We start from the raw sequence: 57,671 nt of genomic DNA on the forward strand, positions 1-57,671 counted from the left end.
CGCCCATCAGCAGTACACAGGTATTTTCCAGAAAGATAGGCACAGCAAGGGGGGTGATTTCACGCCAGAACAGAACCCGATAACTTTTACGTTTGGTATACCAGGGCGTACGCATGACGCGCTGGCGTAAAGCGGAAGTGACGTTCAAAATGGACCTTAGCGAGAAAGTTGAAACTCCATTTCAAATGATGAGGGAGAATAGACGATCCTGCAAAGTATTTTGCAGAAAAAAGTGTGGGTTAATGCGTCAATCTGCTGAATGAATCGTCAGTTAAACAAAATGCGTTAAGATCAGGTTTGACAAAACTTTTTTCGCCGCTAAGATAACGCTCCACAACGATTCCTCTGTAGTTCAGTCGGTAGAACGGCGGACTGTTAATCCGTATGTCACTGGTTCGAGTCCAGTCAGAGGAGCCACATTTAAGAAGCCTGCTTTCGAGCAGGCTTTTTGCTTTTCTGTGACCAGACGGCCTTATGTGAGGCGCAAAAAAAAGCCCCCCGAACAAATCGGAGGGCCTGGATAGCTGGCGGAGGTTACTCGCTTTTGGCTTCCACGTGCTTCATTTCGCCCATCACTTTCAGCTTTTTCGAGATCTCACGGCGCTCTTTGGAGATCTCAGCGTTTTTGATGATGTAATCATCTACGCGGTCCTCGTAGTCGCTCTTCATGCTGGCGATGATGCCCTGGATAGCTTCAACGCTCATACCCGGTTTGATGTAATCGCTCAGGTTGTCCAGCAGCAGTACGCGCTTCTGGTTGTCACGGATCTTTTTCTCAACGTCCTGAATTTCACGCTGCAGTTTGTTCTTGCGGCGGAACAGGCGGACGAATTCCAGAACATCCTGGAACGAAGGCTTGGTAGTTTCCATTTTTACACCCCTGATAATGTGAGATTCGGATTCGTTTAAACAACCGCTATGGCAGTAACCTTACTGACAGCGATTGCGGATGACAATAATTTTTGCTTTGGTCTTATCATAACCGTAAATGGTGCTGAATCGAAGCAGCAGACATCACTCAACGTGATGGCTGCGCTTTATTTGCGCAGCGCCCGGCAGATTAAGTGTGAAAGCAGTTCCAGTTGACGCGCCAGCTCCATACTCAACCATACATAGCCATGAATAGGCGTTTCCGCCACGTTTTGGCTCTGATGCTCATTAATCAACTGACGCAGTTCGGCAACGATCTCATTCAGCTTTTCAGTGTTGGCCAGAATCGGCTGCGGATTGCCTTCATACAGGGCGTGGGCAATGGTGAGCAGCGTTTGCTGGGTCATCTGCTGCGTCTCTTTTAGGGTACGGGCGTTTAGCATCACAAAGTGGCTCTCTCGCGATGCCCAGTGCGCATTGATTTGAAGCTCCAGCATACAGACCAGATTGCGACTGACGGTCTGGATCCCCTCAAAAATAGACTTCTGGATGTGCGTCTCTTTACTGGCGGGGGTAATAAGACCTCGCATTTTCACTACGTCATTCAGGATGGTTTGCAGGCGCTTTTCCAGGCGCGGGCGCTCAACAAGATTAGGGGAAAAGCCGGCCTGATAAACGCGGTTAAAGGCCGTCACATAGTTAGCCATCTGAATGCGCCAGTGCAAAAATGCCCGCTGCGGCCAGATACCCGTGAAGAGCATTGCCAGCAGTGAACCCAGTATCACATCGCCGCTTCGCCACAATGCCGTATTCATATCCCCCGTTGGCGCACCGACAACCACCGCCAGGGTGATGCCAATCAGCAGTGCCTGGTAAGGTTTTTTACCCAGCGCCAGCCAGCCGCAAAGGAACATCGCCGCCGCACACCAGAGCAACATCAAGGGCAGTGAATAGAGCTCCAGCTTCAGGGCAATCAGGCCCAGCGCCGAGCCTAAGATAGTGCCGCCGATACGTTCAAACGCCCTGGGTACCACATTACCCCAGAAAGAGATTGGCCCCATAATTACCACCAGGGTAATGAGCGGCCACGTCCCTTCCGGCACATGCAGTAGGCGCACAAGCAGGAAAGTGAGGATAAACGCCAGCGCGATGCGGCATCCATGCACCACGCGGTAATGACGATAGAGACGAATTTCAGACGAGGTTAATGGTTTATCGGGGCGCACACCCGCTCTCCAGCCATTGAATAAAGTCTGATTGTAACTGGTTTTCTGCCGTAGAGGGGTCTGCGGCAGAAAAACCCTTTAGATTCTATGCCTAAAGGTTACTAACCCGCTTTGTGCTGTACCGGAATATACATTTCGATATCCCAGTAGCCGTCGGCATTACCGTCGTTCAGGTAGCGCTCGAAGCAGGGTTTTGGCGCGATCTGGTAGCGATTGTCCTCCAGCAAGCTGGCGAACAGATGATTCCAGGGCGTCGCGAAATCGTGATTTTCGACACGGGCAGTGGCAGAGGCGTATTCGCCTTCGGCGACCTCGGTCAGGATCACCCCTTCGCTATTGGCAGGCAGCGTAAAATCGTCGGCGACGCGGACGACGGTGTCGCAGCGCAGTTTTTCCGCAGGCACTTCATCAGGGTTATCGTAATAGACCGCCAGCCATTCCTGTAAGGGAATGTCATGACCGTCGACCCACATAACAAGCTGTTCGAACCCCTGTTTTACCGTCTGCTCCCACGGTCCGACCAGGTGAAAACCCGCGATTTTACGTTTAGGTTGATGCGAAATGTTATAGTCCATGCTGCCTCCTTTATCACTGTATATTCATACACTATAAAGCAGTGTAAAGCGGTGTGACAAACGTGAAGTGTTTATTATGCGAGCAGACTCGCAGAGTCGCCAGTCTGCTCGCGGGCAGGTTATATTTTGTGGTGAATATAGTCGCTCAGTCGCGAGAACATCCCCCCCTTCCCGACAGGCTCAAGGGTGACCAGCGGCCAGTGCGCCACCACTTTGTCGCGATCGTATAAAGCGATTTCGCCAACGTGCTGATGCGCAGCAATCGGCGCTTCAAGCTCTTTTTTATCCAGGACATAGCGCGCTTTAATATTGGCCACTTCCGCCTTCGGCAGCGCCAGCCAGAAGTCCTGATCGGTACCCAGCGCAATCTTCTCTTTATCGCCGTACCAGATGCGCTCGGTTCCTACTTGCTTGCCGCTGCGCAGGATCTGCACAGTATCAAAGTTCTGCTGGCCCCAGTGCAGCAGCTTGCGCGCCTGATCTTCACGCGCTTTCGGGCTTTCGGCACCCATCACAACGGCAATAAGACGTCGCTGCCCATCCACCGCAGAGGCGATCAGGTTAAAGCCGGCACCGGAGGTGTGCCCGGTTTTAAGACCATCAACATCAAGGTTTTTATCCCATAACAGACCGTTACGGTTTTGCTGGGTAATGCCGTTCCAGGTGAGGCTCTTCTCGCTGTACATGTGATAAAACGCCGGCTCACCATGAATAATCGCGCGGGAGAGTACTGCCAGGTCGTAAGCCGAGCTGTGCTGCCCTGGCGCATCCAGGCCATGCACGGTTTCGAAATGGGTGTCGCGCAGATTCAGTTTCTGCACATAGTCGTTCATCATGTTCACAAACTGCGGCTGTCCGCCTGCCACATGATCGGCCAGCGCCACGCAGGCGTCGTTTCCGGAATCGACAATCAAACCGCGGCTTAAATCCCGTACGGTAATGCGATCGCCGGGTTTGATAAACATCAGTGAGGAACCGTCGAAAACGGGATTCCCTTTGGCCCAGGCATCGCGCCCCACGGTGACCACATCGTCGGCAGAGATACGGTGACTATCAATCGCGCGATCGACAACATAGCCGGTCATCAGCTTAGTGAGGCTGGCCGGGTTACGTTGCTGATGTTCGTTGCCCGCCGTTAAAACTTGCCCGGTCGTATAATCCATCAACACCCATGATCCTGCCTGTATAGCAGGCGGTCGCGGCGCATAATCAATCGGGTCGGCAGCCAGCGCGGATGAAATACTTACAGCGAGCAAAGAAACTGCAATAAACAGACGGCGTTTCAACGGTATATCCTCAGGTCATTTAAAATCGTTGACCTTTTTACGGAAGTTCTGATGTCGATACCTGGATAAATTGCAATGAAATGTGACAGAGCGCAGATTTTTTTTGCGTGGCAGGTCCGCAATTTTCATCTTTTCGACCGCTTTTTCTTCGGCATGCCTGAACGGATGATTTCCTATAGAGGGTGACTTACAAACAGGATGGTATTACTGGTGTCTGACTCTGCCGCGCTGATGACGATCTATTTTTAAGCGCTTAACTGCTTATAGTCGCTACCAATATGAGATTTAACGTTTGAGTGTTTTATTAGATATATGATAAGGCACGCCGACTGGTTTTTACATTACTGATAATTATTATTCTACAGCGCTCGGTTGATAAAGCAGTCATCCGAACAATTGCTTCTGCCGCTACCATAGCCTCCTCTCCTGTTGACTCACATCGCTTGTTATGAACGCCTTATGTTAATACTGGTTTGGTGTTAGCGTGACCGTCGGCAATCTCTATGACTCCACTCGCAACGCTCAGGCAGCAACTGGCTAGCGACTGTCGCTGCTCAATATCAGGCTACTACCAGTGACTGAAAGCTAACGTAAAACTCCCTGTTTGGGTTATGGAACATGATCTAGCAGTTCTCGCCTCCATTTCGGGAGTTATAATTAAGGGTCTTTAGCTAATGCTTGATCCCCTGATTGGTTTCATACAAAGGCCTATTCCAATTGACTATAAAATCGTTGCTTAAAAAGTGCAGCTTTGAAACAGTTTAGTCCCCGTTAGGTTCGCCTTTGATTACAATGTCAATGGCGCTTGGTATAGCGTAGATGTTGCCCATGTAATGCCCTACACAAATTCTCAAAATATATTCAATATCAACTGTTATAGCTGTCGATTAAGTCCAGAATGTTTGCTAAAATCTCCATTTCTCAGAATTCACTAATATCTTTGATCTTGATTATTTCAGATATTAGATGTGCGAGAAGCTCGGTAGTATGCGAATTTTCAATTTGTTGACTCACATACTGACTCAGGCTGAACTTTTTCTGCCAAAATGCTCTGAACACTCTTTGGCCACTGCGCCCGAACACCATCATTAACTAACCGGATGGAACGTTATTAGTGAGTTTTATGATGAATCACTCTTTATATTTTTTGCTTATCTTTGTTGCTTCTATTTTGTCGGTATCGATATTATTCCGTGCACATTTTTTCAGTTTTCTTGACGAAGAATCCAGCGCACCTAGCAGGGTTGTTGGTCTTGATGGCTTAAGATTTTATCTGGCTGCATTTGTTGTCTTGCATCACATTGATTGTTTTCATAGTTTCATAGATACAGGAAAGTGGGCACCATCACAATACTACCTGTGGGCACTTGGTAAGTATGGTGTAGCTTTATTTTTCATGATCACAGCATTTCTTTTTTGGGGCAAGATACGCAATAAACAAAGCATCGACTGGGCGTCACTCTACAGAGGAAGGGCACTCCGAATAGTGCCAATGGCTATATTTTCATCATTCCTTGCCGTAATAATGGTAACAATATACTCATACCAAACAGATGGATTTTTTTTCAACGTTAAAAATGTTATTCCCTGGTTTGATGCTTCTATATTTAACCTTAGACCTGATTTCACAAACTTCAAAACCCCTAAAGTTGCTATGGCTGGGGTAACATGGACTTTGAAATGGGAGTGGTTATTTTATTTCTTACTGCCTCTACTGTTCATTTTCAGAAATAAGGGCCTAGAATTCGCAATTGCCGGCTGCGCATTATGCTTTTATCTACTTCCACAGATAGATGCACAAAACGCATATATTTGGTCTTACTTCGCATTTGGAATTTTATGTAAGGAATTGTCCCTAATTGTTAAGATAAACAACAAAGTTGCCAGCTCATTAGCATTACTATCATTGCTAGTTCTTTTTGTATCTGAACCTGGTTTTTTTTCCGTCACAGGGACTCCTCTCCTCGCCTTAATTTTCCTATGCGTAACCTGCGGTTCTGATATTTTTGGCTCTTTATCTATGAAGTCAGCCAAGAGGCTTGGAACGATTAGCTATAGCATATATATAATGCAGGGACCGATATTATTCCCTTTTTTCATAATGCTTAAACAATACCAACTCCAAATGTATACACTAACGTCTGCAGCTGTAGTGGTGCTGTTATTCATTTTACTATGCGTCATATGCTGCGCTACATATGTTTGGATTGAGAAAAGATTCATGAATGGCTTTTCTAAAAACATCACAGCCGAGGCTCGATATTAAAAGCGCTACTCTATGACGCGTTGTTTCCACTCACGCAAATGGAGCAAAAAATATTCGCAGGCTGCTTAAAATGGACCTATCCGCATAAGAGCCTGCGCTATCACTTAATCTTAGAAGTTACTTATGGCGCTTGCATCGGCCATATCAGCAGAGACATTTCATATCGACCCGATAATTTCCTGGAATATAAATCATGGCACTACAATCATTTACGTTAAAAGAAAAATGATGGATGATATTAACTCCTGCATTCAATAAGCGCTAATACCTAGAGGGTATGTCATAAGTGTTCTCAACAACCGTCATCTCTTCTTCAACAATTTTCATAGCCCTTATAACAAAAAGTTAACACGCCATTTTCTATATAATCAGAGGTAGAGAAATCCTGAAATTTTCAATCAAAGTCAACCCACCTCATTTTATGAATATAATATATCTACATGCCATCTGAAAGACCGAATCAAAGGTCGGTTAACATCTAATTAGCTGAATATATTTTCAGTTTCACTCACCTTATTCATAAGCATTTTAAACACTAGCCCTTTATAATAAAGCATTAAATGGAGTGGTTTATATATCTTATTGCTTAATTAACCAGCCTCCCCTCAAGAGACAAAAGCAACAGAAAGCAAGGATACAATGAACATATGCAAGTGATGATTATTAATATTGAGAAACCTTTAAATCCAGTAATAAATTTCAAATATAGATTAAAGCACGGTCATTACTTTTTTTACACCAATCTTGTAAGGGTTATTTTTTGAGGATTAGCGATATCTTAAATGTAAAAAACGCTCATCACACGAATACAACCAGTTGAACACTGTGTAAACTTATTCGGAGCAATCCCTCCTGACAGCAGGCATGAACTATCTCAGCAGTATTCGTCGCTATTAGCATTAGCTTTTGTTATCTAATAAAACAGCTGGCAATATGCCTTTATAACAAGTTCCGGCTGGATTCCCCATACTATAGAATACTTTGTTGGGCAAGCTAATCAAGCCTTTTATATATAAAAAATACATTTTCATACCATCCTCATAAGTATTTATCAGCGAGGTAACATTAATAGTAAACTGGTAAATAATCATAGCCCTTGTATGAGAAGAATTTTGACATAATTCCGAATCAGAAATCGAGGCGTTATGTATGCGGTTCTGCGCCAATGAGATAACGGTCTCGCATTTAAGTAGTAATCTGCAGAGCCTCTTGAGTTCAAAAGATTGGTATATATTAATAACACCCCACCGAGATTTCCCTTTCCATTAATGCCAATATCGAAATCGGGTCATTCACTATAAATGTGGCCTCAAGCCCAATCAGCATCGGCACTTCTTGTGGACCCGATTATGGTTTACCATTACTGGGATGCTGAATAAGTTGCGATGCCTATAGATAATATTTGGTACGCTCGAACGAGTGGTTTGGTTTGGTACGTTTCCTGTACGCTCAATCACATGGACATCGAGGCATTTTAAACGTTCGTGGACAAACTCAGGTGTAGAAAGGGTTGTTTTTCGAGTGGTAACAGGCAGTTAATAAACGAATTTGGATAATGTGAAACAATGGCAGATACCGATAAACAACCTACCTTCCTTTTCCACGATTACGAAACCTTTGGTACCAGCCCGTCGCTGGACCGCCCTGCCCAGTTTGCAGCTATCCGAACCGATGCCGACTTCAACATTATCGGCGAGCCGGAAGTGTTCTGGTGCAAACCAGCAGACGACTATCTGCCTCAACCCGGCGCAGTGATGGTGACAGGCATTACGCCGCAGGAAGCTCGCGCTAAAGGGGTTACCGAAGCGGAGTTTGCCCGCCGTATTCACGATCTGTTTACCGTACCCAATACCTGCGTGGTGGGTTATAACAACGTGCGCTTCGATGATGAAGTGACGCGCAATATCTTCTACCGCAACTTCTACGATCCCTACGCCTGGAGCTGGCAAAACGGCAACTCTCGCTGGGACCTGCTGGATGTGATGCGCGCATGCTATGCCCTGCGTCCGCAGGGAATAAACTGGCCTGAAAACGATGAAGGGCTGCCCAGTTTTCGACTTGAGCATCTGACCCGTGCTAACGGTATCGAACACAGTAATGCCCACGATGCGATGGCGGATGTTTACGCCACCATTGCCATGGCAAAGCTGGTGAAAGCTCACCAGCCGAAGCTGTTCGATTATCTGCTGAGCCACCGCAGTAAGCAGAAACTGACTACCCTCATCGACGTCCCGCAAATGAAACCCCTGGTCCATGTCTCAGGGATGTTTGGCGCCTGGCGGGGTAACACCAGCTGGGTAGCCCCTCTGGCCTGGCACCCGGAAAACCGTAACGCGGTGATTATGGTAGACCTGGCGGGGGACATCTCTCCCCTTCTGGAGCTAGATAGCGATACCCTGCGCGAGCGGCTTTATACGCCTAAAGATGAACTGGGCGACGAGTCTGCCGTGCCGGTGAAGCTGCTGCATATCAATAAATGCCCGGTACTGGCGCAAGCGAATACCCTGCGTCCGGAAGATGCTGACCGGCTGGGTATCGACCGTCAGCGCTGTCTGGATAATCTGAAGGTGCTTCGCGAGAATCCCCAGGTGCGGGAGAAAGTGGTGGCAATTTTCGCCGAAGCCGAACCTTTTACGCCATCAGATAACGTGGATGCCCAGCTTTATAACGGCTTCTTCAGCGATGCGGACCGTGCGGCAATGAACATCGTTTTGCAAACCGAACCACGTAATCTGCCCGCGCTGGATTTGACCTTTGCCGATGCGCGTATAGAGAAGCTTATCTTTAATTACCGTGCCCGTAACTTTCCCGGCACGCTGGATGAAGACGAGCAGGCGCGCTGGCTGCAGCATCGTCGCAACGTCTTTACGCCTGAGTTCTTGCAGGCTTACGCCCAGGAGCTGGAGATGCTCTACGGTCAGTATGAAGGTAATAACGAGAAGCTTGGGCTACTGAAGGCGCTTTATCAATACGCCCAGGAGATCGTCTGATTACGCCCTCCCGCGGCCGGGAGGGTGTTTGGCTCAGGCCTTCTGAACGGTGATGCTCCACGCGGCATCACCCACCTGCTGATAATCTGTGATCGCGTGCCCCTCTTCTGCCGCCCACTGTGGGATGGCTTCTGTCGCCTGCGTGCAGTCGAATTCGATAATCAATTCATCACCGCTGGCCATCTCAGCCAGCGCGGCTTTTGCTTCAATCAGTGGAAACGGGCAAACCTGCGTCACCACATCCAGTTTTTTAATCGCCATAACAGCTCCTGTTATTCATCAGGCCGTCGCAGCCGCAAGTTTCGCTTTGCGTTGCGGACGGACATATAAAAACCATGACGCAGTCCATACGCCAAGGATCATAAAGGCCAGACCAATCCAGCCCTGCCAGGTCATCATTGCCGTCATGACCAGGCCATTGCCGATAGAGCAACCACCGGCCATACTGGCGCCAACTCCCATCAGCATGCCACCCAGGCCGCTGCGTAGCGTGGTTTGCGCATCTGCGGCGCGTACACGAAACTCGCGGCTGGCTTTCGCGGCAATAAAGGAACCCAGGAAAATCCCCAGCACCAGGAAGACGCCCCAGTTCAGGAACTTGCTCTGTCCGGCTACCAGGAACTGCAGAATATTGGCCGTCGGGGAAGTCACCCCTAAACCGAACATACGCCCTGTCGCCTCGCTCAGTGGCCATGCCAGCAGCGCGATCAAACCAATGAGAACGGCGGTGACAAAGGGATGCCAGCGCTTTTCAAACAGCAAGTGAGCAAGACCGGTACGGCGCGGCGGCAATGACGCGACCTTAAGCTTAGGTTTACGCAGCTCTTTGCTTACAGCCCAGAGCGTGACCACCAGTAACAGCGCAATCAACGGCCAGACAGAGAAACCAAAGGTCTCGGCAATAGAGTTGTGCCCGGTACTGTAAGTTTTTAGCACCTGATTAAGGCCATCCGCATGGGGTGAACGCATTACCGCGCTCAGCAGCATATAGGTGAAGAGCGCAATCCAGCTGCCGATCAACCCTTCGCCAGCGCGATACCAGGTTCCGGTGGCACAGCCGCCTGCATAGACGATACCCAGGCCAAAGATATAGCCCCCCACTACGGTACCAAGCCATGGAAAGGTGCCGGCATCATACTGCACCAGTCCCATCTGAATGAGCGCAAATACGCCCAGACTCTGGATGGAGATAGCAATTAAGAGGGCATAAAACATGCGGTTGTTTTTCGCAATGTACATGTCGCGAAAACCGCCGGTGAGACAGAACCGCCCACGCTGCATAACAAAACCCAGCAGCGCGCCGCAGAAGAGTCCGCTAAAGATCATAGAAAGCATAATTATTAATAAGCCAGCAAAACATCAGGAGGCAAATTATTAATGACTCGCCGGGCAGGGACAAATAACCAAATGTTCCTGGTTAGAACCTTTAGTTATTTCAGATATAAAAAAACCGGAGGCGATGTCTCCGGTTTTATTATTCAACGCTATCGATTATGCAACGTCTTCGTACTGCGGTACCGGGTTACGGAAGCTTTTGGTCACGCAAGCCAGATAAACCAGACCGATACCACCCCAGATCAGACCCAGAACCATGGAGCTCTCTTCCAGGTTAACCCACAGTGCACCCACAGTCAGGGCACCACAAACTGGCAGAATCAGGTAGTTAAAGTGGTCTTTCAACGTCTTGTTACGCTTCTCACGGATCCAGAACTGCGAGATAACCGAGAGGTTAACGAAGGTAAAGGCCACCAGCGCACCGAAGTTGATCAGCGCGGTTGCGGTTACCAGGTCAAAGTTGATGGCCAGCAGTGCGATCGCACCGACCAGCAGCACGTTCCATGCCGGGGTACGCCATTTCGGATGAACATAACCGAAGAAGCGCGTCGGGAACACGCCATCGCGGCCCATCACGTACATCAGACGAGAAACCCCTGCGTGTGCAGCCATACCGGATGCCAGAACGGTCACGCTGGAGAAGATCAGCACGCCCCACTGGAAGGTTTTACCCGCAACGTACAACATGATTTCTGGCTGTGACGCGTCCGGATCTTTAAAGCGAGAGATGTCCGGGAAGTACAGCTGCAGGAAGTAGGAAGCACCGATAAAGATCAGGCCGCCAATCAACGCCGTCAGGAAGATGGCACGCGGAATCACGCGCTCTGCGTCTTTGGTCTCTTCAGACAACGAGGAGATACCATCGAAGCCGAGGAACGAGAAGCAGAGAATGGTCGCGCCGGTAATCATCGGCACAACGTGCGCCCCTTCAGACCAGAACGGACGGGTGCTGGTGAGCGTACCTGCCCCTTCACCGTGGGAAACGCCATAAATGATCAGACCCACGATAACCGCCACAATACCCATCTGCAGAATAACGATCAGGGTATTGAAGTTAGCCACGGTTTTGATGCTGCGCAGGTTAGAGATGGTCATAAAGGCCACCAGCGCCACAACGAAAATCCACGACGGTATAGAAGGTACCAGCGCTTCGAAGTAAATTTTAGCCAGCAGAATGTTGATCATCGGCATGAACAGGTAGTCCAGCAGAGATGACCAGCCCACCATAAAGCCAACAGCCGGGCTAATGGATTTCTGAGCATAGGTGTATGCAGAGCCTGCAGACGGGAAACGGCGAACCAGTTTACCGTAGCTCAGCGCTGTAAAGAGAATCGCGACCAGCGCAAAGGCGTACGCCGTTGCAACGTGACCGTCAGTAAGGCCTGATACGATACCGAATGTATCGAACAGCGTCATTGGCTGCATGTAGGCAAGGCCCATCATAACAACCGGAATCAACGTAAGGGTTTTACGTAATTCCACGCGAGAGGTGTTTGGAGTTGCGTTATGCGACATAGTTAATCTCCTTTACGGTGATAACCGCCACGTAAGCGAAAAATTGCCCCATTTCGTTTATTCCTCAGCGACAACAACTGTCGGATTTTAGTAAATATCTATCCGGTACGAAGCCCGGCCTCTTGGTTTTAGTTTCGTTTCGTACATGCAAAAAAAAATAACCGACGCCTTTTATATCGTCGATTATTCATTTGTTTGCAGCGGCGGCATTTTGCCCCATCTGCTGGCAGTAATGCAATAGATTGCGAAGGCATGCAAAACTTTATTTGATCTAACTGGCTGATTTTTCGACGCCAGCTGCTGCATAAACTGCAGCAATAGCACTATTTGCTAAAATCTCTTGCCGCCACCATGCACTGGCAAGCCCCGCAGTTTGCTCATTCCAGCCTATCCATACCGACTCATCACTGGTCTGTGCTAAAACCTGCTTTTCTATTAGCGCTCCGCTTTCTATAAAGCGCTGGGCTAAATAGCGAGGCAGATAACCGCAACCGAGGCCGTTTATTTGCAGTTCAAGTTTAGTTTTAAAGTCAAATACGGTGATGGCCTCTTGATCGTCGAGCAGTTGAGACGAAACCGCACAGCCAGGCAAACTATTATCTCCCACCACGATAGCGCGGTAATTTTTAATAACGCGTCGGTTAATAGGTTCGGCTTCCTGAGCAAGGGGGTGATGCGGCGCTACTACGAAGACCTGCTCCAGTTTACCAAGACAGGCAAAGCCAAAGGCACTGAGCTGGGGAGGCTCATGGAGTGCACCGACGATAATGTCCGCCCGGCCCTGAATTAGTGCCTCCCAGGACCCGGCCAGCACGCCGTTGATAAATTTCAGCCGCGTGACGCTATGGCGCGCATAAAAAGCCTCGATCAGCGGAGCCAGTAACGAAAACGGAAAGGTATCATCCACGCCAATGACCAGTTCATTTTCCCATCCCTGGTGCAGTTTAATGGCCTGTTTTTCCAGCTCACGCACGGCGTGCAGTACATCCCGCCCCTTCTCCAGCAGCATTTGCCCGGTACGGGTAAAGCGGGCGCGGTGCCCGGTACGATCGAGGATCTGGATATTGAGATCGCTTTCCAGCTTGTGCACGGTATAGCTGAGCGCCGAGGGCGTTTTAAACAGTTTTGCCGACGCAGCGGCAAAACTGCCCTCTTTTTCCAGCGCATCGAGGATGATAAGAACATCCAGCAGTGGTTTCATGCTTCCCCCTTGTGGCGCAATTGCCTCCGCGGGCTGCATCACTCCATCGGCATAACCAGCGGATCGGGAAATTGATACTCAAATCCCAGTTCGTGACAGATACGGTTACCATCAATCACTTTGCCTTTTCTTTCGCCCTGCGCATCGTGGAAATGCGGAGGTTCCAGACCAAGCTGACGCGCCATAACCGGGTAGAAGGTGCTACGAGCGGGATGAGAGGGCGCACATATATTATAGATGTGTCCGCCTTTTGGAGCCTGCAAAAGCAGGGTAATTGCCGCGATGACATCTTCAAGATGCACAAGATTAACGCCATGTTGCCCGTCCGGCGCCGTTTTCCCCGCAAAGAAACGACCCGGGTGACGCCCCGGCCCGACCAGGCCGGCAAGACGCAGGATATCAACCTGTGTACCCGGTAAATTGTGCAGCCAGTCTTCCAGGTCTTTTAATACCCGTCCGCTCGCGGTGACCGGCGCGCGCGGACTGTCCTCTTTGACCGTTCCTTCGGTATCGCCATAGACCGAGGTTGAACTGGTAAAGATAATGCGTGGAATATCATGGGCCAGGGCGCTGTCGACAATCTCCTGCATCGCCTGCAGGTAGAACCCGTCTCCCGGTCCGGTTCGGCGGGCGGGCAGCGTAATGACCAGCGCGTCGACATTCATCAGCGTATCCAGATCGTCGGCATCGCAGATAAGCTCTGGCTCCAGGCGCAATTCGACCCCTTCGATACCGCACATCCGCGCGGCTTCCACGCCGTCTACGGTGGTTTTGCTGCCCGTCACCTGCCAGCCTCTTGCCGTTAATGACATCGCCAGCGGCATCCCTAACCACCCTAAACCGACAATTGCGACCTTTTTCATCCGTCTTCTCCTGACATTTACGCGTCTCTGTTAAGGCTACGCCAGCCGTCCGGAACTGACAATTCATAGCTACAATATGAAATGAATTAATGATTAAAAAAAGCCCTTGCTTTCAGTGACACAAGTGGTTTAGGTTAAAAGACATCACATGAATAAGCATTCATCGAGAATTTTATGACACGCGTTCCATTTAAACACCACCATCATCACCATCATCCTGACTAGTCTTTCAGGCGATGTGTGCTGGAAGACATTCAGATCTTCCAGTGGTGCATGAACGCAAGAAAAGCCCCCGGAAGATCTTCTTCCGGGGGCTTTTTTTTGGATCGTATTCAGACAGGTTAAAACAGGATCACGAGGAACCAACAATGTTAGATAATTCACGTTTACGCATAGCTATTCAGAAATCAGGCCGTTTGAGCGATGATTCACGCGAGCTTCTGGCGCGCTGCGGCATTAAAATTAACCTGCACACACAGCGCCTGATCGCGCTGGCAGAGAATATGCCGATTGATATTCTGCGCGTACGTGATGACGATATTCCAGGCCTGGTGATGGATGGCGTGGTGGATCTGGGGATTATTGGCGAGAACGTGCTGGAAGAAGAGCTACTGACCCGCCGTGCGCAGGGTGAGGATCCGTGTTACTTTACGCTACGTCGTCTGGACTTCGGCGGTTGCCGCCTGTCGCTGGCAACCCCGGCTGACGAAGCCTGGGACGGCCCGGCCTCCCTCAACGGTAAGCGCATCGCCACCTCTTATCCGCACCTGCTGAAGCGTTACCTCGACCAGAAAGGGGTGCAATTTAAATCCTGTCTGTTGAATGGTTCAGTTGAGGTCGCGCCGCGCGCCGGACTGGCCGATGCCATTTGTGACCTGGTTTCCACCGGTGCGACCCTCGAGGCGAATGGCCTGCGTGAAGTGGAAGTCATGTTCCGTTCAAAAGCCTGTCTCATTCAGCGCGATGGCGAGATGCCTGATGCCAAACAGCAGTTGATTGACCGCCTGCTGACTCGTATCCAGGGCGTTATCCAGGCGCGTGAATCCAAATACATCATGATGCACGCCCCGACCGAGCGTCTGGACGAAGTGATTGCCCTGCTGCCGGGTGCCGAGCGCCCAACTATTCTTCCACTGGCTGGCGATCAGCAGCGCGTAGCAATGCACATGGTGAGCAGCGAAACCCTCTTCTGGGAAACCATGGAAAAACTGAAATCGCTGGGTGCCAGCTCTATCCTGGTACTGCCTATTGAGAAGATGATGGAGTAATGGCCATGAGCTTTAACACAATCATCGACTGGAATAGCTGTAGTGCCGCGCAGCAAGGGGAATTACTGATGCGCCCGGCGATCTCCGCCTCCGACAGCATTACCCGTACCGTTGCGGAGATTCTCGAAAACGTCAAAAACCGCGGCGATGACGCACTGCGTGAATACAGTGCTAAGTTCGATAAAACCGAGGTGCGTGCCCTGAAGGTTAGTGCGGAAGAGATTGATGCCGCCAGCGCGCGCCTGAGCGATGAACTGAAGCAGGCGATGGCCGTTGCTGTAAAGAATATCGACACCTTCCACACGGCGCAGAAACTGCAAAACGTCGATATCGAAACCCTGCCAGGCGTGCGCTGCCAGCAGGTAACCCGCCCGATTGACTCCGTCGGCCTTTATATCCCGGGGGGCTCAGCCCCTCTCTTTTCTACCGTATTAATGCTGGCGACCCCGGCACGCATTGCGGGTTGCCGTAAAGTGGTGCTCTGTTCTCCTCCGCCAATTGCAGATGAGATCCTCTATGCCGCACAGCTGTGCGGCGTGCAGGAAATCTTCAACGTGGGTGGCGCGCAGGCTATCGCAGCGCTGGCGCTGGGCACCGATTCGATTCCTCGCGTGGATAAGATCTTTGGCCCTGGCAATGCCTTCGTGACCGAAGCCAAGCGCCAGGTGAGCCAGCGTCTGGACGGCGCGGCCATTGATATGCCTGCCGGCCCTTCTGAAGTGCTGGTGATCGCCGACAGCGGTGCCACGCCTGACTTTGTTGCCTCCGATCTCCTGTCGCAGGCAGAGCACGGCCCCGATTCTCAGGTGATCTTACTGACGCCGGATGCGGGCATGGCACAACGCGTGGGCGAAGCCGTAGAGCGCCAGCTGGCCGATCTCCCCCGTGCAGAGACGGCCCGCCAGGCGTTATCTGCCAGCCGTCTGATTGTGGCCAGTGACTTGGCCCAGTGCGTGGCGATCTCTAACCTCTACGGACCTGAGCACCTGATCATTCAGACCCGCAACGCCCGTGACCTGGTCGACAGCATTACCAGCGCTGGATCGGTATTTCTGGGCGACTGGTCACCCGAATCCGCTGGCGATTACGCCTCGGGGACGAACCACGTGCTGCCAACCTATGGTTATACCGCTACCTGCTCCAGCCTGGGACTGGCGGATTTCCAGAAACGGATGACCGTGCAGGAACTCTCTCGTGAAGGCTTCGCCTCCCTGGCGGCGACCATCGAAACCCTGGCCGCTGCAGAACGCCTGACCGCCCATAAGAATGCCGTTACGCTGCGCGTTGCAGCCCTGAAGGAGCAAGCATGAACATTGAAGAGCTGGCCCGCGACAACGTCCGCGCGCTGACCCCGTATCAGTCTGCTCGTCGTCTGGGCGGAAGCGGCGATGTCTGGCTGAATGCCAATGAATTCCCCACACCTGTGGAGTATCCCCTCACCCAACAAACGCTCAACCGCTATCCGGAATGCCAGCCAAAGGCGGTTATTGAAAATTATGCCGCTTATGCCGGCGTAAAGCCGGAGCAGGTGTTGGTTAGCCGGGGCGCTGACGAAGGCATCGAACTGCTGATTCGCGCGTTCTGTGAGCCAGGCAAGGACGCGGTGCTCTACTGCCCGCCAACCTACGGTATGTATAGCGTGAGCGCCGAAACCTTCAATGTGGAACTGCGCAAAGTAGCTGCCCGCGACGACTGGCAGCTCGATTTGCAGGCTATCGCCGATAATCTGGACGGCGTGAAGGTGGTGTTTGTCTGCAGCCCGAATAATCCGACCGGGCAACTGATCAACCCGCAGGATATCCGCACCCTGCTGGAGATGACTCGCGGGAAAGCACTGGTGGTGGCAGACGAAGCTTATATCGAGTTTTGCCCGCAGGCGACGCTGGCAGGCTGGCTGGATGAGTATCCGCACCTGGTGATCTTGCGTACATTATCGAAAGCCTTCGCCCTCGCCGGGCTGCGCTGTGGATTTACCCTGGCCAATAAACCGGTAATTGACCTGCTGATGAAGGTCATCGCACCCTATCCGCTCTCTACGCCAGTTGCTGATATCGCGGCCCAGGCGCTGGCTCCGCAGGGCATTAACGCGATGCGTGACCGCGTGGCGCAGATCCTTGTTGAACGTCAGTACCTGGTGAACGCTTTAAAGTCCATTCCCTGCGTTGAACAGGTATTCGATTCGGAAACGAACTACATCCTGGTGCGCTTTACCGCCTCCAGCTCAGTATTTAAATCTTTGTGGGATCAGGGCATTATCTTACGGGATCAAAATAAACAACCTTCCCTGAGCGGCTGCCTGCGCATCACCATCGGCACCCGTAAAGAGAGCCAGCGCGTTATCGACGCCCTGAATGCGGAGAAAGTATGAGCCAGAAGACCCTCTTTATCGATCGTGACGGCACCCTTATTTCGGAGCCCCCCAGCGATTATCAGGTCGATCGTTTCGACAAACTGGCCTTTGAAGCCGACGTGATCCCTACTCTGCTGAAGCTGCAGAAAGCCGGTTTCAAACTGGTAATGATCACCAATCAGGATGGGCTGGGTACCGTCAGCTTCCCGCAGGCAGACTTTGACGGCCCGCATAACCTGATGATGCAGATCCTCTCCTCGCAGGGGGTGGTGTTCGATGACGTGCTTATCTGTCCGCACCTGCCGGCGGATAATTGCGAATGCCGTAAGCCGAAGGTCAAGCTGGTAGAGCAGTATCTGGCAGACGCGGTACTCGATAAGGCTAACAGCTATGTCATTGGCGACCGCGCCACCGACATTCAGTTGGCGGAGAACATGGGCATCGCTGGCCTGCGTTACAACGCTAACGACCTTAACTGGGCCATGATTGGCGAACAACTCACGAAACGCGACCGCTACTCTCACGTTGAGCGTAATACCAAAGAGACGCAAATTGATGTGAAGGTCTGGCTGGATCGCGAAGGCGGTAGCAAAATCCACACCGGTGTCGGTTTTTTTGATCATATGCTGGATCAGATCTGTACCCACGCCGGTTTTCGCATGGAGATTGCCGTTAAAGGTGACCTTTATATTGACGATCACCACACCGTTGAAGATACCGGTCTGGCGTTGGGCGAAGCCCTCAAGCTGGCGCTGGGGGACAAGCGTGGCATCAACCGCTTTGGTTTTGTGCTGCCCATGGATGAGTGTCTGGCACGCTGTGCCCTCGACATTTCGGGTCGGCCGCACCTGGAATACAAAGCCGATTTTACCTATCAGCGCGTGGGCGACCTGAGCACAGAGATGGTCGAGCACTTCTTCCGTTCACTCTCCTACACCATGGGTGTAACCCTACACCTAAAAACCAAAGGGAAGAACGATCACCACCGCGTAGAGAGCTTGTTCAAAGCCTTCGGCCGTACTTTGCGCCAGGCTATTCGTGTGGAAGGTGACGCCCTGCCGTCGTCGAAGGGAGTGCTGTAATGAATGTGGTGATCCTTGATACCGGCTGCGCCAATCTGAACTCGGTAAAATCGGCCATTGCCCGTCACGGTTATGACCCCGTGGTGAGCCGTGATGCCGATATTGTGCTGCGCGCCGACAAACTGTTTTTACCCGGCGTGGGCACCGCCCAGGCCGCGATGGATCAGATCCACGAGCGTGAGTTAGTCGAACTCATCAAAGCCTGCACCCAACCGGTATTGGGTATCTGCCTCGGCATGCAGCTTCTGGGTCGCCGTAGCGAAGAGAGTAACGGCGTGGATTTGCTGGATATTATCGAGCAGGACGTCCCCAAAATGACCGACCACGGTCTGCCGCTGCCGCATATGGGCTGGAACCGCGTCTACCCGAAAGCGGGTAATCGCCTGTTCCAGGGCATTGAGGATGGCGCATATTTTTACTTTGTGCACAGTTACGCCATGCCAGTGAACACCTACACCATTGCCCAGTGCCAATACGGCGAAGCATTTACCGCAGCGGTGCAGAAAGATAACTTCTATGGCGTGCAGTTCCACCCGGAGCGGTCGGGTGCCGCAGGCGCACAGCTGCTGAAAAACTTCCTGGAGATGTAATGATTATTCCAGCATTAGATTTGATTGACGGCACCGTTGTTCGTCTGCACCAGGGCGACTACGGCCAGCAGCGCGATTATGGCAAGGATCCGCTGCCGCGTTTGCAAGATTATGCCGCTCAAGGGGCTGAAGTACTGCACCTTGTAGACCTGACCGGCGCAAAAGATCCCACCAAACGCCAGATCTCCCTCCTGACAAAACTGGTTGCCGGCGTGAACGTGCCGGTGCAGGTCGGTGGTGGCGTACGTATTGAAGAAGATGTGGCGGCGTTGCTTAACGCGGGCGTGGCGCGCGTGGTGGTCGGTTCTACTGCGGTAAAAGATCCCGAAACGGTGAAAGGCTGGTTTCGTCGCTTTGGCGCTGACGCGCTGGTATTAGCGCTGGACGTACGTATTGACGACCAGGGCACGAAGCAGGTGGCAGTAAGCGGCTGGCAGGAAAACTCCGGCGTCACCCTGGAAGCACTGGTGGACACCTATCTCCCGGTTGGTCTAAAGCATGTCCTTTGCACGGATATCTCCCGGGATGGCACCCTCGCGGGCTCGAACGTCTCGCTGTACGAAGAAGTCTGCGCCCGTTATCCGCAGGTGGCGTTCCAGTCCTCAGGTGGTATTGGTGAGCTGGATGATATTGCTGCCCTGCGTGGGACAGGCGTGCGTGGCGTGATCGTAGGACGCGCCCTGCTGGAAGAGAAATTTACGGTGACGGAGGCAATTCAATGCTGGCAAAACGGATAATTCCCTGCCTCGACGTACGCGATGGTCAGGTGGTAAAGGGGGTGCAGTTCCGCAACCACGAGATCATCGGCGACATCGTCCCGCTGGCCAAACGCTATGCCGATGAAGGCGCGGATGAGCTGGTCTTTTACGATATTACGGCCTCCAGCGATGGCCGCGTGGTGGATAAAAGCTGGGTGGCACGCGTCGCGGAAGTGATTGATATTCCGTTCTGCGTGGCGGGAGGCATCAAGTCGGCAGAGGATGCTGCAAAAATCCTCTCCTTCGGCGCTGATAAAATTTCGATCAACTCCCCTGCCCTGGCAGAGCCGGAGCTAATCACCCGTCTGGCGGATCGCTTTGGCGTACAGTGCATTGTGGTGGGGATTGATACCTGGTTTGATGAAGCCACCGGCAAATATCATGTTAACCAATATACCGGCGATGAGAGCCGCACCCGGGTGACGCAGTGGGAGACCCTCGACTGGGTGCAGGAGGTGCAAAAACGCGGAGCGGGCGAAATCGTACTGAATATGATGAACCAGGACGGCGTACGCAACGGGTATGACCTGGCACAGCTGAGCAAAGTTCGCGCCGTGTGCAACGTGCCGCTGATCGCTTCTGGCGGTGCCGGAACGATGGAGCATTTCCTGGAAGCCTTCCGCGACGCTAATGTCGACGGTGCGCTGGCCGCATCGGTGTTTCACAAGCAGATAATTAATATTGGTGAGTTAAAAACGTTCCTGGCGGACCAGGGCGTGGAGATACGGGTATGTTAACAGAGCAACAACGCGCGCAGCTGGACTGGGAAAAAACCGCCGGCCTGTTGCCGGTCGTGGTACAGCACGCGGTATCGGGCGAAGTGCTAATGCTGGGGTATATGAATCAGGATGCCCTGCAGCAGACCCTCTCCACCGGTAAAGTGACTTTTTTCTCACGTACTAAACAGCGTTTATGGACCAAAGGTGAAACCTCGGGCCATTTCCTGAATGTGGTGAGCATCACGCCGGACTGTGATAACGATACCCTGCTGGTGCTGGTTAACCCTATCGGCCCAACCTGCCATCTGGGTACCAGCAGTTGCTTTGGTGAGGCCAGCCACCAGTGGCTGTTTTTATATCAGCTGGAGCAACTTTTAGCAGAACGTAAAACGGCCGACCCGGATAGCTCGTATACCGCCAAACTTTACGCCAGCGGTACCAAACGTATCGCGCAGAAAGTGGGAGAAGAAGGTGTAGAAACCGCTCTCGCTGCGACGGTACATGACCGCGACGAACTGACCAATGAAGCCTCTGATTTGATGTATCACCTGCTGGTGCTGCTTCAGGATCAGGAGCTGGATTTAACGACGGTTATTGAAAACTTGCGTAAAAGACACAAATAAAAAAACCGGGGAAACCCGGTTTTTTTTGCTTAATGAATCATCACGCTTTCTGATGGTAATTTCGTAGTGCGTTCCGGCCGAGGACAAAACCAGAGCCGATCAGACCGCCGAGGAGCACGGCCAGGATAACCGTAATACTGCGCTTAGGACTGTCGCGATGGATAGACAGGTCTGGCTTCATAACATAGCGATAGCCATGAATGGATGTCGGCTCAATCTTGAGCTTTTCAATATCCAGCAGGCGCTGCTTGTTCTGGTAGTAGTCATTCGCAAAGGTCAATGGGCGTGAAGACTCGCGTTGCACCATCGCCGACAAGGCATCGGTCCCCAGCAGGAACATGCTGTCCTGAGTAACATCCTGCGTCTGCTGGATCTGCGGTTTGGTTACGTTGGCCGCTTCAGCATATTTGAGCGCTTCGCTAATCTGGCTGATGCGCAGGTCTTTCTGCTCTTGCGCAATCTCTTCCTGGTTTTCAATCGAGGTCTTCAGGGTCGCAACCTGCTGCTCAATGTTATCTTTGAGATCGCTGAACAGTTCTTTACCGATCTGCTCATCAATCTCCTGAATGTATACAGCGAGCTGCTTTTGCGCGGCTTTCGCCGAATCACTCACATAGCTAACCTTAAGAGGTACAGGCTGGCCTTTAACCACCGGCTCGATGATCAGTTTTTCCGGCTCTTCTTTATTCTCCAGGGTGCCGGCTAAAGCTGAAATTGCAGCATTATAACGGTTGAATACGTTAGACTGGATATCTTGCAGGCGGGGTGCAGAATTGCCATAAAGTACATTTAATGCAGTGCTGTAGGTACCGATTTGAGCTGAATCAGGCTGAGTGATAATTGAAGAGGAGGACCATTGCTCGTTGGCAAGCATCAGATACGCGCCAGCGATAACGATAGCAATGGCAACAAACGCAGCGATCAACCATTTTCCACGCCAGAGCTGTAGTGCAAGATCAATTAAATCAATCTGTTCCGGGTCATTGCGTCGTGAGACCACGTTGTTGTTATTGTACGTCATATAATCCTTAACAATGAAAAAACCACAAGGCAGAACGTTATTAATACAGTTTATCGGTTATTGCATTAATTTCTATAGGAAATCGACGAAGCATAAAGAAATGAGTCCTACATATCCGAAACTTTTACGCAGTTTCAGATTGCCTTTTCGGAATGAATTTTTCCTACAGTTAGCCTGATAAAAGCTATTGCAACATAAGAAAAATGCCCGGACAAGCCGGGCAATCAAGGTTTTCAGTCATTGCCAAAGAGATCGCGGGTGTAGACCTTGTCGGCAACGTCGATAAGCTCTTCTGCCATACGGTTAGAGATAATGACATCGGCTTCTTCTTTGAAAGCCTCCAGATCACGAACCACACGGGAATTAAAGAATGAATCTTCCTGCATTACGGGCTCGTAAATGATGACCGGAATACCTTTCGCCTTGATACGTTTCATAATCCCTTGAATAGAAGACGCACGGAAGTTATCGGAACCACTCTTCATGATCAAACGATAGATACCGACCACTTTTGGCTGGCGCGCCAGAATGGAATCGGCAATAAAGTCTTTACGTGTGCGGTTTGCATCCACGATGGCCGAAATGATGTTGTTTGGCACCGATTGGTAGTTAGCCAGCAGCTGCTTCGTATCTTTTGGCAAGCAATAGCCACCGTAGCCAAAAGAGGGATTGTTATAGTGATTGCCAATCCGCGGGTCGAGACAAACCCCTTCAATGATCTGCCTGGTATTCAGCCCCAAGCTCTCGGCATAGCTGTCGAGCTCGTTGAAGTAGGCAACGCGCATGGCCAGGTAGGTGTTGGCAAAGAGTTTGATCGCTTCGGCTTCGGTGGCATCCGTAAACAGCACTTCAATATCTTTCTTAATCGCCCCTTCCTGAAGCAAAGCAGCGAATCGCTCTGCACGTTCTGAACGCTCGCCAATGACGATTCGTGAAGGATGGAGATTGTCATACAAAGCCCTCCCCTCACGCAGGAATTCAGGAGAAAAGATGACGTTATCAATTCCCATCTTCTCTTTAATCGACTGCGTAAAACCTACCGGGATGGTCGATTTTATGATCATTACCGTATTTGGGTTGATCGCTGTGACATCTTTAATAACCGCTTCAACGCTGGAAGTATTGAAATAGTTAGTCTTCGGGTCATAGTCAGTAGGAGTTGCAATGATGACGTAATCGGCATTTCGATAAGCATCTTGCTTGTCCGTAGTGGCACGGAAATTGAGTGGCTTAGTGGTTAAATACTCCTGAATCTCTTTATCCACGATTGGCGACACTTTTTGGTTAAGCATATCAACCTTCGCCTGCACGATATCCAGCGCTACCACTTCGTGGTGCTGCGCAATCAGAATCCCATTCGAGAGACCGACATAACCTGTTCCGGAGATAGTTATTTTCATTCGTTTAACGTCTTAATTGGTAAGAATCTGGAGGCGAAACAACGCCAGCGCAATATACAACTGTTGGGGTTTTTACCCCTTAAGCCGAGCGACTGTCAAGGAAGTTACCTCTATACACTAAGCACGAATTGCAGCGATTTTTACAGGCTCAGCGAGGCCAGAAACTGTAAACCGAGTCACCATGGGCATTCTGGCGCAAAAAAAAGCCCGGTAACATATACCGGGCTCGCATAGCATGCTGACTTAAATCAGATTAATCCAGCCATTCGGTGTGGAACACACCTTCTTTATCAGTACGCTTGTAAGTGTGCGCGCCGAAGTAATCACGTTGTGCCTGAATGAGGTTTGCTGGCAGAACAGCAGCACGGTAGCTGTCGTAATATGCAACAGCAGCGGAGAAGGTCGGTACCGGAATACCATTCTGAACCGCATAAGCCACAACATCACGCAATGCCTGCTGGTAGTCATCCGCGATCTGTTTGAAGTAAGGCGCCAACAACAGGTTAGCGATGCCGGCGTTTTCAGCGTACGCATCGGTGATTTTCTGAAGGAACTGAGCACGGATGATGCAGCCTGCACGGAAGATCTTCGCGATTTCGCCGTAGTTCAGATCCCAGTTGTTCTCATCAGATGCAGCGCGCAGCTGAGAGAAGCCCTGAGCATAGGAAACGATTTTGCCGAGGTACAGTGCACGACGCACTTTCTCAACGAATTCCGCTTTGTCGCCGGCAGGTTTAGCCTGTGGACCGCTCAACACTTTAGATGCGGCGACACGCTGCTCTTTCAGGGAAGAGATATAACGCGCGAATACAGATTCGGTAATCAGAGACAGCGGCTCGCCCAGATCCAGAGAGCTCTGGCTAGTCCACTTACCGGTACCTTTGTTCGCAGCTTCATCCAGAATCACGTCAACCAGATATTTACCGTCTTCGTCTTTCTTGGTGAAGATATCTTTGGTGATGTCGATCAGGTAGCTGCTCAGCTCACCGTTGTTCCACTCGGTGAAGGTTTCAGCAAGCTCTTCGTTGGAGAGGTTCAGTCCACCTTTCAGCAATGCGTAAGCTTCAGCGATCAGCTGCATGTCGCCGTACTCGATACCGTTGTGAACCATCTTCACATAGTGACCCGCACCGTCCGGACCAATATAGGTTACGCAAGGTTCGCCATCTTCAGCAACTGCGGCGATTTTGGTCAGGATTGGCGCAACCAGCTCGTATGCTTCTTTCTGGCCACCAGGCATGATAGATGGACCTTTCAGAGCGCCCTCTTCACCGCCGGATACACCTGTACCGATGAAGTTGAAGCCTTCCTCAGACAGTTCACGGTTACGACGAATGGTGTCGTGGAAGAAGGTATTACCGCCATCAATAATGATGTCGCCTTTATCCAGATATGGTTTCAGTGAATCGATAGCAGCATCTGTACCTGCACCCGCTTTCACCATTAACAGGATACGACGAGGCGTTTCCAAAGATTCAACGAACTCCTGCACCGTGTAGAACGGAACCAGTTTCTTGCCCGGGTTCTCGGCAATCACTTCTTCGGTCTTATCACGGGAGCGGTTGAAAACGGAGACGGTATAACCACGGCTTTCGATATTGAGCGCCAGGTTGCGCCCCATCACTGCCATACCGACAACGCCGATCTGTTGTTTGGACATTACATACTCCTGTCAGGTGTGATCATCACTAATTATACGACTGTCAAGAAACACTATACTAAAAAAAAAGATATTTCTTCAATAAAAATGATTTCATTGTTATGAGTCATTAAAGCTTTTATCGTAATACGCGGATAAATTATGACCTTTTAATTAATCCCTTATAAAGCGAAAGGGTTTTATAATACATATCATCAAATGTAAAATTAGCAAGGTATTTTACACGGCCTGAATGGCCCATTTGTTGTCTTAGACTCGAGTCAGAGAATAATTTTTCAAATATTTGAGTTAACTGATTTGCATCTTTATGTTTTATTAAGAAGCCAGTATGATTATCGTCGATCAATTCTCGTACGCCACCAACATCAGAGGCAACCACAGGAAGGCTAGCTCGCATTGCCTCGATTATACTAAGTGGCAACCCTTCCCAATTAGTTATTAACGTGAATATATCGCTGTTGCTTAATAGATTACTTACGTCATTACATTCGCCTAAAAACTCAATTTTATCACGAATACCTAATTGACAAGCATAAGATTTAATATACTCCATTTTTGGTCCCTTACCAACAAGGGTTAATATCCAATTTTTATACTCGACTTGACTTAGCGCTATTAAAAGTGTTTCATGATCTTTTTGTTCAGAAAAACGTGCTACACTGATAATCTTGATTTTGGAACGAAGCTCTTTGCTAGTTAAGTCTATTTCCTCAGCCAAATCAGGCATGCCATTATGGATCACAACCTGCTTATAGTCACTTGTGACTTTATATTTCAATGCTAGTTCTTTATCTTGGTTTGAGACTGTTATAATTTTATTAACTAATGGGGCAAGAGATCTTTCAATAAAAATGTATAGCTTTTTTTTATTTTCTCCAACACCATCAGCAAAAGCCCAACCATGAGCAGTAAAAACAACGGGTATACCTAAACCTAACGCTGACAAACGTCCAATAATTCCGGCTTTTGAAGAGTGGAGACCAATTATATCTGGTGCTAATTTTTTTATTAATTGTCTAATATTAATAACAGCCTGAAAATCTTTTAAAGGTGAAATGTCTCTTATTAGTTTATCAACAATAGTCACTTCAATATTATTTTGTTTTAGTTGATTTACCAGAGCCCCATTTTCTCCAACAATGACATGGACATCATGGCCTTCGGCTACAAGTTTTTTTGCGAGATCACGAACATGAACCTGTGCACCACCAATTTCATCGGCTTTGGTTATGATATATAAAACTTTCACAATTTTATCCTAAATATCTCTTTTTGTGGGTCCGAACTTTCCTGATATACCGTCGATGATACCAAAAAATGCAGATTTTAACGTTTTCAATCTGTTATCAGAAAATATAGCCGAGATGATTATGCGTGCAAAATTAAAGAATAGCTCTCGTAATTTATAGCCTAGTGGCACATAATTGAGTCTAAGCATGTAAAAACTATTTCTTACTAAAAAATATCGTCTAAATGGTGAATGAATAGAGATTGTTCTTCCAAAAATACTGCGCCTAGCGTCACCAATTGTATGAGCCATATTTGCATTAGGTGATATAAATAAATCATAACCTAAGCTTTTAGCTCGTAAACTCCATTCAACATCAATATAATCAATGAAAAGTTCTGAACGCATTAAACCTACTTCATTCAAAACATCTTTACTGATAAAACATCCTGATGCAATCAAATATGTAGCCTTTATTGGTTCTTTCTCAGCTACTATTCTTTTGATGAATGGTCCCACATAAACTGTGGCAGGATATTTGAAACCAGTTATAGGATCATAAAATGTTGGGCCAATAGCCCCTATTTTACAACCGTTTTGCTTTTTGTTTAGATAGTCAGATAATAATGTGTCAATAAAATTATTCTCTATAACACTATCCTGATCAAAGAGAATAATATAATCAACTTCAGAATTCTCTCTGGCTAATTCAATACCAAGATTCTGAGCTTTAGCCAGTCCAACATTCTCTGCAAATGATTTAAAGTGTGTATTTCTAAACAACTTTGATAAATTGGAAATCTCCGATGAATTTTTAGAATTGTTATCAATTAAATATATACATTCAAGTTGTTCAGAAGACGCTTCTAGAGATTCACGTAATAAAATTATATCAGGGTTATAAGTAACAATAATTCCAGCAACTTTTTTAGACATATTTATCTCTTGGCCTTAATTTTGTTTTTTAACAATATGTTTTCACGCATAGGTGGTGCTATTTTCCATGAAAACAGTTTAATATAAATTCTGTTAATTATAATCAAAACATACTGTTTGAAAGGCCTCTTTCGCTTATGCTCTTTATAATCAAAAATATTTTTTTTTACTCTGGGATCATGAACGCCTAGTGAATATATATTAACATCATTCTTATATGCGGAATATGTAAAAGAATATTGATCTCTTTTCCCACCCTTAATATACTCTTCCCACCATGTATTATGCATATTAATAACATCCGACTTCATATGATTTCTAAATAATACATTATTTTCATAAAAGTTATTTGAAATATAGCCGTCCATTGAATATCGTGATAATTGCTTACGCAATTTCCATGCAGGATCGAACCCACTTCTTGCGCATTCGAATAATTCTTGTTCTGTCTTATCACGCCACCAATGATCATAGGATGCTATGTCATGGGAATTCAATGTATCAACGATAAATTTTTTTATATTGCCTTTAATTATAATATTACCGTCGATCCATAAAGATTTATCATATTGTGGTAAGAGGCGGTGAGGATTTATTTTACAGAACCTAGCTAAATCTTTATTTGAAAATTTACTCCCTGGAAGCCGAATCTGCTTCCAGGGTTTAGGTATAATGCCGGTAAAGTTATTATCTGTAAAACAGATATAATCAATTTCATCTTCTTCAATCAATGGTGAAAGATCATCATAATCTCCAGTTACAGCCGTATAGATTACAATCCTATTCATTTTATTCTAAAGCTCCTCGATTTATTTCGAACTCTTTGTGATCTAATGTCTGCATATAGAAGAATGGATTTATGTCGAAATTGCTAAATCGCCTACCTTCATTTCCATAATGTGACTGCACAAATAAGAATGTAAAACAAAGAGCGACGAACAAGCGATGATACAAATTGTAAGTATTAAAACCATGGAACATAATGAGGTAATAGTAGACTCCCAAAAACAAATATAGCTGTGTTAAGAATATTCTATTATTTACACCAGGGAACGTGCTAAAAAAGATCAAAAAAGTGAATATAATTAAAATGTTGAATTTAAAATAGGATTGCTTCTTAGAATAGAAACATATAAGAATTAATGGCGTGAGATAAATCATTAGCAATAGTGAGGTTATAACGGATTGCCTTAATTTATCAGGTTCTGAAATCATTCTTAGAGCATAATCTAATTTATTTAGAATTGGAATGTTAATAATAGAATCACGAAGAATTGAATATGCTATTGTAAAGAATAGATATAAGCCAAGTGCAGAGATGACTGTAAGTAAAAAATCTCTTTTCGTTCTTTTTTTGAAAAGAAAAACGGTTAGTGGATATAATATTATTGCTGATGAGTGAAATAAAAAGGAAATTAGGAAAAAGCTAATTTTTTTTGAACGATTATAGGAAAATATTGAAAGTACAATAAAAATTGAGCTAAAACACTGTCTAGACAATTGTATACCGACGAGGGGCTTAAAAAATGCAATTACTACTGCAATAAGTAAATATCTTTGTTTTAAGCTCAAGTTATAATATTTTGCAATGCTTATACAACAGCCAATTAAACCAAATGATTGAAGGACAGAATAAATTAATTTAAGTTTGTATGGTTCATAGCCGTCGATAATTAGACTTGAAAGATAATTTATCAGGGGTAACGCAATCTCTCCATATCCAAATTCAAAAAAAGCTTCACTATAAAAACCATTCATTTGAAAATTAACATAATTATTATAATATGAGGAGAAATCATCACTTGCTAAAATAAAGTTTTCAAATGAAACGACATCGAGGGCGTTAAAGATAACCCATGTAAACACTAACAGCACAAGCAGACCATGTGCGCTATTGTTTTCAGGGAAATTACAAAAAACTAAAAATAATATTAAGAAATAGACAGATAAAGTAGGAGAAAAAGCCGTTAATGAAAATAAAATAGAAAAAATAAAAAAAATGCCTAATCCTGATATAGCAAAGCTATTCTTATAGACGTTCATGTTTACCCTTAATAAATACTTTCAATACTGTTATAAGATTATATTGTTGTGGTTTATTCGTTATGGCTTTTTTCAATGAACTTAACATAATCATAGTTAGCATTGGAATCCATTTCTTTCTTGAAAGATAATATCTAATCTGGAGAGCCACATCATTACTTCTTTCTTCACGTCTGAAAACTTTCAAAGTATCAGAACAGCTATTAAGCCTTGAAAGATTATGTTCAAACCCTGATATTATCTTGATATTAGCGTTATAGACATGCTTTAATCGATAACAAAAGGACGTATCAACGCCGTACAAATTAAACCTTTCATCAAATACATCTGAAAACTTTTCACGTAAGGATAAAGCAACATTTTCCCCAATGACAAGTCCGCTACCAATGGTTGTTATAACATCGTCATCTTTAATTTTTTGATTTGGTTTGTATTCAATATTGTTTATACGGGGATTTACGATAACCCCATTAGAATAAATCACTGGCATACCTACATCATTCACTGCTATCGAGTCTAGAGCAGTAAAATAATGAGATGATATTTTCGAATCATCGTCTAATATAATGTAGCGCTTAGCTTCATATTGTATCATCACACGATTATAAATTTTTGCAAGCGAAATATTCTCAACGGTTTCAATTAAATTATAATCTACATTCGTTTTTGAAAAAAATTCTTTAGCATCAACTTTTATGCTCTGTGGACCATTATTCCAAACAATACAAATGGAGTCTACATTTAATGAGCACATAACTAGATTTTTTAATGTTATACTTTCGGAGCATTTTTTATTATATAAGACAATAATGAAAACCTTATCCTTCACAGTTTACCTCAATTTTAAAATATTTTTAACGAATGCCGGGAGATTTTCGCTTTCAAAAACGTTTAAATTGACAAGAACCTTAGTAAAGCAAACAAAAGCCATGAGATAAATAATGACTCCTGCAATAGTTAATATTGTTAGAATACTGAAATCATTAAACCTTGCAGACAAACAAATGGAATACAGATAATATATGCAACCAAACATTATCCCACCAGATAAAGATGGAACAGCCAATACCTTTAAAAATCCAAGGGTGCTTTGTTTTATACACCCCAGCGTAAAATACATAACAACAAACGCATTAATAATATTTGCTATAAAATAGGAAAAAGCAAAGATCTTTATAGTGAATAAAGAGCCTATTAAAAATGACGATATCTGTAAAATAGCGCTAAATATACCCAAAAACATTAAAGTTTTTGCATTATTAGTGGACATTAGGATACTGCCCGAACAACTCAGTATAGATTGAATGATTCCTGTAGGAGCTAACCATAGAAGCAAACTAGCAGTGATCGTCCAATTTTCACCAAGAGCAAAGCCTACAAACGGCTCACGTAACACTGCAAGTCCTAACATCATGGGGATTGTTAAACTAGATATAATAAAAATAGTTTTGAGGTAAATATTTCTTATTGTAACCAAGTCATCTTGATTTCTACTCAAAACCGGATACAAAGATCTCGAGGCAATGAAGGTTAAACTTTGTAATGGAAACAACATAATTCTGTATGCAAGGGAATACGAGCCTAATATAGTAGCATTATATTGTCGGCTAATAATCATGCTGTCAGCATTTCTAGATAGATAGTTTACTAGATTGAAAACGGTTAATCGCCCACTAAATCCTAATATCTTATTTGCGCTTTTGAAATCGAAATAAAGAGATGGCCGCCAGCTAGATAATGCAATAAGTAAAAATGAAGATAACAACGAATTAGTTATTATTTGGGAAACTAAAGCATATACTCCACCATTATTCATAGCAAATAATAAAGCAACGAAGAACCCTGCAGAAGCAGACACTAACTCAATTATCGCTACTTCTTTAAATTTTGAATTTCTTTCCATTAACGCTTGTGGTGCAGAACCTGCACTAGCAATTGGAAAACAAAAGCATAAAAGGAAAAGAATATTGCCTAACTTAGGGTTGGCCAAAAATGATTCTATTAACGGGGTAAGTGCATTCACAACAATGAATAACACCACGCCCATTAATATATTGAGCCAAAAAACTGAATTTAATATATCATTATCTATTTCTTTTCTCTGAATTATTGCTGATGCTGTACCAAGATCCCTAATTATTAGAACGAAGTTTAGTACTACAGTCGCTAAAGCCATTAAGCCATAATCCTCAGGAGGGATAAAACGAGTTAGGATCGTTAAGCTTAATAGCTGAATCAATATTTTACCAAATTGAGATATACTGACCCATTTTGCATTCGAGAAAAGCGTCATTTAGATATTCTTAAACTCAGATTTAAAATTTTTATTTTTTTGAAAGATAAGCTTGACGTTTATCTTTTTCAGAAAGTAATACTTCACCATTTATAGGCCATGCTATATTTAAAGATGGATCATCCCATCTAATACCTCTATCCGATTCTGGATGGTAATAATTTGTAGTTTTATAAACAAACTCTGCACTATCACTGAGCACTAAAAAACCATGCGCAAATCCTTCGGGGATCCATAACTGGCGTTTGTTCTCAGCAGAAAGATTTACTCCCACCCATTTACCAAAAGAAGGTGATGATTGACGAATATCAACTGCAACATCGAATACCTCGCCCACCACACAGCGCACCAGTTTACCTTGGGCATGCGGTTCCAGCTGGTAATGGAGACCTCTAAGCACGCCCTTACAAGATTTAGAGTGGTTATCCTGCACAAATTCAACTTTATGTCCTACCACATCTTCGAAGATCTTTTGACTGAAGCTTTCAAAGAAAAAACCACGGTCATCACCAAAGACCCTAGGCTCAAAAATAAGTACATCTGGAATCTCAGTTTTAATAACATTCATTACTTAGTAACCTTTAACCATCTTCAACAGATATTGACCGTAAGCATTTTTTTTCAGCGGCTCAGCCAGTTTTCTAACCTGCTCAGCATCAATAAATCCTTTCCGATAAGCAATTTCTTCGGGACATGACACTTTCAGCCCCTGACGCTCTTCAATCGTCGCAATGAAGTTGCTTGCCTCAATTAGGCTCTGGTGCGTACCTGTATCCAGCCAGGCATAGCCGCGCCCCATCATAGCTACTGACAAACGCCCTTGCTCAAGATATATACGGTTAATATCTGTGATTTCCAGTTCGCCGCGCGCAGACGGTTTCAGATTTTTGGCCATCTCTACAACATCATTATCGTAAAAGTAGAGTCCGGTCACAGCATAGTTGCTTTTAGGCTCCAGCGGTTTTTCTTCCAGGCTAATAGCCGTGCCATCTTTATCAAATTCAACTACGCCATAACGCTCGGGGTCGTTCACGTGATAGGCAAATACGGTTGCGCCATTATCTTTAGCTTTAGCCATTTCAAGTTGCTTCGGAAGATCGTGGCCGTAAAAGATGTTGTCCCCAAGAACCAGCGCACAGCTATCCTCACCAATAAACTCTTCACCAATTATAAATGCCTGAGCCAGTCCGTCCGGGCTTGGCTGCACTTTGTATTGGAGGTTTAGACCCCACTGGCTACCATCGCCTAACAGCTGTTCAAAACGCGGCGTGTCCTGCGGGGTGCTGATAATAAGAATATCTTTGATGCCAGCCAACATTAACGTGGTCAATGGGTAGTAAATCATTGGCTTGTCGTAGATAGGCAGCAATTGCTTGCTTACTGCCATCGTTACCGGATAAAGACGAGTACCTGAGCCACCAGCAAGAATAATACCTTTACGAGTAGTCATCTAAATTTCCCTTTAAGTGAAAAATGCCCGTCGCCAGGCATTACAAATTGATTAAATAGCCTGCTCCGTGAAAAGCTCGGCAAGCATCCGTTTTACTCCCACATCCCACGATGGAAGCATCAAGCCAAAATTACGCTGGAACTTTTCGGTGTTTAAACGGGAGTTGTGCGGCCGAAGCGCCGGGGTCGGGTAAGCCGAAGTAGGCACAGCATTCAATTTTTCAATCGCCAGCTCAATACCCGCTTTTCTAGCTTCATCAAACACCAGTGCAGCATAGTCATACCAGGTTGTAGTATTAGACGCAACCAAGTGATACAAGCCTGCAAGTTCGGGCCTTATCAATGCTGCGCGGATGGCGTGAGCAGTACAATCCGCCAACAACTCTGCACCTGTCGGCGCACCGACCTGGTCATTAATAACGGAAAGTTCGCTACGCTCCTTAGCAAGACGCAGCATGGTTTTTGCAAAATTATTACCCTTACCGGCATACACCCAGCTTGTGCGGAAGATAAGATGCTTAGGACAATTAGCTTGTAGCGCTTTCTCTCCGTCGAGTTTGGTTTGCCCGTAAATATTTAAAGGCGCTGTGGCATCCGTCTCTTTCCAGGGCGTTTCACCATCGCCAGGAAAAACATAATCCGTAGAATAATGCACAACCCAGGCGCCAATCTTAGCCGCCTCTATAGCAATGGCTTCAACGCTCGAAGCATTTAACAGCTGCGCAAATTCTTGTTCAGATTCTGCTTTATCAACCGCGGTATGCGCCGCGGCATTGACAATGACGTCGGGCTTGATGGCGCGAACGGTAGCCGCAATGCCTTCAGGATTACTAAAGTTCCCACAATATTCTTGGGAGTACACATCTAATGCGATTAGATTGCCAAGCGGGGCAAGTGCGCGCTGAAGCTCCCAGCCAACCTGCCCCGTTTTACCGAATAGCAAAATGTTCATTATTTTCGATCTCCATAATTCTGCACTATCCAGCTTTTATAGGCGCCGCTCTTAACATTATTGACCCACTCCTGATTGCTTAGATACCACTCAACGGTTTTACGAATTCCACTCTCGAAAGTTTCTTGGGGTTTCCAGCCCAGTTCAGCACTAATTTTGGCTGCATCAATCGCATAACGGCGATCATGGCCCGGTCGATCAGTTACATAAGTGATTTGATCGCGATATGAGCCTTTTTTGGGCACAATTTCATCAAGAAGGTCGCAAATAGTATGCACCACATCTAAGTTCTGCTTCTCATTATGTCCGCCAATATTATAAGTTTCACCAGGCATACCCCGAGTGGCAACGATATAAAGCGCGCGCGCATGATCTTCGACGTACAGCCAGTCGCGGATCTGATCCCCTTTTCCATAAATCGGCAGCGCTTTACCATCCAGGGCATTCAGAATTACTAGCGGGATCAGTTTTTCAGGAAAGTGATAAGGACCATAGTTGTTAGAACAGTTCGTCACTATTGTCGGGAAGCCATAAGTACGCAGCCATGCACGAACCAGATGATCGCTCGAGGCTTTAGAAGCCGAGTAAGGACTGCTTGGCGCGTATGCGGTGGTTTCCGTAAACAGCGCTAAGTCCTCACCTTCAAGATGTTCATCCGGATGTGGAAGATCGCCATAAACTTCATCGGTAGAAATATGGTGAAAACGAAACGCTGATTTTTGAATATCTTTTAATGTTAACCAATACCCACGTGCGGCTTCAAGCAGCACATATGTCCCTACAATATTTGTCTCAACAAATGCCGCCGGGCCGGTAATAGACCGGTCAACGTGACTCTCTGCCGCCAGGTGCATTACAGCATCAGGCTTGTGCTCAGCAAAAATTCGTTCCATCGCCTTTTTATCGCAAATATCAGCATGCTCAAAAGCATAACGCTCACTTCCGTTTACTTCCGATAATGATTCAAGATTACCGGCATAGGTCAATTTATCGACATTGACCACATGGTCCTGAGTGTTTTTAATGATATGCCGTACTACAGCGGAACCGATAAATCCGGCGCCACCCGTAACAAGAATTTTCACGCGTTATTTTCCGTTAATGATTAAAACAGTGATATTGATCAACTGGATACAGAGGGAACAGTCCGCTGTACCAGAAAATATGCACGCTACCGCCCCTGGCTTAACAGCTACCAGTTCACTAAGCGTATTTGAATGTAAGACTACCGGCAGGATCCTTAAAGTAATCGTGCCATATGGACAATAATTAAGGCGATAATTGTCTTCTTAAATGCTGTCAGAAACAAGGAAAAATAATTAAACATTGAATGTTTGTCCGCAGCATAACTACTTGAATATAAATAATTAAAAAGAAAACGGCAGTGAGCATACATGCGTGCAAGAATCACCCATTATGCTTCACTGCCGTTGAAAGATTGGTAACGCCGTTATAAGTGGCTAGGTTATTATTCGCTGACCAATAATTTCTTAATGCTGTCCCTGAACTTCTGACCTTCCTTGAGGTTACGCAGACCATACTGAACAAACGCCTGCATATACCCCATCTTCTTCCCGCAGTCATAGCTTTCGCCCGTCATCAGCATCGCATCGACAGACTGCTTCTTAGCAAGTTCAGCAATAGCATCGGTCAACTGGATACGCTCCCAGGCGCCTGGTTCGGTCTTCTCAAGCTCAGCCCAGATCTCAGCGTTCAGCACATAGCGACCAACTGCCATCAGGTCAGAATCCAGGGTCTGCGGTTGATCAGGTTTTTCAATAAAGTTAACGATGCGGCTAACCTTACCTTCAGAATCCAGAGGCTCCTTGGTCTGAATAACGGAATACTCAGACAGATCGCCCTTCATGCGCTTAGCAAGAACCTGACTACGACCAGTTTCGTTGAAGCGAGCCACCATAGCAGCCAGATTGTAGCGTAACGGGTCAGCCGTGGCGTTATCAAGAATGATATCTGGCAGCACAACCACAAACGGGTTATCACCAACAACAGGACGCGCGCAAAGGATAGAGTGACCCAGGCCCAGCGGCTGAGCCTGACGCACGTTCATGATGGTCACGCCAGGCGGACAGATGGATTGAACTTCGGCAAGAAGTTGACGCTTAACACGCTGCTCAAGCAGCGCTTCGAGTTCGTAAGAGGTGTCGAAGTGGTTTTCAACCGCATTCTTGGACGAGTGCGTAACCAGAACGATTTCTTTGATCCCTGCAGCAACAATCTCGTCGACGATGTACTGAATCATCGGCTTGTCAACGATCGGCAGCATCTCTTTAGGAATTGCCTTCGTGGCTGGCAGCATATGCATACCCAGACCCGCTACCGGAATGACTGCTTTCAAATTAATCATTATCTCTTCCACCTTAGTATGGATGACGAAGTATAGACGTTTCGCGGGTCACAGCCCAGACGACGAAGTCTTATTCTCGTCACACGCAAATCACGTTTTTGTGTAAATCGCAGTTATACATAACCTGATCGTACGTTAAAGGGAGCAAGAATAATCGGAATCAATCGTATTTTCCGTGCGCCCTAACTTTTTTCCGACTAATCGCAGCCTGACGCTTACTCTGATACAAACGTGATGTCGTCTTTCTTCTCATGTACAAACTCATACTTCAGCGTACGGTCTAGTCCCTGAGAAAGAGTATAAGGCGCTTTGAAACCGGAGCTATGCACCTTAGTCGCATCGAACTGCGTGGTTGCACAAAACTTTTTCACTCGGACGGAGCTGATCGCATATTTTTTGCCGGTGACTTTGCTTAACACATCAAAGCAATAACCACCTAACATACCCAGTGGGTAAGGAAGGTGTACAGAAGGGATTTTTTTGTCGAGACTTTTTTCTACTTCGGACACGAGCTGGTTCATGTTCAAATCCGGTTTGTCTACGTAGTTATAGACCTCGTAGCCGGGATGAACATTCTGGAGTTTGAATTTGATAAACTCGACGATATTTCCTACGTAGGCCATTGATTTAAAGTTAGTTCCAGCGCCTACCATAGCAAATTTACCCCCTGCTATTTGCTTAAGCAGGTTATAGACATTTCCGCGGTTACGTTCGCCAAAGATAACGGTTGGGCGAATGATGGTCAGAGAACGCTGGTCTGGTGCTTTAGAATGCCACTCACGCAATACCTCTTCAGCCTTCCATTTGCTTTTACCATAATGGTTGAAAGGATCCTGCGGATGGGATTCATTTGGATTGACTTTATTAAGGCCATAAACGGCAACTGAACTGGTGAAAATGATGTTTTTAACATCATTTTTTTCCATTGCAGAAAGGACGTTGCGGGTACCCTGTACGTTCACATCGTAGTACAGCGAGGTAGGGCTGACATCGTCACGGTGCTCTGCAGCAAGCAACACTACAGTGTCAAAACCCGCCATAGCGCTGTCCAGTTCCGCCTGATTACGTACATCGCCCGATACGGTGATCTCGGGATAGAAATGGCTTTGCTGTTTATCCAGGTTGGTCACGTTAAAATCCGCCTGGGTAATCTCAATCAAACGGGTACCCACAAAACCTGACGCACCAATAAATAATACTTTATCGTTCATAAACCACTCATTCTGTAATGTGTAAAGCACCCTCTGGTCTATCGTTGTATCTTCCATGAGGTTCACGCTTTAGACGGGATGAACATAAAAATTTAATGGCACGGATTATAGACCTTAAATTCAGGGAGTTCAGTAACAAACTTTAAGAGGTTACAGGGCATAAATCCTAATAATTGGTCACTTAGCACGCTTTATCTTTTACCGGGCAGCGCAAAATTCAACCTATCCACATTCACCACATGTTGATCCACCCGGTCGATATCCACCGAGCTCTGCCCCTTCTCATTCACCGCCTTCACGTTCGCCAGTGACAGAAGCGTTTCCTCCTTAGCCATAAACTTGCCCCTAACGTCTTTGCGCAGGTCGAAGTTAAGTTTCAAGGCCGGGCCTGTCGTCGCCTCCTGCATAACGTGAATATTGCGCATAAAGAGGTGTTGCGGTTTGTTGTGCAGGGTTAGAGAGGCGCGCTGGATGTTGACGTTGGTGATAGCGACAAACGACGTCGCGTTGCCTGAAGAGATTTGGATCCCGCGCAATTTTTTATCCGCATGACGATTATCCAGCCGGATATCGTTCAGCTTAAAGTTTTGCGGAATGGAGAGATAATTTCCTTTGATCACGCCATAGCCAATGAGAAAGCCTGCGCTGTCGACCATTTCAACGTTATCAATGACAAAGTTATCGCAGCCATAGATCGCCACCGTTGCGTTATCAATACCCGCTTTTTTGCTGAAGTCCGGCGTGATATTACGGGCCGTGACGTTGCGAATGATAAAATGTTTACCGTTCTCGACATGCACGAGCTGGCGGCAGTTGCTGCCAGTGATGTTGGCCACGACAAAGTTTTTTACCGACTGATCTTCAGGGTACTCATTGTCGTAAGTGCTACCCGCCAGACCGATACCTATCCCCCAGTTGATCTTACCGTTGGTGCAGTCAATATGGTCGATAACGTGGTCAGAAATCAGGATGTTCTGGTCATTGATCGCCACGTTCCACTCGATGGCATCCCCCTGCAGGTAACTGAAGCGACAGTTGGTGATTTTCGCGCCATCAACCTGATTGTGGAATCCCTGCCGCAGGATGGCGTAGTTCGCTTTGGTTACCGTCAGGTTATCGATCAGCAGATTGCGCATCACCTTCGGTTTTTTACCGCCGATATAGATCTGCGTAACGGGCCCATATCCACTCATGGTCAGCCCTTTGATCTCGCAGTTCGAACCGCGTACATCGAGAGTGATGTTTTCGGTTCTCCCCTCCCCTTCCCCTATAACTTTACAGCCATCCTGCAGAACGAAGCGACCGCGACCATTGCCGGTTAGCGCGCCGCGTATCAGCAAGGTTTTACCCTGGGGAATGAAAATCCCGGTGTTGATATTCTCGCAGGTCAATCCTGCCGGAACTTCCACCGTATCGCTTTCGGCAAAGGCCTGCTTAAAGGCGGCGATCCAGTCGCGGTTGTTATAATCGCGGATATTCACCGTGCCGCTCTTTGTCGCGGCGCGCACACCTACCAGAGGCGTTACCGCCAGCAATGAACAGGTAGTGACGAACGTGCGTCGCGTCATGGATTTCGGCATAGAGCCTCCGTTTTAAAGCGTTTGTAACAGACTGGCCAGCTGATGATTAATGCGCTGCTGGTTAAAATCGGTCTCCACCTTACGGCGAGCGTTATGCACAACCGGCGTCAGCGTGTCGTTATCGATATCGCCAAAGGCGGCAAGCTGATCGGCCAGCGCCTGCGCATCATTTTCCGCCACCAGCCACCCGGAATGGCCGGGTTCAATCAGCTCCGGGATCCCGCTATGCACGGTGGAGACCACCGGGATCCCCACGGCCATCGCCTCCATTAAGGCCACCGGAATGCCTTCCATATCCCCGTCGGTACCGGTAATGGAGGGCAGCAGAAAGAGATCGGCTTCGTCGAGCATCGCTTTCACTTCGTGGCTGGGCTTGAAACCTGGCATCTCAACATGAGAGTCCAGTTGATACTGCTCAATAAGCGTGCGCAGACGGCGCTCCCAGGGACCGATACCCAAAATGCGATAATGGAAATCGACACCGCGCGCTTTCAGTTGGCGGCAGGCCTCGATGGCCACGTGCAGCCCCTTCTTCTCGGTCAGGCGCGCCACGGAAATTATCTGCAACGGTTTACCCGGCACTTTGACCGGACGCTGGGTAAAGCGATCCATGTCCACGCCCATGCGGGAGACGGTAATTTTCTCTGTCGGGCATCCCATCGTTTTCAGGCGCCCAGCCCACAAGTCGCTGATGGGCAGCATCATATCGCCGCGCTTAAACAGCTGCTGGTATTCGGGCGTGTAGTGGCTGAGCACATCGCGGCTGGAGATATCAATCCCGTGAAACACGGTAGCGATTTTGCCTTCGATCACGCCCAGTTCACGCAGCTTGGCGGCCGTAACGCCCGCCGGACCAAAGTGGGCGATGAAAACATCTGCCCGATGCGGTTGCGGTGTCTGGCCGCAAATAGAAGAGAGGATAAGATTGCGCGATTCCGCGCCATAGCGGGAGACATTCAGCGCCTTCCAGGTGGCGGGGCGATGCATACCACTCAGGGTACGCAGCGCACGGTATTGCAATTTTGCCAGTCGTCCCTGCGGCTCTACCTGCAGCCAGCGCGTTTTTGCCGCAAGATTATAATCAGTCCAGGCCGCATGGGTGTTCTGCGTATCGCCCTTTTGCAGGGCGACAATCTCCACGTCATATCCCATATCAATAAACGCGGTGATCTGATTTAAGACAAAGGTTTCTGACGACAGCGGGAATTTCAGCAAGAAGAAACCAACCTTCATTTCCCCTCCCCGATGCGATCGAGAACCGATTTCACCATGCTAAGGCCATTTTCGCGCTCGGCCTTCACGGCAACCGCCAGACGTTCATTAACCGCCAGCAGCGAGCCCAGCGTATCGGCGACCATCGCCTCCAGCGAGCCATCCAGCAGGTGACGGATATCGATAGCCATCTCCGGCATCCCCAACTGCTGCATAATGCCCGCCGACTTGTGTTCATAGTTGATGGCAATGGCCGGGGTGGCAAAGTTCATGGAGATGATCGCCGAGTGCAGGCGGGTTCCCACCGTCAGGTCGCAGGCACCCAGCAGTTTGCCCATCTCAAGGTCATTCAGTTCATCCATCACCACATGATAACGGGATGGATCGCTGACATGCTCGCGCAGGTTCAATGCCACCATGCGATCGTCTTTGTTATAGCTATCGATCCCGGTACAGGTAGAGAGCGCCAGCACCTGGTAGCCACTCTCCAGGATACGATTTACCACGCCGGCAAAAGCTTTCTCATAAGCAGCCTGCGTTGTGCCCAGACGTTTGTCGAAAGGCGCCAGTTCGCGCAGGGTAATGGCAACGGTTTTCTGCTTCGCCGCTACGTCAAGCCAGTGCTGCACCGCGTAGCTCGGCTGGAAGTTTTCCGTCTGATGATCCACCAGCCAGGCCGTATCCACGCCATGCTCGACTTTGCTGGTGTCGATATCGCTACGCTTCATCAAATCCAGGCTCACGGATTCGCGCAGAATCAGCGCGTCACAATGGCCAAACACGTAGTTGGCCAGCTGATTAAACTGCGGATCCTGGAATGGCCCTACGCTGTGACCAATCATAAACAGCGGTTTTTTCGCCATAAACGTACAGAGCGCATGTTCGAACTGCGGCACGCCATAGAGGTCGACAAAGAAGGAGCCGCCCACCTGAATAATCGCATCATAGCCCGACAGCAGGCGCACAAAATCAGTAAACCCCTGGGCAATCGCAATATTGCGCAGCTTGCCGGTGTCGGTCACACGGGATAAGAGCACCTGATGTTGATAGCGACGGCGCAGCACTTTTTTGACGCGTCCCACCACGCCCGCCGCACTGTTATGTTGCTTCATCTGTGAAAAGAGCGGATCGCCCATCACCGGGCGATTCAGTAACCAGGAGGAGCTCACCGGATAGCGGCTCATTACATCCACTTCTGTCTCAGGCGCAAGCGTGTTAATAGCATCCAGAAGACCGCGCAGAATGGCGCTGTCGCCGCGGTTACCGCAGGTGTGGTTGCCAAGAATTAATAATTTCATAATGACCTCTAAAAGGGGTTCTTCATTCAGCGGATGCGGCCTTTGGCCCTCATCCTGCACGCAATAAGGTTTTCATCTTTTCGCTGCGGCAAAACTGGCGTTTCAACTCCACCACCAGCGCATTACGCGACAGCACAATCATGACCACGAACGCCAGCGCCCCTGCGGCAATCTGCGCCGCCAGCAAGGCCCCCAGCGCCAGGTGACCGCCAAGGGCAACCCCTAAGCCGTAACTCACCGCAAGCGTCGGTAACGAAAGGTAGAACGGCAGCCACAGGCTCAGGATGTATTGACGGTAGCTGGAACCCAGCACCGGTTTGATCATCACGAAATAGCTCAGAACGGTATTGATTATCTGTACCAGCAAGAAGCCCAGCGTCACGCCGATTGCACCGGCCATGTGTCCACCCACGATAATGGCGGGGATAAACAGGAACGTTTTAAACACATTGAATTTAAAGCTAATGTCCACGCGCGCTTTCGCCATCAGCAGTGAACCAATCGGATTACCTACCGAACGCAGCAGGCCCACCACGCACAGCAGCTGCAGAATGGGAACGATCGAGACCCATTTCTCACCAAAGACCAGCGGAACAAAGTTGTTGGAAACCACCATCAGCCCCAGCAGCGCCGGAAAGTTGATAATCCCCACCACCGAAAGCAGCTTGTAGAAATTCACCCGCAGCTTCTCGGTATCATCCTGAATTTTGGCAAAGGCCGGGAAGAGTACGCGGGTGATGATCGGGTTGAGCTTCATCGGCGGGACCACCGCCACGTTATAAGCCAGGTTGTAGCCCCCGGCGACGCTGGCACCGAGAATACGCGCCAGCACCAGGGTTGAGAGGTTGGTATTCACATAGTTGATAATGCTGTCGGCCGTCAGCCAGGCGCCAAAGCGCAGGTTGGAGGAGACCGACTTGAGGGAGAAGTGCAAACCGGGGCGGTAAATCTTGCGGCCAAAATAGCCAAACAGCAGGGTACGCACCGCCGTATTGACCAGATAACCCAGGATCGCGGTCATCGCCAGCGGCCAGAAATGAGCGCTAATCACGGTAAAGGTAAAGCCCGCCAGTACCGAACTGGTCTCAATCATGCCAATTTTGTTGAACTCCAGCTCCTTCTGCATCAGCGCGCGGAACTGCTGCCCGTGCGGGATCAATACGAAGGCAAATGACAGCGTGCGAATCAGCGGGTCCAAATCCGGGTTGTTCAGTACATGACCAATCACATCGCTCAGCAGAAACACCATCACGAAGACTGACAGTCCCAGCCCGACGTTCAGCCAGTAAAGGGTGGTCAATTCCAGGTAGCTAATCTCTTTGCGCTGGATAATGGAGTTGGCGATACCGAAATCCGAGAGAGTATCGGCGAGGGCGATAATCACCAGCGATACGGTCAGCAGACCGAACTGATGATTGTCGATGATGCGCGCCAGCACCGTCATCTGTACCAGCCCAAGGCCGATGATGATGATGGTGGCCATGGCTGACCATTTGGCGCCGCTGATGGTTTTTTCTCGTAAGCTCATCTTAGTACGCCGCTTTGTTCACAAAACCTTTGAAGATCGTCAGGAAAACGATTTTGATATCGAACCAGACGCTCCATTCGCGGATGTATTCCAGGTCAAATTCAATTCGTTTTTCCATCTTCTCAAGCGTGTCGGTCTCACCGCGCCAGCCGTTAATCTGCGCCCAGCCGGTAATGCCTGGTTTCACTTTATGGCGCAGCATGTAGCCTTCAATCAGCGCACGATACTGCTCATTGTGCGCAACCGCATGCGGTCGCGGGCCCACGATGGACATACCGCCGGTCAGCACATTGATGAACTGTGGCAACTCATCAAGAGAGGTACGGCGCAGGAAATTACCCACGCGGGTTACGCGCGGATCGTTCTGCGTCGCCTGCGTCACCACCGTGTCATTCTCCATCACCTTCATTGAGCGGAATTTCCAGACCTTGATAGGCTTACCGTCCATACCGTAGCGGGTCTGTCGGAAGATGATTGGTCCAGGCGAACTGAACTTCACCGCCAGCGCAATGGCGCACAGCACCGGAGAGATCAGTAACAGAATCAGGGAGGAGAGGATGATGTCCTCTACGCGCTTCAGTACCCGGTTGATACCCGAGAGCGGCGTGTCGTACAGAGGCACGACCGGCACGCCGTTAACCTCTTCAATGCGTGAATGGAGGATGTTGAAGGTAAAGACGTCCGGGATCAGGATCACCGAACAGGTGGTGTCGGCCAGCTCTCGCATCAACCTTTTAATGCAGGACTCTTCGCTCATCGGGATGGCGAGATAAACATTGTGGATTTTGCCGGCTTTGGCATCCTCAATCAGCTGCTCGTAGTTGCCTGCCCAGTCAGCGGTCACCCCGCCAGGTTTAGCGTCGTGATACACCCCTACTACGTCGAAACCCAGCCACGGTTCATTGCGAAAGCTCTCCATCAGGGCCAGCCCCACCGGGAGATCCCCTGCTACCGCCACATAGCGCTTGTTATATCCCCGGTTGCGCAACCAGCCCGCCCCGAAGCGAATCAACGAGCGGCAGGTGACCATGCCGACGCTGGTCAGCAGATACCAGTAAAAATAAGTACTGAAACTGTTGTCGAAAGCGCTGCTAAAGGCCACCAGGCCTGCGCTGAAGATGAGGCTCAGCGTCCAGTTTTGCAGTAATAACATCAGCTCCGTGGTCATTTTTACGCCACGGTATGAGCGATAAAAATCGGTCATACCGCCAATCATCTGGAAAACCACCAGCGCAATCAGCGCCATCAGCAGGTGCATGTATAAAAACGAGAGCCCACTGAGCTTACACACCACCCACAGCCCACCGAACATGATGGTGATATCCGAAAAACGCTGCACCATTGAGATTAACGATGCATTCGTTCTGGCTCGCTCGCGCTTTTTTAGATTTGTCATCGTTGTTCCTTTCGTTACCTTTCCCCTCGCACCGCCCTCTCGCCAAAGGGGAGAAGGCGGGGTAAGGGGGAGGTTTTCGTATTACTGATTCAACAGCGCCAGAATGTCCTTTGTTCGTGCTTCCATCATCGCCGTGTCGGCGCGGGACTCCACGTTCAGACGCACTACCGGCTCGGTATTCGATGAACGCAGGTTGAAGCGCCACTGCGGGAAGGCCATGCTGATCCCGTCGGTGCGGTCAATCTCCAGCGCGTGGAGGGCAAAATGATGCTCCACGCGGGCAATCGCCTCGGCCGGCTGTGCCAGCTTGCTGTTAATCTCACCGCTCGCCGGGAAGGCGGCCATGCGGTCGCGCACCAGCTCACCCAGAGTCTGCCCTTTCAGGCACAGCAGCTCTGTGACCAGCAGCCACGGGATCATCCCGCTGTCGCAGTAAGCAAAATCGCGGAAGTAGTGGTGCGCACTCATCTCGCCGCCATAAATGGCGTCTTCTTCACGCATACGCTCTTTAATAAAGGCGTGGCCGGTTTTCGACATCACCGGCGTGCCGCCTGCTGCCTTCACCACGTCCACCGTGTTCCAGGAGAGACGCGGATCGTGAATGATTTTTGCCCCCGGGTTTTTCTCGAGGAAGGCTTCCGCCAGCAGACCGACGATGTAATACCCCTCGATAAACTGCCCTTTCTCGTCAAACAGGAAGCAGCGGTCAAAGTCGCCGTCAAAGGCGATACCCATATCCGCGCCGTGCTCGATCACCGCGTTGCGGGTGTCGTCGCGGCATTCAGGCAGCAGCGGGTTGGGAATCCCGTTCGGGAAGTTGCCATCCGGGGTGTTGTGAACCTTGATAAAGGTCACCGGCACGTTCAGCGCCTTAAAGCGGGCCTCCAGCGCATCCACCACCGGGCCGGCCGCGCCGTTGCCGGAGTTGATCACCAGCTTCAGCGGCTTCAGGTTCGCCACGTTGATGTAGCCCAGCAGGTGGTCGATATACTCGTTTTGCAGATTAATTTGTCTGTAGCTGCCGCGCCGGGCTTCATCGACCGGCGGGAAATCGTTGGCTTCCGCCAGGCGCTGCACATCACGCAGGCCGGTATCACCGCTGATAGGACGGGCGCCCTTGCGCACCAGCTTCATGCCGTTGTAGTCCATCGGGTTATGGCTGGCGGTCACTTCGATACCGCCATCCACCCCCAGGTGGAACGTCGCAAAATAGATCTCTTCGGTACCGGACAGGCCGATATCCAGTACGTCCACGCCCGCGTCCTGCAGCCCTTTTGCCAGTGCCAGCTTCAGGGTCTCGCTGGTGAGGCGCACGTCGCCGCCCAGCACGATAGTTTGCGGTTTTAAATATTCGCCGTAGGCGCGGCCAATACGCCAGGCAATGTCTTCGTTCAGCTCTTCGCCCAGCTTGCCGCGAATATCATAGGCTTTAAAACAGGTTAACTTTTCCATGATTACCCCTTATTCAGGCAACAGTTGGCCCGACCCATACCCGGGCCAATTTCATTCTTATTTATTCACAGGCCAGGTAAGCGACGCGCTATCTGGCAAACAAGTGCGCGGTTACACCCGCCCGTAGCGATCCTGGAAGCGGACGATGTCATCCTCTTCAAGATAGGAGCCTGAGCGCACTTCAATTAAGTCGAGAGGAATTTTCCCTGGGTTTTCCAGGCAGTGGGTTGCACCCAGCGGGATGTAGATGGATTCGTTTTCACCCAGCAGTTTGATTTCGCCGTCGATGGTCACTTTGGCGGTTCCCGCCACCACTACCCAGTGCTCCGCGCGATGGTGGTGCATCTGCACCGACAGCCCTTCGCCTGGCTTAACGGTGATGCGTTTCACCTGATAGCGGTCACCGGCATCAATGGAGTCATACTTCCCCCACGGACGGTACACTTCGCGGTGGATATGGTGCTCGTGGCGGCCATCGGCTTTGATCTGCTCAACCACTTTTTTGACATCCTGAACGGCGTTGCGGTCAGCAATCAGCACGGCGTCTTTGGTCTGCACAACCACCAGGTCTTTGACCCCCACGGTAGTCACCAGGCCGGACTCGGCATACACGTAGCTGTTTTCGGTTTTGTGGCTAATGACATCGCCATGATGGACGTTGCCCTCTGCGGTATGCGCACTGATCTCCCACAGGGATGACCAGGAACCTACATCGCTCCAGCCCGCGTCCATCGGCACGACCACCGCATCGGCGGTACGTTCCATTACCGCGTAGTCCACGGACTCTTCCGGGCAGGCCAGGAATGCCGCTTCGTCGACGCGAATAAAATCGAGATCCGGGTCGGTGACGTTCATCGCTTTTTCACAGGCGCGCAAAATATCCGGGCGATATTTCTCCAGCTCTTCGAGGTAACGCCCCGCGCGGAACAGGAACATGCCGCTGTTCCAGTAATACTCCCCGCTGGCCACATAGGCCTGCGCGGTATCCAGATTCGGTTTTTCGACAAACTGCGCCACATCAAATGCCACGCTGTCGCCTTCGCCTGGCGTCACATCACCGCGACGAATATAGCCATAGCCGGTTTCCGGCATGTCCGGCACGATACCAAATGTCACCAGCTTACCGTTTTCGGCATAGGGGATAGCGGCGCGAACCGCATCGCGGAAGGTCTCTTCCTGCTGGATGACATGGTCCGCCGCCAGCACCAACATTAGCGGGTCACACTCCGGGCTGCTGCGTTTTGCTGCCAGTGCCGCCAGGGCAATGGCCGGCGCGGTGTTACGTCCGGCAGGCTCCAGAATGATGTTTTCTGTCAGTTTGTTCAGCTGGCGCAACTGCTCGGCAACAATAAAGCGATGCTGTTCGTTACAGATCACCACCGGGCTTTCACACTCCACGCCGTTCAGACGGTTCACCGTCGTCTGCAGCATGGTGAGCTCCCCTTTCAGGCAGAGGAACTGTTTTGGATAGAGCACGCGGGACAGCGGCCACAACCGGCTACCAGAGCCTCCAGCCATCACGACCGGATACAGTTTGCTTTGACTCATGATTTATCCCCGTATATCTGCAATAAATTGGCTCAGCACGTTCTCTTTTTCGAGCGTGCGTTCGGCATATTCACGTGCCACCGTGTTCTCTTTTGGCATGGCGAGTGCCTGTTCAATGCCGGCGACCAGGGCAGAGACCGACTCTGGCTCTACGCAGACGGCGATCCCTGGATAGCTGTCGCACAGCTGGCCTAATTCGGTTTCGGCTTCGGCGGTGATGACTGCGTTACCGCCGACGGCGAGTATGTTGGTCAGCTTCGACGGCAGGACGGCATCTGCCGCGCCGCGTTTCTGTACCACCAGATGGCAATCGCCCATCTTTAGCAGCGCCGGCAATGCGTCGTAGGACTGAAGCGGGAAAAATTTCACATTCGTCAGGCCGCGTTCGGTGGCCATTTTTTCCAGTCGGGCTTTGCCGCCCCCCTGGCCAACAATGACAAACTGCCATGGCTGGTCGCTAAGCTGGGTCGCAGCCTCGATCACGCTCTCCAGCCCCTGCTTTTCGCCGATGTTGCCCGAGTAAAGAATGATTTTGTGCTCGTCAGGCAAACCCAGCTGCGTGCGCAGTGCCTGAGCGTCACTTTCTGTCACGTCACGAAAGCGCGCCACTTCCGACCAGTTAGGGAAGAAGATGACTTTTTCCGCCGCCACCCCCTTCTCCTGCGCTTTGTTCATCATGGAGCGCGAGATGGTCGAGACGTAATCGACGTTGTGCAGGCCATTGCGCTCGAAGGCGCTCGCCAGTTTCGCAACGGTGCCGCCCTTCCCTTTGCCGGCCATTCCCAGGCCAAGCATGGCGTCCACTTCATAATCCTGAATATGCAGCAGGGTGCGCGCGCCGGAGAGTTTGCCCAGCAGACGCATGCCTGGCGTGCAAAAGAGCGTCGGCACGACGCCAATAATGCGATCCGGCTTCCAGCGACGCTGCGCCATCAGCGGGAAGAAACTGCTCAGGGCAAAGCTGCCCAGATGAATTAAACGTTTCAGCGTCGATGGCTGCTTCGGTACATAAAGCGGGCAGCGCCACACGGTGGCCTTGCCCTCTTCCCGACGATAACGCCAGCCGGAGTAGCGTTCGCCCACTTTCCACTCCGGGTAGTAAGGCGGTGCGGTAATGACCCGCACCTCGTGACCCTGGCTCGCCATCCACTCGACCATCTCACCGGTGTATTTCCCGATCCCGGTCAGCTCTGGGGAGTAGTTGATTCCGTAAACGAGGATTTTCATAGTCCCGGCACCCCGGCCTGACGCTCGGCAAGGAAATAGGCCCGACTGTTGTCGTGAACATTGTCGCTTGCCAGCAGCGCCTCTGGCGTCAGCCAGCGGTAGTCGTCATGCTGGGCGTCAGGCAGACGCAGGTCTGCCTCACTGACCTTCAGACGGAAACCGAGCACCACGTAGTGGGTGGTAAAGTCCGGACCTGAAAAGTTATCGTCATAGAAGTGCTGCCAGACCCCGTAAAACTGCCCTGCCGCCATTGGCAGACGCAGGCCCAGCTCCGCGAGAGTCAGTCGCTCAAAGGCATTCGCCAGCGTCTCATCCTTCTGTACGCGCCCACCGGGCACGAACCAGAAGCCCTGTGCAGGACGATTGGTTCGTTTCCCCAGTAAGAACTCGCCGCGTTCGTTCTCCACGATCAAATCAATAGAGATGAGCGGAGTGGAACGAACGACCGTGGCAAAATCTTCCTGACTTAAAAACATCATTACCCCCGGAAGCGGTGCTGATTTTCCAGGAACCACTGGTACGTGCTTGCCAGCCCCTGTTCCAGTGATACCTCGTGATACCAGCCCAGCTGATGCAGACGGGTCACATCCAGCAGTTTGCGCGGGGTGCCGTCCGGTTTGCTGGCGTCGAACACCACGCGGCCTTTGTAGCCCACCACTTTCGCGATGGTCTGTGCCAGCTCACGAATGGTGCAGTCCACGCCGGTACCCACGTTAATGTGCGACAGCATAGGCTCGGTATTCTCCTGCCATACCTCGCGATCCAGCTCCATCACGTGAATGCTGGCTGCCGCCATATCATCCACATGCAGGAACTCGCGCATCGGCGTACCGCTGCCCCACACCACCACGTCCGGTGCGTTATCCGCAGTGGCTTCGTGGAACCGACGCAGCAGCGCCGGGATCACGTGCGAATTGCTCGGGTGGAAGTTATCGTGCGGCCCGTACAGGTTGGTCGGCATCACCGAGCGATAGTCGCGGTTGTACTGACGGTTGTAGGACTCACACAGCTTAATCCCGGCAATTTTGGCAATCGCGTACGGCTCGTTGGTCGCTTCCAGCGTCCCCTGCAGCAGTTCGCTCTCAGCGATAGGCTGCTTCGCCATTTTCGGATAGATACAGGAGGATCCGAGGAACAGCAGCTTGTTCACGTCATGCTTATGCGCCGCGTGAATGATGTTGCTCTCGATCATCATGTTCTCGTAGATGAAATCCGCCGGGTAGGTATTGTTCGCCACAATACCGCCCACTTTCGCCGCCGCCAGATAGACCTGGTCAATGCGCGTGTTGGCAAAGAAATCTTCTACCGCACGGCTATCAAGCAGATTCAGCTCGTCGCGGGTGCGAACAACCACCTCGACGTCGCCGCGCTGTTCAAGCTGGCGAACAATCGCGGAACCCACCATTCCGCGATGACCGGCGACAAAAATACGTTGTTTTGTCATTCTCAGGACTCCAGCGCGATGGCAACCTCGTAGCCATGGGACTTAAGCAGGGAGTGTTTCTTCGCGGCTTCGAGATCTTTTGCCACCATCTCTGCGACCATCTCCTGCAGCGTGGTTTCCGGCTTCCAGCCCAGTTTTTCGTGCGCTTTGGTTGGGTCGCCCAGCAGGGTTTCTACTTCAGCAGGACGGAAGTAACGCGGGTCAACCTCAACAATCACATCGCCTGGTTTCACGCCCGGTGCGTCATGGCCGGTTACAGAGACCACGATACCTTTCTCTTCAACGCCGGTGCCTTCAAAGCGCAGTTTGATGCCCAGCTGCGCTGCGGCCATCTCTACGAACTGACGCACGGAGTACTGCACGCCGGTAGCGATAACGAAATCTTCTGGTTTTTCCTGCTGCAGCATCATCCACTGCATTTTCACGTAATCTTTCGCATGGCCCCAGTCACGCAGGGAGTCCATGTTGCCCAGGTGCAGTTTCTTCTCCAGACCCTGCGCGATATTAGCGATAGCGCGGGTGATTTTACGGGTGACGAAGGTTTCGCCGCGACGTGGAGATTCGTGGTTGAACAGGATGCCGTTACAGGCATACATGCCATAGGATTCACGGTAGTTCACGGTGATCCAGTAGGCGTACATTTTGGCTACGGCATACGGAGAACGCGGGTAGAACGGGGTGGTCTCTTTCTGCGGGATCTCTTGCACCAGGCCGTACAGCTCAGAGGTGGACGCCTGATAGAAACGGGTTTTCTTCTCCAGACCCAGGAAGCGAATCGCTTCCAGCAGACGCAGGGTACCGATGGCGTCAACATCTGCGGTGTATTCCGGGGATTCAAAGGAGACCGCAACGTGGCTCATTGCCCCCAGGTTGTAAACCTCATCCGGCTGCACTTCCTGCAGGATACGGGTCAGGTTAGAGGTGTCGGTCAGGTCGCCGTAATGCAGATGGAATTTCGGGTTAGCCGCGTGCGGATCCTGATAGATATGGTCAACACGCTCTGTGTTAAACGAAGAGGCACGACGCTTAATACCGTGCACTTCATACCCTTTTTCCAGCAGCAGCTCTGCCAGGTAAGAACCATCTTGTCCGGTAACGCCGGTGATGAGAGCGACTTTAGACATGTTTATTTTCCTCTACTTATCAAAGTTTTTCAGTTTCTACGCGTTCGCGTATCACCACTGCGGGATTGCCACGGCAAACTGCATTTGCCGGTAGCGATTTAAAAACGCTGCTGCGGGCGCCAATAACGGTGCCATCACCAACAGTTACACCCGGTGCAACAAAAACATCTGTTGCCAGCCAGCATTTTTCACCAATCACAATAGGCGTGGCGGTAATATCAAAATGCGGGCTCATAAAATCGTGGCTGCCAGTGCACAAATAACACTTTTGCGATACCACCGCGTTTGCGCCGATGGTAATGTCGCCAAGGGTATATAACACCGCGTCATCCCCTACCCAGGCATAATCTCCGAGGGTTAATTTCCACGGATAGGTAATTTTTACCGATGGGCGAATGACTACGTTTTTTCCTATTTTTGCGCCGAAGAGTCGTAATAAAAATGCTCGCCAGCGATATAAAATTTGCGGTGACCAGGCAAATAACGTTGCCTGTACGGCCCACCACAATTGAACTTTGATTCCGTTTGCGCCGCGAAACCCCTTCGGCATGGAAAAACCAATAAGATCCTGCATAACGTTCTCTTATATTCAGGCTTTGTTATAGAGGGCTTTCGTTTTACCCGTCGTTTTCAGACGTAAAAAATAAGATAATTCCGCCCAGAACCCTGGCACTCGTAATATTTTGCGCTGGACTTTTTTGGCGTCCTGGCACAATTCCAGATTATTCGAGGTTGAAACGCCGCCCATTGAGAATTCCGACACCAACCCTTTAATGCGTTTAAACGGGAAGCCCGCTTTAAACATTCTGGCGGCAAGGGCGTAATCGGATGAAACCTTATACTGCAAATCATAGGGGTAGGTTTTTAAGCCATTGACCGGGAAGAAAATAGCCTGATGACTGGCGGGCAGGCTATGATAAATATACCAACCATGTTTTGCCGCACGTTTGACTTTATTCCCGTCGCCGAAATCGAGCAGCGCATCGCCGATATACATGGCATTCTCTTTTTCACGCATCAGCTGGCGCACAAACAACGCGACGTCTTCATGGAACACATCACCGGAGTTCAGGAAGATCGCGTAACGACCTTGCGCCATGTCGATGCCCTTATTCATGGCGTCGTAGATGCCTTTATCTTTCTCGCTGATATAACGTAAGTTGAACTCACCGTTGCGTTTTTCGAGAAACTCTGCGGTGCCATCGTCCGAGCCGCCATCGACCACGATCCATTCAAAAGTGAGGCTGGGGTCGCGTGCCAGATTGCGCAGCGAGCGCCAGGTTTTTACTACCCCATCGTAATTACGAAAGGCGACAGTAATGACGCTAAGAAACATATAACCACCTCGTTATGAATTCGTAATATTAAGCGCTTTGCGCAAAATAAACGGACAGACAATTAAGAACGCATACTCCGGGCTAAAAATTGACCCAGTAAAGAACAGTGAAACCGGCGTAAAAAGATAAAGCTGCACACGAAAATTCTGATTATCACCAAACGCGTTGATCGTCATTTTGAATACTTTGAACAGATACCACAGCGTTAACAAAACGGCGAACCAGGAAAAATAAATAATTAACAGATACAGACCATTGTCTATGGTTTTACCCACGTCCGCACCGTTAAAGATTCCGAATGATGCAACATATTCGTAAAGTGAGCCGAATCTTACTACACCATCAATATGGGTTAATGAATAACCCACCATCACCAGCGGTCCAATTATACGATAATAAGATGACGAGCCTTCTGTTCCTAAATCACCCAGACGGGTAGAAATGTACGGGAACGCGAATACCAGCCCGACTAAAAACACCGCTAATGAAATGATTGCCAGGGGCAGTTTTTTCTTAATCGCCTCTTTATTCAGGTACTGAAACGCCCATTCCAGCAGGTAAAACAGGATAAATGTCATCACCCCTGAGAAGGACCCTGACAGGACAATTCCTGCAAGAATCATAGCATCGCTCTTAGGGGTTTTGATACCAAACTGTTTGATGCTGAGCCAAATTGAGATTAAAGCCAGAGCAAAAAATGCCGGTTCAAAATAGAGCGCAGTGGTTCGTTTTCCACCGAACTTAATGAAGTTCAGAACATAGCTGTTACTGTAAATCAGATATTTCGAGATTATCTCCATCAGGCTACTGCCACCGGTTAAAATAATCTGCGCCATTTCCATAGCGGCAAGCATAACAATGATGGCAATGACAATATAAAAGAACCTGAGGATCTTCCGATAATTATGTGGAGAGATGGTTTTAAACCGAATACTCCACACCATACCGATAATAATAACGATATAAACAAACAGCATGGTCGAGGTGACATATTTGCTGGCATCCAGCGACTGACCAAAGATGTAGTTAAAGGCGGTAAGTCCGGCGCCGAGCCCCAGCGCAATCATCAACTTCTTCACGCTTATCTTATCGACATACAACAACAGCAGAACCGGTAAGAAGGTGACGATGGTGATGGGGAAGCTCTCCCCCAGCTGGGCAATCTTGACGTTGACCAGCAGGTAAATCAGCGGCAGCAGCAGATAACTACAGATTCTGATAGAACGAGACATACTCCTCCAGCATCTGTTGGCCACTGTAAGCCTTGCGGCTGCGGTTGCGGAACGATTCCAGGGTAGTGCCAAAAACAGCCTGGGCAATCTCGGCCTTCGGCAGCTGGACCAGCGGCAGTACCTCCTGCTCAGAGAAGGTTTTCCCGCCCGATTTCTCCAGCACCTCTTGCGCCGCATCGCTGTGCGTTGCAATTACCGGCACGCCAATAGAGAGCGCTTCACATAAAATCAGGGGGTAGTTATCGACCCGGGAGCTGAACACCAGCGCATCCATACCGTTGAGGGCGCTCATCAGCTTGCGTTTGTCGGTTTCAAAGCCGTGGTTCACCACGTTAGCCCCTTCGAACGGCGAAAATTTACCGAAGGTGTGCAGCTCAATTTTGTCGCCGAGCGCCATCATGTCGCGCACCAGCTGCTGATTGGTTTTACCGTCGTAACGCAGGTCATGGGCGACGATAGCGATTTTCGGTTTGCCCGCTGTCGTCGCGACCGGCTCCAGCTCTGCCAGAATGGCTTCGGTGGCAACGTCGATGCCGTTATTAATGATCTTGCAGCGCCCTGCCCCATACAGGCTATTGAACGCATCGGCGACGTGCTGGCTCGGGGAGATAAACTGGCAGCCCAACGCCAGCATGTCGCGAAACAGCTGACGTTTACCCGCCACCAGCTGATGGGCACGGTCAATTTTCACCGGCGGATAATTCTCGAGGGTCGGGCATTTCTGGCAGTTCGTTTTCCAGCCTTCACAGCCATCGGTAAACGCGCAGCGGCCGGTTACGCTCCAGTGATCATGCAGCGTCCAGACGAAGGTGGTATCGGGTTTATGCCCTTTCACCTTTTCACAAAACGCCACCACCTCTGTCAGCTTTAACCAGTAGCTGTGCAGCACATGAAAGTGCAGAACCACCGGACCCGGCGTGCGGGTTACCGTGCGATAGAGGTTATTCAGGTTGCCGAACAGATCCCGGTTAAAGAGGCGAAACAGCGCGATGTTTGCCACCGAGGTCAGGCGCGGGGTGTGCTTCACCACCTGCGGATAGTTATCGTGACTCACGCTTTTTTTACCGCCCTTGCCATAGCCGTAGACAAAACGCGACGCGAGCCCTTTTTGTAAAGCGCGCTGGTGCAGATCCAGCGCGACGCCTGCTGCCCCGCCCTCAGCGAGACGAACATTAAATTGCAGAATATTCATTTAATCACCTTCACGCGGGCTTTTTCACCCACCACCAGCGCGTTGTCCGGAATACTGTCGAGCACGACGCTGCCCGCACCAACGGTGACGTTATTCCCCACTGTGATTTCGCCAATCATCACCACGTTGGCTCCAAGCTCAACGTTATTGCCAATTACCGGGCAGGCAAGATTGTCCGGGCCGCGATTACCCAGGGTGACCCCATGGCGGATCGTGAAATCATCCCCGGCGACCACAAATTTATTGATCACCACCGCATAGCCGTGGTGAATCGTAAAGCGACGACCAATGGTGGCCGCAGCCTGAATCTCATAGCCAAAAAAGCATTCGGTAATGATGCGATAGAGCACCAGTACCGGCGCCGCCCAGAGGTTATTAATCACATTCTTCTTGCGCCAGACAGAGCAGAAATGGGCGATGCGATAAGCCAGAACCATGCAGCAGGGGCGCAGGCTCCAGCCGTTTGCGCGGCAATCTTCCAGAAACATTATTTCCCCCGAAGCCCGTCAGCCAGACGCTTGGTATTACGCACAGAAAAGAGCGTCAGCAGCGTGCGCCAGTTCATGCGCTTGTTGCGAATCTGGTAGAGGGTAAAGAGCTGATACTTACGGCTCGCACGGTCGAACTTGTCTTTGTGCTTGCGGTAAAAATGGAAGTAGCCGGAGAACTTTTTCGGCGAGGAGGTAATCTGCATCTCACCGTGGTTGATGTGCAGGATCTGCGTGGCGTCCTCTACCTTCCACGGCTCACCGTACTCCACCACCATGCGCAGGAAGATGTCGTAGTCCTGTGCCGCTTTCAGGGTAGTGTCGAACAGACACTCTTTGAAACGCCATGACCAGGTAAAGACCTGATTACCAATAATATTGCGCTTATAAAAGAGGCGACGGGAATAAGGCGATTTCGGGTAGAGCGGCAGGCTCGCCGGTTGTGAATAGACTTCGCCCTGGCAGACATAATCGTTGGCATACAGAAACGCGTGCGTTACCAACTGCGCCTTGTGAGACAAGAAGATAGAGAGACGGTTTGGCGTCCACTCATCGTCATCGTCAATACCGGTTAAAAACTCACCTTTAGCCTGCAAAATCGCCTGATTGCGTACCGCGCAGGCGCCGGAATTGATCGCGTTGTGCGTATACATCACTCGCGGGTCATTGAGGTCGGTAACGAAGTTCTGTAACTGCTCCCAGGAGGAAGAGCAGTCATCAACAATAATCAGCTCCCAGTTGTCGTAATCCTGACGTAAAACCGATTTAATCGCGCGGATCGCCAACTGCTGACGATTCCATGTCGGCATATAGATAGAGATCAATGGGCGTTGTGTGGTCATGGTCTTCCCCGGATGAATTCGATGTCCTCACCCCAGCCCTCCCCCTCTGGGAGAGTCAGGGTGAGGAAAACAGGTTATTTACTGTCAGACTTATATTCGTACTCGTAGTACCCGTAATCCTGGTACCCGGTGGCGCGACGGAAGATGGAGTTAAGAATGACCCCCTTCACCTCAATGCCGTTCTGCTCGAAGCGGCTGAGGCTGGTCTCCACCTCTTTAAGGGTGTTGACTGCATAACGCGCTACCATCAGGGTGGTTCCCGCGTGGCGGCCGACAATGGCGGCATCCGTCACGGCAAGGATTGGCGGGGTATCGATTAACACCAGGTCATAGTGTTTGCTCGCCCATGCAATCAGCTGAGTAAAGCGCTCGCTCATCAACAGTTCAGACGGGTTTGGCGGCACCTGACCACGCGGTACGAGGTCGAAATTGGTAATAGAAGTGGGTTTGGCGCAGTTCTCAATGTCGCCTTTGCCCAACAGCACTTCTGACAGGCCATTAACGTTATTGGTGCCGAGCAGCTCGTGGGTGTAGCCCTTACGCATATCACAGTCGATCAGCAGCACGCGCTTGTTGGTCTGGCTGATGACAGCCGCAAGGTTGGCACAGACAAAGGTCTTACCAATGGACGGGCTAACACCGGTCAACATCAGGACGTTATTTTTCGCCTGCATCATGGCGAAGTGGAGGCTGGTA

54 protein-coding genes, 1 tRNA gene and 1 other annotated feature (2 of these 56 cut by a window edge) are annotated in these 57,671 nt (G+C 49.4%); of the genes, 12 read left to right on the plus strand and 43 right to left on the minus strand.

Annotated elements, in window-relative coordinates:
* Positions 1–148 carry the 5' end (the start) of an EmmdR/YeeO family multidrug/toxin efflux MATE transporter gene (locus B3B59_RS13775; protein ID WP_286809298.1) on the minus strand. It extends 1,316 nt beyond the left edge of the window, so the window shows 148 of its 1,464 coding nt (coding positions 1–148); the start codon lies at positions 146–148; its stop codon lies beyond the left edge, outside the window.
* 193 nt (positions 149–341) lie between these two features.
* Between B3B59_RS13775 and B3B59_RS13780 the strand changes: the two genes are divergently transcribed.
* A tRNA-Asn gene (locus B3B59_RS13780) sits at positions 342–417 on the plus strand.
* 117 nt (positions 418–534) lie between these two features.
* Here the strand turns inward: B3B59_RS13780 and B3B59_RS13785 are convergent.
* The 4 genes from B3B59_RS13785 to dacD all read right to left on the minus strand — a co-directional run bounded on the left by B3B59_RS13785 (position 535) and on the right by dacD (position 3,963).
* Positions 535–870, minus strand: a complete 336-nt coding sequence (locus tag B3B59_RS13785) for a DUF496 family protein (protein WP_040074937.1) — start codon at positions 868–870, stop codon at positions 535–537.
* Positions 871–1,037: 167 nt separating this feature from the next.
* The gene (locus B3B59_RS13790; protein WP_286809300.1) at positions 1,038–2,096 is read right to left on the minus strand and encodes an FUSC family protein; all 1,059 of its coding nucleotides are present in this window, start codon (positions 2,094–2,096) and stop codon (positions 1,038–1,040) included.
* 101 nt (positions 2,097–2,197) lie between these two features.
* A complete protein-coding gene (gene sbmC, locus B3B59_RS13795) occupies positions 2,198–2,671 on the minus strand; it encodes a DNA gyrase inhibitor SbmC (protein ID WP_286809301.1) in 474 nt (157 codons plus the stop codon).
* 119 nt (positions 2,672–2,790) lie between these two features.
* Positions 2,791–3,963: a serine-type D-Ala-D-Ala carboxypeptidase DacD gene (gene dacD, locus B3B59_RS13800; RefSeq protein WP_286809524.1), complete on the minus strand. Its 1,173-nt coding sequence runs from the start codon at positions 3,961–3,963 to the stop codon at positions 2,791–2,793.
* A gap of 1,117 nt (positions 3,964–5,080) precedes the next feature.
* Between dacD and B3B59_RS13805 the strand changes: the two genes are divergently transcribed.
* Both B3B59_RS13805 and sbcB read left to right on the plus strand, forming a co-directional pair.
* The gene (locus B3B59_RS13805; protein ID WP_286809525.1) at positions 5,081–6,223 is read left to right on the plus strand and encodes an acyltransferase family protein; all 1,143 of its coding nucleotides are present in this window, start codon (positions 5,081–5,083) and stop codon (positions 6,221–6,223) included.
* Positions 6,224–7,788: 1,565 nt separating this feature from the next.
* Positions 7,789–9,213, plus strand: a complete 1,425-nt coding sequence (gene sbcB, locus B3B59_RS13810; protein ID WP_286809303.1) for an exodeoxyribonuclease I — start codon at positions 7,789–7,791, stop codon at positions 9,211–9,213.
* Between the two features lie 33 nt (positions 9,214–9,246).
* On the opposite strand, the gene tsuB is transcribed toward sbcB, so the two are convergent.
* From tsuB to B3B59_RS13835, 6 genes are all read right to left on the minus strand, one after another.
* Positions 9,247–9,474 carry a thiosulfate utilization sulfurtransferase TsuB/YeeD gene (gene tsuB / locus B3B59_RS13815; RefSeq protein WP_040074933.1) on the minus strand — a complete coding sequence of 76 codons (228 nt, stop codon included), beginning with the start codon at positions 9,472–9,474 and terminating at the stop codon, positions 9,247–9,249.
* A gap of 18 nt (positions 9,475–9,492) precedes the next feature.
* On the minus strand, positions 9,493–10,548 hold the full coding sequence (tsuA, locus tag B3B59_RS13820) for a thiosulfate utilization transporter TsuA/YeeE (protein ID WP_207292026.1): 1,056 nt from the start codon (positions 10,546–10,548) through the stop codon (positions 9,493–9,495).
* Between the two features lie 156 nt (positions 10,549–10,704).
* A complete protein-coding gene (locus B3B59_RS13825) occupies positions 10,705–12,063 on the minus strand; it encodes an APC family permease (RefSeq protein ID WP_046884827.1) in 1,359 nt (452 codons plus the stop codon).
* Positions 12,053–12,115, minus strand: coding sequence for a membrane protein YoeI (gene yoeI, locus B3B59_RS20505; protein ID WP_100245854.1), 63 nt, complete (start codon positions 12,113–12,115; stop codon positions 12,053–12,055). Before yoeI ends, B3B59_RS13825 begins: the two co-directional genes overlap by 11 nt.
* A 219-nt stretch (positions 12,116–12,334) precedes the next feature.
* Positions 12,335–13,264: a LysR substrate-binding domain-containing protein gene (locus tag B3B59_RS13830; protein ID WP_040074930.1), complete on the minus strand. Its 930-nt coding sequence runs from the start codon at positions 13,262–13,264 to the stop codon at positions 12,335–12,337.
* A gap of 38 nt (positions 13,265–13,302) precedes the next feature.
* Positions 13,303–14,127 carry an SDR family oxidoreductase gene (locus tag B3B59_RS13835; protein WP_286809305.1) on the minus strand — a complete coding sequence of 275 codons (825 nt, stop codon included), beginning with the start codon at positions 14,125–14,127 and terminating at the stop codon, positions 13,303–13,305.
* A 174-nt stretch (positions 14,128–14,301) separates the two neighbouring features.
* Here B3B59_RS13835 and hisL point away from each other — a divergent pair, with 174 nt between their 5' ends.
* The 9 genes from hisL to hisIE all read left to right on the plus strand — a co-directional run bounded on the left by hisL (position 14,302) and on the right by hisIE (position 21,517).
* Positions 14,302–14,352, plus strand: coding sequence for a his operon leader peptide (hisL, locus tag B3B59_RS13840; protein WP_154298781.1), 51 nt, complete (start codon positions 14,302–14,304; stop codon positions 14,350–14,352).
* Positions 14,328–14,450: a sequence feature (His leader region), on the plus strand. Its footprint overlaps the gene before it by 25 nt.
* A 45-nt stretch (positions 14,451–14,495) precedes the next feature.
* Positions 14,496–15,395: an ATP phosphoribosyltransferase gene (gene hisG / locus B3B59_RS13845; protein ID WP_286809307.1), complete on the plus strand. Its 900-nt coding sequence runs from the start codon at positions 14,496–14,498 to the stop codon at positions 15,393–15,395.
* A gap of 5 nt (positions 15,396–15,400) precedes the next feature.
* The gene (hisD, locus tag B3B59_RS13850; protein ID WP_286809309.1) at positions 15,401–16,705 is read left to right on the plus strand and encodes a histidinol dehydrogenase; all 1,305 of its coding nucleotides are present in this window, start codon (positions 15,401–15,403) and stop codon (positions 16,703–16,705) included.
* A complete protein-coding gene (gene hisC / locus B3B59_RS13855) occupies positions 16,702–17,763 on the plus strand; it encodes a histidinol-phosphate transaminase (protein WP_286809311.1) in 1,062 nt (353 codons plus the stop codon). Before hisD ends, hisC begins: the two co-directional genes overlap by 4 nt.
* Complete coding sequence (gene hisB, locus B3B59_RS13860; protein ID WP_040074925.1) at positions 17,760–18,827, plus strand: bifunctional histidinol-phosphatase/imidazoleglycerol-phosphate dehydratase HisB; 1,068 nt, start codon at positions 17,760–17,762, stop codon at positions 18,825–18,827. The genes hisC and hisB overlap by 4 nt, the downstream gene beginning before the upstream one ends.
* Positions 18,827–19,417, plus strand: coding sequence for an imidazole glycerol phosphate synthase subunit HisH (hisH, locus tag B3B59_RS13865; protein ID WP_040074924.1), 591 nt, complete (start codon positions 18,827–18,829; stop codon positions 19,415–19,417). The genes hisB and hisH overlap by 1 nt, the downstream gene beginning before the upstream one ends.
* A complete protein-coding gene (hisA, locus tag B3B59_RS13870) occupies positions 19,417–20,154 on the plus strand; it encodes a 1-(5-phosphoribosyl)-5-[(5-phosphoribosylamino)methylideneamino]imidazole-4-carboxamide isomerase (protein ID WP_286782620.1) in 738 nt (245 codons plus the stop codon). The genes hisH and hisA overlap by 1 nt, the downstream gene beginning before the upstream one ends.
* Positions 20,136–20,912, plus strand: coding sequence for an imidazole glycerol phosphate synthase subunit HisF (gene hisF / locus B3B59_RS13875; protein ID WP_040074922.1), 777 nt, complete (start codon positions 20,136–20,138; stop codon positions 20,910–20,912). The genes hisA and hisF overlap by 19 nt, the downstream gene beginning before the upstream one ends.
* Entirely contained in the window at positions 20,906–21,517 is a 612-nt protein-coding gene (gene hisIE / locus B3B59_RS13880) for a bifunctional phosphoribosyl-AMP cyclohydrolase/phosphoribosyl-ATP diphosphatase HisIE (RefSeq protein WP_286809313.1), read from the plus strand. Before hisF ends, hisIE begins: the two co-directional genes overlap by 7 nt.
* Before the next feature lie 40 nt (positions 21,518–21,557).
* Here the strand turns inward: hisIE and wzzB are convergent, their stop codons facing one another.
* From wzzB to wzc, 32 genes are all read right to left on the minus strand, one after another.
* Entirely contained in the window at positions 21,558–22,538 is a 981-nt protein-coding gene (gene wzzB, locus B3B59_RS13885) for an LPS O-antigen chain length determinant protein WzzB (protein WP_286809315.1), read from the minus strand.
* Between the two features lie 233 nt (positions 22,539–22,771).
* Positions 22,772–23,938, minus strand: a complete 1,167-nt coding sequence (gene ugd / locus B3B59_RS13890) for a UDP-glucose 6-dehydrogenase (RefSeq protein ID WP_286809316.1) — start codon at positions 23,936–23,938, stop codon at positions 22,772–22,774.
* Positions 23,939–24,191: 253 nt separating this feature from the next.
* Positions 24,192–25,598: an NADP-dependent phosphogluconate dehydrogenase gene (gndA, locus tag B3B59_RS13895; protein WP_212477798.1), complete on the minus strand. Its 1,407-nt coding sequence runs from the start codon at positions 25,596–25,598 to the stop codon at positions 24,192–24,194.
* Between the two features lie 139 nt (positions 25,599–25,737).
* On the minus strand, positions 25,738–26,847 hold the full coding sequence (locus B3B59_RS13900; RefSeq protein WP_286809318.1) for a glycosyltransferase family 4 protein: 1,110 nt from the start codon (positions 26,845–26,847) through the stop codon (positions 25,738–25,740).
* 9 nt (positions 26,848–26,856) lie between these two features.
* Positions 26,857–27,762: a rhamnosyltransferase gene (locus B3B59_RS13905; protein WP_286809320.1), complete on the minus strand. Its 906-nt coding sequence runs from the start codon at positions 27,760–27,762 to the stop codon at positions 26,857–26,859.
* 2 nt (positions 27,763–27,764) lie between these two features.
* Positions 27,765–28,550, minus strand: a complete 786-nt coding sequence (locus B3B59_RS13910; protein ID WP_286809322.1) for a glycosyltransferase domain-containing protein — start codon at positions 28,548–28,550, stop codon at positions 27,765–27,767.
* A 1,241-nt stretch (positions 28,551–29,791) separates the two neighbouring features.
* Positions 29,792–30,634, minus strand: coding sequence for a hypothetical protein (locus B3B59_RS13915; RefSeq protein WP_286809324.1), 843 nt, complete (start codon positions 30,632–30,634; stop codon positions 29,792–29,794).
* 3 nt (positions 30,635–30,637) lie between these two features.
* A complete protein-coding gene (locus B3B59_RS13920; protein WP_286809326.1) occupies positions 30,638–32,098 on the minus strand; it encodes a lipopolysaccharide biosynthesis protein in 1,461 nt (486 codons plus the stop codon).
* Between the two features lie 31 nt (positions 32,099–32,129).
* The gene (gene rfbC, locus B3B59_RS13925) at positions 32,130–32,666 is read right to left on the minus strand and encodes a dTDP-4-dehydrorhamnose 3,5-epimerase (protein WP_286809328.1); all 537 of its coding nucleotides are present in this window, start codon (positions 32,664–32,666) and stop codon (positions 32,130–32,132) included.
* A 3-nt stretch (positions 32,667–32,669) separates the two neighbouring features.
* Positions 32,670–33,548: a glucose-1-phosphate thymidylyltransferase RfbA gene (gene rfbA, locus B3B59_RS13930; protein ID WP_286809329.1), complete on the minus strand. Its 879-nt coding sequence runs from the start codon at positions 33,546–33,548 to the stop codon at positions 32,670–32,672.
* A 51-nt stretch (positions 33,549–33,599) separates the two neighbouring features.
* Positions 33,600–34,499, minus strand: coding sequence for a dTDP-4-dehydrorhamnose reductase (gene rfbD / locus B3B59_RS13935; protein WP_286809330.1), 900 nt, complete (start codon positions 34,497–34,499; stop codon positions 33,600–33,602).
* Complete coding sequence (gene rfbB, locus B3B59_RS13940; protein WP_286809332.1) at positions 34,499–35,584, minus strand: dTDP-glucose 4,6-dehydratase; 1,086 nt, start codon at positions 35,582–35,584, stop codon at positions 34,499–34,501. Before rfbB ends, rfbD begins: the two co-directional genes overlap by 1 nt.
* Before the next feature lie 383 nt (positions 35,585–35,967).
* Positions 35,968–36,864 carry a GalU regulator GalF gene (gene galF / locus B3B59_RS13945; RefSeq protein ID WP_286809334.1) on the minus strand — a complete coding sequence of 299 codons (897 nt, stop codon included), beginning with the start codon at positions 36,862–36,864 and terminating at the stop codon, positions 35,968–35,970.
* Between the two features lie 215 nt (positions 36,865–37,079).
* The gene (locus B3B59_RS13950; protein ID WP_286809336.1) at positions 37,080–38,075 is read right to left on the minus strand and encodes an NAD-dependent epimerase/dehydratase family protein; all 996 of its coding nucleotides are present in this window, start codon (positions 38,073–38,075) and stop codon (positions 37,080–37,082) included.
* 191 nt (positions 38,076–38,266) lie between these two features.
* On the minus strand, positions 38,267–39,655 hold the full coding sequence (gene wcaM / locus B3B59_RS13955) for a colanic acid biosynthesis protein WcaM (RefSeq protein WP_286809338.1): 1,389 nt from the start codon (positions 39,653–39,655) through the stop codon (positions 38,267–38,269).
* A 12-nt stretch (positions 39,656–39,667) separates the two neighbouring features.
* Positions 39,668–40,888, minus strand: coding sequence for a colanic acid biosynthesis glycosyltransferase WcaL (wcaL, locus tag B3B59_RS13960; RefSeq protein WP_046884806.1), 1,221 nt, complete (start codon positions 40,886–40,888; stop codon positions 39,668–39,670).
* The gene (gene wcaK / locus B3B59_RS13965; RefSeq protein WP_286809339.1) at positions 40,885–42,165 is read right to left on the minus strand and encodes a colanic acid biosynthesis pyruvyl transferase WcaK; all 1,281 of its coding nucleotides are present in this window, start codon (positions 42,163–42,165) and stop codon (positions 40,885–40,887) included. The genes wcaL and wcaK overlap by 4 nt, the downstream gene beginning before the upstream one ends.
* 49 nt (positions 42,166–42,214) lie before the next feature.
* The gene (wzxC, locus tag B3B59_RS13970) at positions 42,215–43,693 is read right to left on the minus strand and encodes a colanic acid undecaprenyl disphosphate flippase WzxC (protein WP_286809340.1); all 1,479 of its coding nucleotides are present in this window, start codon (positions 43,691–43,693) and stop codon (positions 42,215–42,217) included.
* 1 nt (position 43,694) lies between these two features.
* Positions 43,695–45,089, minus strand: a complete 1,395-nt coding sequence (wcaJ, locus tag B3B59_RS13975) for an undecaprenyl-phosphate glucose phosphotransferase (RefSeq protein ID WP_040074900.1) — start codon at positions 45,087–45,089, stop codon at positions 43,695–43,697.
* A gap of 81 nt (positions 45,090–45,170) precedes the next feature.
* A complete protein-coding gene (gene cpsG, locus B3B59_RS13980) occupies positions 45,171–46,541 on the minus strand; it encodes a colanic acid biosynthesis phosphomannomutase CpsG (protein ID WP_286809341.1) in 1,371 nt (456 codons plus the stop codon).
* A 111-nt stretch (positions 46,542–46,652) separates the two neighbouring features.
* A complete protein-coding gene (gene cpsB, locus B3B59_RS13985; protein ID WP_040074898.1) occupies positions 46,653–48,089 on the minus strand; it encodes a mannose-1-phosphate guanyltransferase in 1,437 nt (478 codons plus the stop codon).
* Positions 48,090–48,092: 3 nt separating this feature from the next.
* The gene (gene wcaI, locus B3B59_RS13990; protein ID WP_046884803.1) at positions 48,093–49,316 is read right to left on the minus strand and encodes a colanic acid biosynthesis fucosyltransferase WcaI; all 1,224 of its coding nucleotides are present in this window, start codon (positions 49,314–49,316) and stop codon (positions 48,093–48,095) included.
* Positions 49,313–49,792: a GDP-mannose mannosyl hydrolase gene (locus tag B3B59_RS13995; protein WP_040074896.1), complete on the minus strand. Its 480-nt coding sequence runs from the start codon at positions 49,790–49,792 to the stop codon at positions 49,313–49,315. Before B3B59_RS13995 ends, wcaI begins: the two co-directional genes overlap by 4 nt.
* Positions 49,793–49,794: 2 nt before the next feature.
* Entirely contained in the window at positions 49,795–50,760 is a 966-nt protein-coding gene (gene fcl, locus B3B59_RS14000) for a GDP-L-fucose synthase (protein ID WP_286809343.1), read from the minus strand.
* Positions 50,761–50,762: 2 nt separating this feature from the next.
* Complete coding sequence (gene gmd, locus B3B59_RS14005) at positions 50,763–51,884, minus strand: GDP-mannose 4,6-dehydratase (protein ID WP_040074894.1); 1,122 nt, start codon at positions 51,882–51,884, stop codon at positions 50,763–50,765.
* Between the two features lie 19 nt (positions 51,885–51,903).
* The gene (wcaF, locus tag B3B59_RS14010; RefSeq protein ID WP_286809345.1) at positions 51,904–52,458 is read right to left on the minus strand and encodes a colanic acid biosynthesis acetyltransferase WcaF; all 555 of its coding nucleotides are present in this window, start codon (positions 52,456–52,458) and stop codon (positions 51,904–51,906) included.
* Positions 52,459–52,473: 15 nt separating this feature from the next.
* Positions 52,474–53,220: a colanic acid biosynthesis glycosyltransferase WcaE gene (wcaE, locus tag B3B59_RS14015; RefSeq protein WP_046884800.1), complete on the minus strand. Its 747-nt coding sequence runs from the start codon at positions 53,218–53,220 to the stop codon at positions 52,474–52,476.
* A 12-nt stretch (positions 53,221–53,232) separates the two neighbouring features.
* A complete protein-coding gene (gene wcaD / locus B3B59_RS14020) occupies positions 53,233–54,453 on the minus strand; it encodes a colanic acid polymerase WcaD (RefSeq protein WP_040074890.1) in 1,221 nt (406 codons plus the stop codon).
* The gene (gene wcaC, locus B3B59_RS14025) at positions 54,428–55,645 is read right to left on the minus strand and encodes a colanic acid biosynthesis glycosyltransferase WcaC (protein WP_263616162.1); all 1,218 of its coding nucleotides are present in this window, start codon (positions 55,643–55,645) and stop codon (positions 54,428–54,430) included. Before wcaC ends, wcaD begins: the two co-directional genes overlap by 26 nt.
* Complete coding sequence (gene wcaB, locus B3B59_RS14030) at positions 55,642–56,133, minus strand: colanic acid biosynthesis acetyltransferase WcaB (protein ID WP_040074888.1); 492 nt, start codon at positions 56,131–56,133, stop codon at positions 55,642–55,644. The genes wcaC and wcaB overlap by 4 nt, the downstream gene beginning before the upstream one ends.
* Positions 56,133–56,975: a colanic acid biosynthesis glycosyltransferase WcaA gene (gene wcaA / locus B3B59_RS14035; protein ID WP_286809348.1), complete on the minus strand. Its 843-nt coding sequence runs from the start codon at positions 56,973–56,975 to the stop codon at positions 56,133–56,135. Before wcaA ends, wcaB begins: the two co-directional genes overlap by 1 nt.
* Positions 56,976–57,049: 74 nt before the next feature.
* Positions 57,050–57,671, minus strand: the final stretch of a protein-coding gene (gene wzc / locus B3B59_RS14040; protein ID WP_286782666.1) for a tyrosine-protein kinase Wzc. It continues 1,541 nt past the right edge of the window; only the last 622 of its 2,163 coding nucleotides appear in the window; its start codon lies off the right edge, out of view; its stop codon occupies positions 57,050–57,052.

Origin of the sequence: Leclercia sp. UBA2479 (assembly GCF_002341985.1) — a bacterium.
Taxonomy (GTDB): Bacteria; Pseudomonadota; Gammaproteobacteria; order Enterobacterales; family Enterobacteriaceae; genus Enterobacter; species Enterobacter pneumoniae.

Excerpts from the sequence above, each read along its gene's own strand:
- wzzB (WP_286809315.1), bottom strand. The coding sequence starts at position 22,538 with ATGACGTACAATAACAACAACGTGGTCTCACGACGCAATGACCCGGAA.
- wcaM (WP_286809338.1), bottom strand. The coding sequence starts at position 39,655 with ATGCCGAAATCCATGACGCGACGCACGTTCGTCACTACCTGTTCATTG.
- wcaL (WP_046884806.1), bottom strand. The coding sequence starts at position 40,888 with ATGAAGGTTGGTTTCTTCTTGCTGAAATTCCCGCTGTCGTCAGAAACC.
- wcaF (WP_286809345.1), bottom strand. The coding sequence starts at position 52,458 with ATGCAGGATCTTATTGGTTTTTCCATGCCGAAGGGGTTTCGCGGCGCA.
- fcl (WP_286809343.1), bottom strand. The coding sequence starts at position 50,760 with ATGACAAAACAACGTATTTTTGTCGCCGGTCATCGCGGAATGGTGGGT.
- hisC (WP_286809311.1), top strand. The coding sequence starts at position 16,702 with ATGAACATTGAAGAGCTGGCCCGCGACAACGTCCGCGCGCTGACCCCG.
- wzxC (WP_286809340.1), bottom strand. The coding sequence starts at position 43,693 with ATGAGCTTACGAGAAAAAACCATCAGCGGCGCCAAATGGTCAGCCATG.
- hisH (WP_040074924.1), top strand. The coding sequence starts at position 18,827 with ATGAATGTGGTGATCCTTGATACCGGCTGCGCCAATCTGAACTCGGTA.
- B3B59_RS13805 (WP_286809525.1), top strand. The coding sequence starts at position 5,081 with ATGATGAATCACTCTTTATATTTTTTGCTTATCTTTGTTGCTTCTATT.
- B3B59_RS13950 (WP_286809336.1), bottom strand. The coding sequence starts at position 38,075 with ATGAACGATAAAGTATTATTTATTGGTGCGTCAGGTTTTGTGGGTACC.
- hisIE (WP_286809313.1), top strand. The coding sequence starts at position 20,906 with ATGTTAACAGAGCAACAACGCGCGCAGCTGGACTGGGAAAAAACCGCC.
- sbmC (WP_286809301.1), bottom strand. The coding sequence starts at position 2,671 with ATGGACTATAACATTTCGCATCAACCTAAACGTAAAATCGCGGGTTTT.
- gmd (WP_040074894.1), bottom strand. The coding sequence starts at position 51,884 with ATGTCTAAAGTCGCTCTCATCACCGGCGTTACCGGACAAGATGGTTCT.
- B3B59_RS13910 (WP_286809322.1), bottom strand. The coding sequence starts at position 28,550 with ATGAATAGGATTGTAATCTATACGGCTGTAACTGGAGATTATGATGAT.
- sbcB (WP_286809303.1), top strand. The coding sequence starts at position 7,789 with ATGGCAGATACCGATAAACAACCTACCTTCCTTTTCCACGATTACGAA.
- hisF (WP_040074922.1), top strand. The coding sequence starts at position 20,136 with ATGCTGGCAAAACGGATAATTCCCTGCCTCGACGTACGCGATGGTCAG.
- wcaD (WP_040074890.1), bottom strand. The coding sequence starts at position 54,453 with ATGTCTCGTTCTATCAGAATCTGTAGTTATCTGCTGCTGCCGCTGATT.
- rfbD (WP_286809330.1), bottom strand. The coding sequence starts at position 34,499 with ATGAACATTTTGCTATTCGGTAAAACGGGGCAGGTTGGCTGGGAGCTT.
- B3B59_RS13830 (WP_040074930.1), bottom strand. The coding sequence starts at position 13,264 with ATGAAACCACTGCTGGATGTTCTTATCATCCTCGATGCGCTGGAAAAA.
- gndA (WP_212477798.1), bottom strand. The coding sequence starts at position 25,598 with ATGTCCAAACAACAGATCGGCGTTGTCGGTATGGCAGTGATGGGGCGC.
- B3B59_RS13835 (WP_286809305.1), bottom strand. The coding sequence starts at position 14,127 with ATGAAAAAGGTCGCAATTGTCGGTTTAGGGTGGTTAGGGATGCCGCTG.
- cpsG (WP_286809341.1), bottom strand. The coding sequence starts at position 46,541 with ATGGAAAAGTTAACCTGTTTTAAAGCCTATGATATTCGCGGCAAGCTG.
- B3B59_RS13995 (WP_040074896.1), bottom strand. The coding sequence starts at position 49,792 with ATGTTTTTAAGTCAGGAAGATTTTGCCACGGTCGTTCGTTCCACTCCG.
- rfbA (WP_286809329.1), bottom strand. The coding sequence starts at position 33,548 with ATGACTACTCGTAAAGGTATTATTCTTGCTGGTGGCTCAGGTACTCGT.
- wcaA (WP_286809348.1), bottom strand. The coding sequence starts at position 56,975 with ATGACCACACAACGCCCATTGATCTCTATCTATATGCCGACATGGAAT.
- hisD (WP_286809309.1), top strand. The coding sequence starts at position 15,401 with ATGAGCTTTAACACAATCATCGACTGGAATAGCTGTAGTGCCGCGCAG.
- cpsB (WP_040074898.1), bottom strand. The coding sequence starts at position 48,089 with ATGAGTCAAAGCAAACTGTATCCGGTCGTGATGGCTGGAGGCTCTGGT.
- wcaB (WP_040074888.1), bottom strand. The coding sequence starts at position 56,133 with ATGTTTCTGGAAGATTGCCGCGCAAACGGCTGGAGCCTGCGCCCCTGC.
- wcaE (WP_046884800.1), bottom strand. The coding sequence starts at position 53,220 with ATGTTTCTTAGCGTCATTACTGTCGCCTTTCGTAATTACGATGGGGTA.
- B3B59_RS13905 (WP_286809320.1), bottom strand. The coding sequence starts at position 27,762 with ATGTCTAAAAAAGTTGCTGGAATTATTGTTACTTATAACCCTGATATA.
- wcaI (WP_046884803.1), bottom strand. The coding sequence starts at position 49,316 with ATGAAAATCCTCGTTTACGGAATCAACTACTCCCCAGAGCTGACCGGG.
- tsuA (WP_207292026.1), bottom strand. The coding sequence starts at position 10,548 with ATGCTTTCTATGATCTTTAGCGGACTCTTCTGCGGCGCGCTGCTGGGT.
- hisG (WP_286809307.1), top strand. The coding sequence starts at position 14,496 with ATGTTAGATAATTCACGTTTACGCATAGCTATTCAGAAATCAGGCCGT.
- B3B59_RS13785 (WP_040074937.1), bottom strand. The coding sequence starts at position 870 with ATGGAAACTACCAAGCCTTCGTTCCAGGATGTTCTGGAATTCGTCCGC.
- galF (WP_286809334.1), bottom strand. The coding sequence starts at position 36,864 with ATGATTAATTTGAAAGCAGTCATTCCGGTAGCGGGTCTGGGTATGCAT.
- rfbC (WP_286809328.1), bottom strand. The coding sequence starts at position 32,666 with ATGAATGTTATTAAAACTGAGATTCCAGATGTACTTATTTTTGAGCCT.
- tsuB (WP_040074933.1), bottom strand. The coding sequence starts at position 9,474 with ATGGCGATTAAAAAACTGGATGTGGTGACGCAGGTTTGCCCGTTTCCA.
- hisA (WP_286782620.1), top strand. The coding sequence starts at position 19,417 with ATGATTATTCCAGCATTAGATTTGATTGACGGCACCGTTGTTCGTCTG.
- B3B59_RS13920 (WP_286809326.1), bottom strand. The coding sequence starts at position 32,098 with ATGACGCTTTTCTCGAATGCAAAATGGGTCAGTATATCTCAATTTGGT.
- ugd (WP_286809316.1), bottom strand. The coding sequence starts at position 23,938 with ATGAAAATAACTATCTCCGGAACAGGTTATGTCGGTCTCTCGAATGGG.
- wcaK (WP_286809339.1), bottom strand. The coding sequence starts at position 42,165 with ATGAAATTATTAATTCTTGGCAACCACACCTGCGGTAACCGCGGCGAC.
- hisB (WP_040074925.1), top strand. The coding sequence starts at position 17,760 with ATGAGCCAGAAGACCCTCTTTATCGATCGTGACGGCACCCTTATTTCG.
- B3B59_RS13825 (WP_046884827.1), bottom strand. The coding sequence starts at position 12,063 with ATGTCGCATAACGCAACTCCAAACACCTCTCGCGTGGAATTACGTAAA.
- wcaC (WP_263616162.1), bottom strand. The coding sequence starts at position 55,645 with ATGAATATTCTGCAATTTAATGTTCGTCTCGCTGAGGGCGGGGCAGCA.
- wcaJ (WP_040074900.1), bottom strand. The coding sequence starts at position 45,089 with ATGACAAATCTAAAAAAGCGCGAGCGAGCCAGAACGAATGCATCGTTA.